This is a genomic window from Streptomyces sp. NPDC050674, assembly GCF_040654575.1.
Taxonomy (GTDB): domain Bacteria; phylum Actinomycetota; class Actinomycetes; order Streptomycetales; family Streptomycetaceae; genus Streptomyces.
The window spans coordinates 112,235-168,049 of the sequence record NZ_JBFAIG010000005.1 but is presented as its reverse complement, the minus strand read 5'-3'; the positions used below and the strand labels follow the sequence as shown (position 1 = coordinate 168,049).

General features: G+C 71.7%; 53 protein-coding genes (1 of these 53 running past the window's edge). 29 read left to right on the top strand and 24 right to left on the bottom strand.

All coding sequences use genetic code 11. The features are described 5' to 3' along the window. Positions 1-1,903 carry the 3' portion of a DUF4132 domain-containing protein gene (locus tag AB0I06_RS11115; RefSeq protein WP_363118488.1) on the top strand. The gene continues 569 nt to the left of window position 1, outside the view, so 1,903 of the gene's 2,472 nt are visible here — the last part of the coding sequence; its start codon lies beyond the left edge, outside the window; it ends in the stop codon at positions 1,901-1,903. A 3-nt stretch (positions 1,904-1,906) separates the two neighbouring features. On the opposite strand, the gene AB0I06_RS11110 is transcribed toward AB0I06_RS11115, so the two are convergent. The 6 genes from AB0I06_RS11110 to AB0I06_RS11085 form a co-directional block, all read right to left on the bottom strand. Then, positions 1,907-2,527, bottom strand: coding sequence for a Uma2 family endonuclease (locus AB0I06_RS11110; protein ID WP_363118487.1), 621 nt, complete (start codon positions 2,525-2,527; stop codon positions 1,907-1,909). Positions 2,528-2,679: 152 nt separating this feature from the next. After that, on the bottom strand, positions 2,680-3,459 hold the full coding sequence (locus AB0I06_RS11105) for a succinate dehydrogenase iron-sulfur subunit (RefSeq protein ID WP_030842154.1): 780 nt from the start codon (positions 3,457-3,459) through the stop codon (positions 2,680-2,682). After that, complete coding sequence (gene sdhA / locus AB0I06_RS11100) at positions 3,459-5,213, bottom strand: succinate dehydrogenase flavoprotein subunit (protein WP_363118486.1); 1,755 nt, start codon at positions 5,211-5,213, stop codon at positions 3,459-3,461. Before sdhA ends, AB0I06_RS11105 begins: the two co-directional genes overlap by 1 nt. Before the next feature lie 19 nt (positions 5,214-5,232). Further along, positions 5,233-5,715 (bottom strand): succinate dehydrogenase hydrophobic membrane anchor subunit, encoded by a 483-nt coding sequence (locus tag AB0I06_RS11095; protein WP_351356775.1) that lies wholly within the window; start codon positions 5,713-5,715, stop codon positions 5,233-5,235. Between the two features lie 5 nt (positions 5,716-5,720). Then, positions 5,721-6,101 carry a succinate dehydrogenase, cytochrome b556 subunit gene (gene sdhC / locus AB0I06_RS11090; RefSeq protein WP_037670267.1) on the bottom strand — a complete coding sequence of 127 codons (381 nt, stop codon included), beginning with the start codon at positions 6,099-6,101 and terminating at the stop codon, positions 5,721-5,723. Positions 6,102-6,322: 221 nt separating this feature from the next. After that, on the bottom strand, positions 6,323-6,796 hold the full coding sequence (locus AB0I06_RS11085; RefSeq protein WP_363118485.1) for a 2-oxo-4-hydroxy-4-carboxy-5-ureidoimidazoline decarboxylase: 474 nt from the start codon (positions 6,794-6,796) through the stop codon (positions 6,323-6,325). A 224-nt stretch (positions 6,797-7,020) separates the two neighbouring features. On the opposite strand from AB0I06_RS11085, the gene AB0I06_RS11080 reads away from it, so the two are divergent. The 4 genes from AB0I06_RS11080 to AB0I06_RS11065 all read left to right on the top strand — a co-directional run bounded on the left by AB0I06_RS11080 (position 7,021) and on the right by AB0I06_RS11065 (position 10,542). Continuing rightward, entirely contained in the window at positions 7,021-8,688 is a 1,668-nt protein-coding gene (locus AB0I06_RS11080; RefSeq protein WP_363118484.1) for a family 20 glycosylhydrolase, read from the top strand. 96 nt (positions 8,689-8,784) lie between these two features. Further along, complete coding sequence (locus AB0I06_RS11075; protein WP_363118483.1) at positions 8,785-9,327, top strand: hypothetical protein; 543 nt, start codon at positions 8,785-8,787, stop codon at positions 9,325-9,327. Positions 9,328-9,435: 108 nt separating this feature from the next. Then, positions 9,436-9,990 carry a hypothetical protein gene (locus AB0I06_RS11070; RefSeq protein WP_363118482.1) on the top strand — a complete coding sequence of 185 codons (555 nt, stop codon included), beginning with the start codon at positions 9,436-9,438 and terminating at the stop codon, positions 9,988-9,990. 156 nt (positions 9,991-10,146) lie between these two features. Next, positions 10,147-10,542 (top strand): hypothetical protein, encoded by a 396-nt coding sequence (locus tag AB0I06_RS11065; protein ID WP_363118481.1) that lies wholly within the window; start codon positions 10,147-10,149, stop codon positions 10,540-10,542. 74 nt (positions 10,543-10,616) lie between these two features. Here AB0I06_RS11065 and AB0I06_RS11060 read toward each other — a convergent pair whose 3' ends face one another. Beyond that, positions 10,617-11,777: an N-acetylmuramoyl-L-alanine amidase gene (locus tag AB0I06_RS11060; RefSeq protein ID WP_363118480.1), complete on the bottom strand. Its 1,161-nt coding sequence runs from the start codon at positions 11,775-11,777 to the stop codon at positions 10,617-10,619. Between the two features lie 216 nt (positions 11,778-11,993). Here AB0I06_RS11060 and AB0I06_RS11055 point away from each other — a divergent pair, with 216 nt between their 5' ends. From AB0I06_RS11055 to AB0I06_RS11040, 4 genes are all read left to right on the top strand, one after another. Further along, the gene (locus AB0I06_RS11055; protein WP_363118479.1) at positions 11,994-12,611 is read left to right on the top strand and encodes an RNA polymerase sigma factor; all 618 of its coding nucleotides are present in this window, start codon (positions 11,994-11,996) and stop codon (positions 12,609-12,611) included. A 156-nt stretch (positions 12,612-12,767) separates the two neighbouring features. Beyond that, entirely contained in the window at positions 12,768-13,559 is a 792-nt protein-coding gene (locus tag AB0I06_RS11050) for a hypothetical protein (RefSeq protein WP_363118478.1), read from the top strand. A gap of 383 nt (positions 13,560-13,942) precedes the next feature. Next, the gene (locus AB0I06_RS11045; protein ID WP_363118640.1) at positions 13,943-14,617 is read left to right on the top strand and encodes an RNA polymerase sigma factor; all 675 of its coding nucleotides are present in this window, start codon (positions 13,943-13,945) and stop codon (positions 14,615-14,617) included. Then, positions 14,617-15,693, top strand: a complete 1,077-nt coding sequence (locus tag AB0I06_RS11040) for a hypothetical protein (protein WP_363118477.1) — start codon at positions 14,617-14,619, stop codon at positions 15,691-15,693. The genes AB0I06_RS11045 and AB0I06_RS11040 overlap by 1 nt, the downstream gene beginning before the upstream one ends. A 227-nt stretch (positions 15,694-15,920) precedes the next feature. On the opposite strand, the gene AB0I06_RS11035 is transcribed toward AB0I06_RS11040, so the two are convergent. Further along, positions 15,921-16,766, bottom strand: a complete 846-nt coding sequence (locus tag AB0I06_RS11035) for a L,D-transpeptidase family protein (protein WP_363118476.1) — start codon at positions 16,764-16,766, stop codon at positions 15,921-15,923. 140 nt (positions 16,767-16,906) lie between these two features. Here AB0I06_RS11035 and AB0I06_RS11030 point away from each other — a divergent pair, with 140 nt between their 5' ends. After that, positions 16,907-18,487, top strand: a complete 1,581-nt coding sequence (locus AB0I06_RS11030; protein ID WP_363118475.1) for a methylmalonyl-CoA mutase family protein — start codon at positions 16,907-16,909, stop codon at positions 18,485-18,487. 98 nt (positions 18,488-18,585) lie between these two features. Beyond that, positions 18,586-19,233, top strand: coding sequence for a leucine efflux protein LeuE (gene leuE / locus AB0I06_RS11025; protein ID WP_363118474.1), 648 nt, complete (start codon positions 18,586-18,588; stop codon positions 19,231-19,233). A gap of 25 nt (positions 19,234-19,258) precedes the next feature. On the opposite strand, the gene AB0I06_RS11020 is transcribed toward leuE, so the two are convergent. Next, positions 19,259-20,668, bottom strand: coding sequence for an FAD-dependent oxidoreductase (locus tag AB0I06_RS11020; RefSeq protein ID WP_363118473.1), 1,410 nt, complete (start codon positions 20,666-20,668; stop codon positions 19,259-19,261). Positions 20,669-20,741: 73 nt separating this feature from the next. Between AB0I06_RS11020 and AB0I06_RS11015 the strand changes: the two genes are divergently transcribed. Then, entirely contained in the window at positions 20,742-21,392 is a 651-nt protein-coding gene (locus AB0I06_RS11015) for a TetR/AcrR family transcriptional regulator C-terminal domain-containing protein (protein WP_363118472.1), read from the top strand. A 15-nt stretch (positions 21,393-21,407) separates the two neighbouring features. On the opposite strand, the gene AB0I06_RS11010 is transcribed toward AB0I06_RS11015, so the two are convergent. The 4 genes from AB0I06_RS11010 to AB0I06_RS10995 form a co-directional block, all read right to left on the bottom strand. Further along, positions 21,408-22,331, bottom strand: coding sequence for a class I SAM-dependent methyltransferase (locus AB0I06_RS11010; protein ID WP_363118471.1), 924 nt, complete (start codon positions 22,329-22,331; stop codon positions 21,408-21,410). 63 nt (positions 22,332-22,394) lie between these two features. Beyond that, positions 22,395-23,501 carry an acyltransferase gene (locus AB0I06_RS11005; RefSeq protein ID WP_363118639.1) on the bottom strand — a complete coding sequence of 369 codons (1,107 nt, stop codon included), beginning with the start codon at positions 23,499-23,501 and terminating at the stop codon, positions 22,395-22,397. Between the two features lie 220 nt (positions 23,502-23,721). Then, complete coding sequence (locus AB0I06_RS11000) at positions 23,722-25,053, bottom strand: alpha-2,8-polysialyltransferase family protein (protein WP_363118470.1); 1,332 nt, start codon at positions 25,051-25,053, stop codon at positions 23,722-23,724. After that, entirely contained in the window at positions 25,053-26,039 is a 987-nt protein-coding gene (locus AB0I06_RS10995) for a glycosyltransferase family 2 protein (protein WP_363118469.1), read from the bottom strand. The genes AB0I06_RS11000 and AB0I06_RS10995 overlap by 1 nt, the downstream gene beginning before the upstream one ends. Positions 26,040-26,237: 198 nt before the next feature. Between AB0I06_RS10995 and AB0I06_RS10990 the strand changes: the two genes are divergently transcribed. The 4 genes from AB0I06_RS10990 to AB0I06_RS10975 are packed head-to-tail and all read left to right on the top strand — an operon-like array spanning position 26,238 to position 31,078. Further along, positions 26,238-27,584 (top strand): DUF6716 putative glycosyltransferase, encoded by a 1,347-nt coding sequence (locus AB0I06_RS10990; RefSeq protein ID WP_363118468.1) that lies wholly within the window; start codon positions 26,238-26,240, stop codon positions 27,582-27,584. Between the two features lie 35 nt (positions 27,585-27,619). Further along, entirely contained in the window at positions 27,620-28,885 is a 1,266-nt protein-coding gene (locus AB0I06_RS10985; RefSeq protein ID WP_363118467.1) for an N-acylneuraminate cytidylyltransferase, read from the top strand. A 13-nt stretch (positions 28,886-28,898) separates the two neighbouring features. After that, complete coding sequence (locus AB0I06_RS10980) at positions 28,899-29,837, top strand: N-acetylneuraminate synthase family protein (RefSeq protein ID WP_363118466.1); 939 nt, start codon at positions 28,899-28,901, stop codon at positions 29,835-29,837. A gap of 47 nt (positions 29,838-29,884) precedes the next feature. Further along, complete coding sequence (locus tag AB0I06_RS10975; RefSeq protein ID WP_363118465.1) at positions 29,885-31,078, top strand: hypothetical protein; 1,194 nt, start codon at positions 29,885-29,887, stop codon at positions 31,076-31,078. A 90-nt stretch (positions 31,079-31,168) separates the two neighbouring features. Here the strand turns inward: AB0I06_RS10975 and AB0I06_RS10970 are convergent, their stop codons facing one another. Further along, complete coding sequence (locus AB0I06_RS10970; protein ID WP_363118464.1) at positions 31,169-31,858, bottom strand: class I SAM-dependent methyltransferase; 690 nt, start codon at positions 31,856-31,858, stop codon at positions 31,169-31,171. A 298-nt stretch (positions 31,859-32,156) separates the two neighbouring features. On the opposite strand from AB0I06_RS10970, the gene AB0I06_RS10965 reads away from it, so the two are divergent. The 9 genes from AB0I06_RS10965 to AB0I06_RS10925 all read left to right on the top strand — a co-directional run bounded on the left by AB0I06_RS10965 (position 32,157) and on the right by AB0I06_RS10925 (position 43,219). Further along, positions 32,157-33,389, top strand: a complete 1,233-nt coding sequence (locus AB0I06_RS10965) for a M20 family metallopeptidase (RefSeq protein ID WP_363118638.1) — start codon at positions 32,157-32,159, stop codon at positions 33,387-33,389. An 842-nt stretch (positions 33,390-34,231) separates the two neighbouring features. Next, positions 34,232-35,275: a BMP family ABC transporter substrate-binding protein gene (locus AB0I06_RS10960; protein WP_363118463.1), complete on the top strand. Its 1,044-nt coding sequence runs from the start codon at positions 34,232-34,234 to the stop codon at positions 35,273-35,275. 276 nt (positions 35,276-35,551) lie between these two features. Then, complete coding sequence (locus AB0I06_RS10955) at positions 35,552-36,598, top strand: BMP family ABC transporter substrate-binding protein (RefSeq protein WP_363118462.1); 1,047 nt, start codon at positions 35,552-35,554, stop codon at positions 36,596-36,598. A 210-nt stretch (positions 36,599-36,808) separates the two neighbouring features. Further along, positions 36,809-38,380 carry an ABC transporter ATP-binding protein gene (locus AB0I06_RS10950; protein WP_363118461.1) on the top strand — a complete coding sequence of 524 codons (1,572 nt, stop codon included), beginning with the start codon at positions 36,809-36,811 and terminating at the stop codon, positions 38,378-38,380. Then, the gene (locus AB0I06_RS10945; RefSeq protein WP_363118460.1) at positions 38,380-39,498 is read left to right on the top strand and encodes an ABC transporter permease; all 1,119 of its coding nucleotides are present in this window, start codon (positions 38,380-38,382) and stop codon (positions 39,496-39,498) included. Before AB0I06_RS10950 ends, AB0I06_RS10945 begins: the two co-directional genes overlap by 1 nt. Beyond that, positions 39,495-40,769 carry an ABC transporter permease gene (locus tag AB0I06_RS10940; protein ID WP_363118459.1) on the top strand — a complete coding sequence of 425 codons (1,275 nt, stop codon included), beginning with the start codon at positions 39,495-39,497 and terminating at the stop codon, positions 40,767-40,769. Before AB0I06_RS10945 ends, AB0I06_RS10940 begins: the two co-directional genes overlap by 4 nt. After that, complete coding sequence (locus AB0I06_RS10935) at positions 40,766-41,170, top strand: cytidine deaminase (RefSeq protein ID WP_363118458.1); 405 nt, start codon at positions 40,766-40,768, stop codon at positions 41,168-41,170. The genes AB0I06_RS10940 and AB0I06_RS10935 overlap by 4 nt, the downstream gene beginning before the upstream one ends. Before the next feature lie 86 nt (positions 41,171-41,256). Next, positions 41,257-42,540: a thymidine phosphorylase gene (locus AB0I06_RS10930; RefSeq protein ID WP_363118457.1), complete on the top strand. Its 1,284-nt coding sequence runs from the start codon at positions 41,257-41,259 to the stop codon at positions 42,538-42,540. Between the two features lie 94 nt (positions 42,541-42,634). Next, on the top strand, positions 42,635-43,219 hold the full coding sequence (locus tag AB0I06_RS10925; protein ID WP_363118455.1) for a Uma2 family endonuclease: 585 nt from the start codon (positions 42,635-42,637) through the stop codon (positions 43,217-43,219). Between the two features lie 3 nt (positions 43,220-43,222). On the opposite strand, the gene AB0I06_RS10920 is transcribed toward AB0I06_RS10925, so the two are convergent. Continuing rightward, complete coding sequence (locus tag AB0I06_RS10920) at positions 43,223-44,143, bottom strand: AEC family transporter (RefSeq protein ID WP_363118454.1); 921 nt, start codon at positions 44,141-44,143, stop codon at positions 43,223-43,225. Between the two features lie 197 nt (positions 44,144-44,340). Here AB0I06_RS10920 and AB0I06_RS10915 point away from each other — a divergent pair, with 197 nt between their 5' ends. After that, positions 44,341-44,685, top strand: a complete 345-nt coding sequence (locus AB0I06_RS10915; protein ID WP_363118453.1) for an STAS domain-containing protein — start codon at positions 44,341-44,343, stop codon at positions 44,683-44,685. On the opposite strand, the gene AB0I06_RS10910 is transcribed toward AB0I06_RS10915, so the two are convergent. From AB0I06_RS10910 to AB0I06_RS10900, 3 genes are all read right to left on the bottom strand, one after another. After that, positions 44,569-45,585 carry a sigma-70 family RNA polymerase sigma factor gene (locus tag AB0I06_RS10910; protein ID WP_363118452.1) on the bottom strand — a complete coding sequence of 339 codons (1,017 nt, stop codon included), beginning with the start codon at positions 45,583-45,585 and terminating at the stop codon, positions 44,569-44,571. The genes AB0I06_RS10915 and AB0I06_RS10910 overlap by 117 nt on opposite strands. 151 nt (positions 45,586-45,736) lie before the next feature. Beyond that, positions 45,737-46,885: a DNA polymerase III subunit beta gene (gene dnaN, locus AB0I06_RS10905; RefSeq protein ID WP_363118451.1), complete on the bottom strand. Its 1,149-nt coding sequence runs from the start codon at positions 46,883-46,885 to the stop codon at positions 45,737-45,739. Between the two features lie 95 nt (positions 46,886-46,980). Next, positions 46,981-48,255 carry an MFS transporter gene (locus tag AB0I06_RS10900; protein WP_363118450.1) on the bottom strand — a complete coding sequence of 425 codons (1,275 nt, stop codon included), beginning with the start codon at positions 48,253-48,255 and terminating at the stop codon, positions 46,981-46,983. Between the two features lie 63 nt (positions 48,256-48,318). Here AB0I06_RS10900 and AB0I06_RS10895 point away from each other — a divergent pair, with 63 nt between their 5' ends. Next, entirely contained in the window at positions 48,319-49,281 is a 963-nt protein-coding gene (locus tag AB0I06_RS10895) for a LysR family transcriptional regulator (RefSeq protein WP_363118449.1), read from the top strand. Between the two features lie 71 nt (positions 49,282-49,352). Here AB0I06_RS10895 and AB0I06_RS10890 read toward each other — a convergent pair whose 3' ends face one another. Continuing rightward, the gene (locus tag AB0I06_RS10890) at positions 49,353-50,111 is read right to left on the bottom strand and encodes an alpha/beta hydrolase (RefSeq protein WP_363118448.1); all 759 of its coding nucleotides are present in this window, start codon (positions 50,109-50,111) and stop codon (positions 49,353-49,355) included. 123 nt (positions 50,112-50,234) lie between these two features. Here AB0I06_RS10890 and AB0I06_RS10885 point away from each other — a divergent pair, with 123 nt between their 5' ends. Further along, positions 50,235-51,392 (top strand): adenosine deaminase, encoded by a 1,158-nt coding sequence (locus tag AB0I06_RS10885; protein ID WP_363118447.1) that lies wholly within the window; start codon positions 50,235-50,237, stop codon positions 51,390-51,392. A gap of 140 nt (positions 51,393-51,532) precedes the next feature. Next, entirely contained in the window at positions 51,533-51,886 is a 354-nt protein-coding gene (locus AB0I06_RS10880; RefSeq protein ID WP_363118446.1) for an ATP-binding protein, read from the top strand. Positions 51,887-51,967: 81 nt separating this feature from the next. Here AB0I06_RS10880 and AB0I06_RS10875 read toward each other — a convergent pair whose 3' ends face one another. The 5 genes from AB0I06_RS10875 to afsQ1 form a co-directional block, all read right to left on the bottom strand. Then, positions 51,968-52,180, bottom strand: coding sequence for a PspC domain-containing protein (locus AB0I06_RS10875; RefSeq protein WP_363118445.1), 213 nt, complete (start codon positions 52,178-52,180; stop codon positions 51,968-51,970). A 62-nt stretch (positions 52,181-52,242) separates the two neighbouring features. Continuing rightward, entirely contained in the window at positions 52,243-52,827 is a 585-nt protein-coding gene (locus AB0I06_RS10870; protein ID WP_363118444.1) for a VanZ family protein, read from the bottom strand. Positions 52,828-52,912: 85 nt separating this feature from the next. Beyond that, positions 52,913-53,530 (bottom strand): hypothetical protein, encoded by a 618-nt coding sequence (locus AB0I06_RS10865; RefSeq protein ID WP_363118443.1) that lies wholly within the window; start codon positions 53,528-53,530, stop codon positions 52,913-52,915. Beyond that, on the bottom strand, positions 53,530-55,134 hold the full coding sequence (locus tag AB0I06_RS10860) for a HAMP domain-containing sensor histidine kinase (protein ID WP_363118442.1): 1,605 nt from the start codon (positions 55,132-55,134) through the stop codon (positions 53,530-53,532). The genes AB0I06_RS10865 and AB0I06_RS10860 overlap by 1 nt, the downstream gene beginning before the upstream one ends. Next, a complete protein-coding gene (gene afsQ1 / locus AB0I06_RS10855) occupies positions 55,131-55,808 on the bottom strand; it encodes a two-component system response regulator AfsQ1 (RefSeq protein WP_097219620.1) in 678 nt (225 codons plus the stop codon). The genes AB0I06_RS10860 and afsQ1 overlap by 4 nt, the downstream gene beginning before the upstream one ends. Between the last annotated feature and the right edge of the window lie 7 nt (positions 55,809-55,815).

Genomic DNA, 55,815 nt, shown 5'->3' with positions numbered 1-55,815 from the left:
GGCCCTCCTGCGGTACGCCATGACGGCCACCGCCTCCAAGCCGAACGCGAAGTGGGACAAGGGCGCGCTCGCCCTGCTGGACACGCTCGGCACGGACGCCGTCCGTGAGACGGTCCTGGCCTGGCTCGCGCTCGTCGGCCGCCCCCGCACGCTGCCGCTGGAGCGCCGCGAGTGGGAGACGGACGTCAACAACGCCTTCGACCCGTACAACGCGACGGCCCTGCGCGGCCTGGCCTGGCTGCTCTCCCTGCTGCCGCCCCGGCCCGAGACCGCGCGGGCCCTGGGCGCCCTGGTCGAGACCTCCCTGAGGAAGGTGGCGGGCATCGGCCCCCGCAACCCGAAGGTCGCGAACGCGGGTGTCGTCGCGCTGGCCCGCATCGACTCCGAAGCGGCCCTCGCCGAACTGGCCCGGCTGGCCACACGGCTGACGTACAAGAACACGGCCAAGCTCGTCGACACGGCCCTGGAGGCCCGGGCCACCGCGCTCGGCCTCGGCCGCGAGGAGATCGAGGAACTGGCGGTCCCCGCGTACGGCCTGACGGAGGTCGGCCGGGCGACGTACCACCTCGGCGAGGCCACGGCCCTGCTGGAGGTCCACGGCACCCGGGCCGTGCTGAGCTGGCGCAACGCGGCGGGCAAGCCGGTCAAGAGCGTCCCGGCCGCGGTGAGGCGCGACCACCCCGACGCGCTGAAGGACCTGAAGACCGCGGTCAAGGACATCGACAAGATGCTCTCGGCGCAGAGCGAGCGCCTGGACCGCCAGTTCCTGGCCCGCCGCAGCTGGCCGTACGCCGTCTGGCGCGAGCGCTACCTCGACCATCCCCTGGTCGGCACCCTGGCCCGCCGTCTGCTGTGGACGATCGACGGCCGGCCGGCCGGATACGCGGACGGCGAGTTGCGCACACTGGCCGATGAACCGCTCACCGAGGGCACCCGGGTCGAACTCTGGCACCCCGTCGGCCGCGAGAGCGCCGAGGTCGTCGCCTGGCGCGACTGGCTGGAGCGGCACGGCATCACCCAGCCGTTCAAGCAGGCCCATCGCGAGATCTACCTGCTCACGGACGCCGAGCGGGCCACGCGCACCTACTCCAACCGCTTCGCGGCGCACATCCTGCGCCAGCACCAGTTCAACTCCCTGGCGGCGCTGCGCGGCTGGCGCAACAAGCTTCGCCTGTGCGTCGACGACTCGGCCCCTCCCGCCACCCGCGAGCTGCCCCAGTGGGGTCTGCGCGCCGAGTACTGGATCGAGGGCGACGGCGAGGAGTACGGCGTCGACACCACCGAGTCCGGCAGCTATCTGCGTCTGCGCACCGACCAGGTCCGCTTCTACCCGATCGACGCCCCGGAGAACTCGGCCCACTGCTACGGCGGCGAGTACGCCATGGGGCTCCGCGGCGGCCAGGACCCCGTCGAGCCGCTCCCCCTGGAGGACATCCCGCCCCTGGTCCTCTCCGAAATCCTGCGCGACGTCGACCTGTTCGTCGGCGTCTCCAGCATCGGCAACGACCCCACCTGGCAGGACGGCGGCCCCGGCGGCCGCTTCCGCGAGTACTGGACGTCGTACGGCTTCGGCGAGCTGAACCAGAGCGCCCAGACCCGCGGGCTCCTGCTCGAACGCCTCGTCCCGCGCCTGGCGATAGCCGACCGCTGCACGCTGGAGGGCCGCTTCCTCCACGTCCGCGGCGACCGCCACACCTACAAGATCCACCTCGGCTCGGGCAACATCCTCATGACCCCGAACGACCAGTACCTCTGCATCGTCCCGAAGTCCGACCCGACGGCTCAGGGGACGGGTTACCTCCCCTTCGAGGGCGACCGCATGCTGGCGGTCATCCTGAACAAGGCGATGCTGCTGGCGGCGGACACGAAGATCACGGACCGGTCGATCCTGAGCCAGCTGTGAGCCTCAGTCGCTCGTCCTCGCCTGACCGGCCTTGAGGATCTCGGCCACGTCGAGGGTCACCTTCGCGCCGATGGAGTCCGGGAGGGAGACGAGCTCACCGGGGGCATGCGGGCGGTGCTTCTCGTAACCGCTTCCCGCCGGGTCGGTCAGGACATGGAGGCGCTGGTGCTTGCGGTCCACGACGACGTAGACCGGGACCTTGGCCTCGGCGTAGGCGGCGACCTTGGTCTTCAGGTCGTCCTTCCAGTTGCCCGAGGTGACCTCGAGAACGAGACGGAAGCAGGCGGGGTCGTACGCGTTGTTCTCGACGAGGTGGTCGTCGATGTCGGCGTCCACCACCACGAGATCGGGAATGGCGTAGTCCTCAGCACCGGTGGGGAGCCATAGGCCGACGTTTTGAAGGGTCTCGGTCTCTCCGCCGTGCAGGCCGGCGGCGATGAACGGGATCATGAGGCCGGTGAGGGCTCGGGCATGAGGTGCATCCGGTAAGGGGGTCACGAGGAGATGGCCCCCGATGATCTCGACGCGGTAGCCCGGATGGCGCTCCATGATCTCGTCGGCGATGGTCGTGAGGGTGACCGGCTCTTCTTCGTGGAAGGGCTGCTCGACGGAAGCTGCGGACATCAGGTGCCTCCTGGGGGCTGGTGTCGAGAGCATCATCGTAGGCAGGACGACGTCCGTGCGGCCCGTTCCGCTGCGTTCACCCGATGGTGTGGCATATGCCGGAAGGCCCCGTCACCGGTGGAGACGGGGCCTTCTCGGGCAAGCGGTCGAGCTCAGTAGCGGCGCGTGATCAGCGCACGCTTCACCTCGGCGATCGCCTTCGTGACCTCGATGCCGCGCGGGCAGGCGTCCGTGCAGTTGAAGGTCGTGCGGCAGCGCCACACGCCGTCGCGGTCGTTGAGGATCTCCAGGCGCTGCTCCCCGGCCTCGTCACGCGAGTCGAAGATGAAGCGGTGCGCGTTGACGATGGCCGCCGGGCCGAAGTACTGGCCGTCGTTCCAGAAGACCGGGCACGACGTGGTGCAGGCCGCGCACAGGATGCACTTCGTCGTGTCGTCGAAGCGCTCGCGGTCCTCGGCCGTCTGGAAACGCTCACGCGTCGGCTCGTTCGTGTCCTTCGTGATGAGGAAGGGCATGACGTCGCGGTACGCCTGGAAGAACGGCTCCATGTCGACCACGAGGTCCTTCAGGACCGTGAGGCCCTTGATGGCCTCGACCGTGATCGGCTTCTCGGGGTTGATGTCCTTGATCAGCGTCTTGCAGGCCAGGCGGTTCTTGCCGTTGATCCGCATGGCGTCCGAGCCGCAGATGCCGTGCGCGCAGGAACGGCGGAACGTCAGCGTGCCGTCCAGGTCCCACTTGATCTTGTGGAGGGCGTCGAGGACACGCTCCTTGGGGTCGATCTCCACCTGGAAGTCTTCCCACACCGCCTCCGCCGCGACCTCCGGGTTGAAGCGGCGGATGCGGAAGGTGACCGTGATGTAGGGGGAGTCGGCGAAACCGGGCTCGGGCTTGCCGGCCGCGTCTTCCTTGTCCAGAACAGGGGTAGCCATCAGTACTTACGCTCCATCGGCTGGTAGCGGGTCTGGACGACCGGCTTGTAGTCGAGACGGACGGTTTCGGAGCCGTCGGCGCCGACCTCGCGGTACGCCATGGTGTGGCGCATGAAGTTGACGTCGTCGCGGTTCGGGTAGTCCTCGCGGTAGTGACCGCCGCGGGACTCCTTGCGGGCCAGCGCGGAGACGGCCATGACCTCGGCGAGGTCGAGCAGGTTGCCCAGCTCGATGGCCTCCAGCAGGTCCGTGTTGAACCGCTTGCCCTTGTCCTGGATCGACACGTTCTTGTAGCGCTCGCGCAGCTCCGCGATCTTCTCGACCGCCGTCTTGATCGTCTGCTCGGTGCGGAACACCATGACGTTGGCGTCCATGGTCTCCTGAAGCTCACGCCGCAGCACCGTCACGCGCTCGGTGCCGGTGGAGTCACGCAGCCGCTCCACCTGGGCGATCACGAGCTCCGCCGGGTTCTCCGGCAGCTCGACGAAGTCCGCCTTCTGCGAGTACTCCGCCGCCGCGATACCGGCCCGCTTGCCGAAGACGTTGATGTCCAGCAGCGAGTTGGTGCCCAGGCGGTTGGCGCCGTGCACGGACACGCAGGCGACTTCGCCGGCCGCGTACAGGCCCGGGACGACCGTGGTGTTGTCCGCCAGGACCTCACCCTCGACGTTGGTCGGGATGCCGCCCATGGCGTAGTGCGCGGTGGGCTGGATCGGGATCGGGTCCGTGTAGGGCTCGATGCCGAGGTAGGTGCGGGCGAACTCCGTGATGTCGGGGAGCTTGGCGTCCAGCTGCTCCGGCGGGAGGTGCGTGAGGTCGAGGTAGACGTGGTCGCCCTCGGGACCGCAGCCGCGGCCCTCACGGATCTCCGTGTAGATGGAGCGGGACACGACGTCACGGGACGCGAGGTCCTTCATGACCGGCGCGTACTTCTCCATGAAGCGCTCGCCGTCCTTGTTGCGGAGGATGCCGCCCTCACCGCGGGCGCCCTCCGTCAGCAGGATGCCCATGCGCCAGATGCCGGTCGGGTGGAACTGGAAGAACTCCATGTCCTCCAGCGGCAGGCCACGGCGGTAGACCGCGGCCTGGCCGTCACCGGTCAGGGTGTGCGCGTTGGACGTCACCTTGAAGAACTTGCCGCAGCCGCCGGAGGCGTAGATCACGGCCTTCGCGTGGAAGACGTGGATCTCACCGGTGGCCAGCTCGTACGCCACCACACCGGCCGACCTCTTGACGCCGTCGACCTCGGTGATCAGCTGGTCCAGGACGTAGAACTCGTTGTAGAACTCCACGCCCTCCTTGACGCAGTTCTGGTACAGCGTCTGGAGGATCATGTGGCCGGTGCGGTCGGCCGCGTAGCAGGAGCGGCGGACCGGGGCCTCGCCGTGGTTGCGGCTGTGACCGCCGAAGCGGCGCTGGTCGATGGTGCCGTTCGGCGTGCGGTTGAACGGCAGGCCCATCTTCTCCAGGTCGAGGACGGAGTCGATGGCCTCCTTCGCCAGGATCTCGGCGGCGTCCTGGTCGACCAGGTAGTCACCGCCCTTGACCGTGTCGAAGGTGTGCCACTCCCAGTTGTCCTCCTCCACGTTGGCCAGCGCGGCGGCCATGCCGCCCTGCGCGGCGCCCGTGTGGGAGCGGGTGGGGTACAGCTTGGTCAGCACGGCGGTGCGGCTGCGCTTCGTCGACTCGATGGCGGCGCGCATACCGGCGCCACCGGCGCCGACGATGACGGTGTCGTACTTGTGGATCTTCATGATTCTCGCAGCCCCGTGCCTAGCGGATGTTCGGGTCGAAGGTGAAGATCACCAGCGTGCCCAGCAGGATGGTGAACACCGTGGCGGTGTAGAGCAGGCCCTTGAGCCACAGCCGGGTGTTCGCGCGCTCCGCGTAGTCGTTGATGACCGTGCGCAGGCCGTTGGCGCCGTGCAGCATGGCGAGCCACAGCATCAGCAGGTCCCAGACCTGCCAGAACGGGGACGCCCAGCGGCCCGCCACGAAGGCGAAGCCGATCTTGGAGACGCCGCCGTCCAGCACGAGCTGGATCAGCAGGTGGCCGAGGACCAGCACGACCAGCACGACGCCCGACAGGCGCATGAACAGCCATGCGGCGAGCTCGAAGTTGCCCCGGGTGGACTTGGGGGACTTCTTGGTGCGCTTGCGCGGGGCCTCGATGAAGGGCGCCGGGTTGTCGACGGTGTAGACGGCGCCGCCCTCGACGGGGCCCACGCCGGCTGCGGTCTTGTCAGTCGTGGACATTGGCGTCAGCTCCCGAACAGTTCACGAGCGGCGTGGCCGAGGACGGGGTAGATGGCCCCGAGCATCAGCACGACCCACAGGGCGACGACGGTCCAGAGCATCTGCTTCTGGTAGCGAGCGCCCTTGATCCAGAAGTCGACGGCGATGACACGCAGGCCGTTGAGCGCGTGGAAGAGGATGGCGGCGACGAGGCCGTACTCCAGCAGCGCGACGATCGGCGTCTTGTACGTGGCCACGACCTTGTCGTAGGCCTCCGGGGACACACGGACGAGCGCGGTGTCCAGCACGTGAACGAACAGGAAGAAGAAAATGAGGACGCCGGTGACTCGGTGAGCCACCCAGGACCACATTCCTTCCCGGCCGCGGTACAGCGTTCCAGCCGGCACGGAAGTTTCCTCCGGGAGCGGTGATTGGGGCCGCGCCGGCTTTCCTTGTCGGTCGGGCCCGGCCGGGTACGGTCCACCGGCCCCCAGCATCGTAGCGATGTGCTGCCGCCGGGCTGAGCCGGGGTCCCGGGGTGTGATCAAACTGGCACGCAAAGAGGTACTGGTGGGCTAGTGAGGCTGCGGGGGCGGGGGGTGTCCGCGGGACTGCCGGGACGTGGCCCTCAGTGATTGATCGCGCAGTTCCCCGCGCCCTTGAGGGCATGCAGCAGGCGTCCCCTCGCGAGCCGCCGGAGTTCGTCCGCCGTCACCGCCCGCTCCTCCTCGAGATCGTTTGTCAATCGTGACCGGATGGCCTCGAGGAGCCGGTCCAGAGTCTCGGAGGGGGACAGCCCGTCCAGGCAGATGACGAACACGTGTCCGAAACGGGCCTCGTAGGCGGCGTGGGCCGCGCCGAGAGCGGTGTGGGCCACGGAGTAGACGTCGGGCGGGAGGCTGGGCAGCGATTCGGCCGCCAGTGCTTCCGAGAGGTCGGCCCAGCTCAGGTCGTAGGCCGCCTCGTCCGCGGCGGCCAGCAGGGAGTCCACGTCCGGATAGGGGCGGTGCCCGGCGACCCGCCCGGCCCAGCGGCGGCTGCGCAGGCAGGACAGGAGGGCCTGCTCCAGGTCCTCCTCGGAGGCCGCGTTGAAGTGCTCCACCGGTATGGCGAGCCGGCCGGGGAGATCGGGAAGGCGGTGCGCAGGCAGCGTGGGTCCTCGTGGGCGTCACGTGTGTCGGCAGGGAGAAGTGTGAGAGATGTGACGACACGCTATCGAGTACGACCACGACGTGTCCGAAGGATGCCTGAATTTCACCCGGGAGAGAGAGTTTCGGAACGCGTGGTGGACGCGCGCCGGGCCGCCCCGGGTTTTAGGTTGGCCGTGTGAGTCAGCACAGGCGCCGGACCTCGGCGAAGCAGGAGAGCAAGCGGCAGGTGCTGGTCGTGGCCTTGGCGGTAGCCCTGGTCGTGGTCGCGGCCGGGGTGAGTCTCGGGCTCTGGACGGCCTCGGGCGGTGACGGCGGGTCCACGGGCCAGGAGGCCCGGGCCTCGCGCGAGGCCACCGCGGCGGCGCCCCCCGACCGAGCGCCGGAAGCGGCCCCCACCCCCAGCCCCACCCGCTCCTATCCGCTGTCCCAGACGCCCCGCACCATCCCCGCCGTGCGCGACCACGAGCCGGCGCGCGGCCCGGGCTGGCGTCCCGGCAAGGGCGACCGGGTGGTCGTGGACGACCCGGCGCTGGCCGACGAGGGGCGGCTGGTCGCCGGTGAGCTCGGGATGACGTACGCGGGCGAGAAGGACGACGAGAAGCCCGGCGACCTGCGGCTGGCGCTCAACGGCGACAAGGGCGCGAACCCCGAGTCGTACGTGATGACCGTGCGCGACGGGCGGGTGCGGATCGACGGGCCCTCCGACGCGGGCGTCTTCTACGGCACCCGCACGCTCAAGCAGGAGACGCACGACGGCGGCACGGCGCCCGAGGGCGTCGTGAAGGACGAACCGGCCAAGGCGGAGCGCGGGTTCATGCTGGACATCGCGCGCAAGTACTTCACGGCCGGTTGGATCGAGGACCGGATCAGGGAACTGGGCGATCTGAAGTACAACCGGCTGGGGCTGCACTTCTCCGACGACCAGGGGTTCCGGATCGAGTCCTCCTCGCATCCCGAGATCGTGTCGGAGCGGCATCTGACCAAGGCGCAGGTGCGCAAGATCATCGACCTGGCGGAGAGCCGGCACATCACGATCGTGCCCGAGATCGACTCGCCCGGGCACCTCGGCGCGGTCATCGACGCCCACCCCGACCTGCAGTTGCGCACCGCCCAGGGGTCGGCGGTGCAGGGCGCCGTCGACATCTCCAAGGCCGAGAGCGCCGAGATCGTCGACGACCTGCTGAACGAGTACGCCGATCTCTTCCCCGGCGGGCCCTGGCACCTCGGCGGTGACGAATACCAGGCGCTGACCCGGTCGAACCCGGAGGCCTCCTTCCCACAGCTGGCCGCCGCCGCCCGGGAGAAGTACGGCTCCGGCGCGACGGTCGCCGACCTCACCACCGGCTGGCTGAACGACCGGGCCGACACCGTCCGGCGGCATCAGCGCGTCCCGCGCGCGTGGAACGACGGGTTCTTCCGCGGCACCTCCGTCCAGGCCGCCAAGGACATCCAGGTCGCCTACTGGACCGGCAAGGAGATCGGCGCCCGGGCGCCCCTGGAGTACCTCCAGGAGGGCCGCAAGGTGATCAACTACAACGACGAGTTCCTGTACTACGTGCTCGGCGAGCCGCAGACCTTCGTCTACCCGACGGGACAGCGGATCTACGAGCAGTGGACGCCACGGGTGCTGCGCGGCACCGCGGCCGTCCCGGCGCGCTACGACGGGCAGATCCTCGGCGGGTCCTTCGCGGTCTGGTGCGACCTGGCGAACTCCCAGACACAGGCCCAGGTGGCGGCCGGGATCCGGATGCCGCTGCGGGCGACCGTCCAGAAGCTGTGGAACCCGGGCGAGCCCGAGCTGTCCTGGGCCCAGTTCCGGGCGCTGGCGGACCGGCTCGGCTGACCCGGCGCGCATTGGCCCATACGGCTGCGAATCCCCGTACGGCTGTGGTGGTCTTCTGACGCGAGCGGATCCGAACATGCCGGGGGGAACCGGGACATGGGCTACTGGGGATATTTCGTCGTGGGCCGGGGGGAGCGGCCGCTGCCGGAGCTGGAGGCGCTGGCGGGGGCCGCGGAGGACCCGACGCAGCGCGCCTCGGCGCCGGGTGGCTGGCAGGTGTGGGAGTACCCGAGCAGCGACGGCGACATCGGGAACATGAACGCGCTGGCCCGCCAGACCGGGGCGCCCGCGCTCTTCGGGTACGTCATCAACAGCGAGTGCGTGGTGCTGGAGGCCGCGGCCCCGCAGAGCGGGGCGTGGGCGACCTGCCTCGCGCGCTCCGCGATGGCCGGATATCTGGGGGCGGGCCGGGAGGGCCTCACGCTGGAGGACTACTTCCTGGAACCCGGCGACGCCGCCGAGCGTGCCGTGCTCTGGGCGGCCGAGGCCGGGTGTGAGGCGAACGCCGAGGCTCTGGTGGACGTACTCACGTCAGATCCTGACCCTCCCCCACTCTCGGCTTCGCCCGAGCGGGGGGATTCCCAGGCCGAAAACCTGCTGTTCCGCTTCCTCGACAGGCTGGGTGTGGTGCCCCTGTGACAATCCGGGGCCGTTGCGCGCAGTAAGGGGAAGTGCGGGTTCCGTGAGGGGTGAGGGCCGGCGGAGGCCTGATCGGGGCCCGGAGGCGGCCTGTGGAGGGAGGCGTGGATGAGCCTGGTGGAGTTGATCGCACAGGCCGACGAGCGCGGGCTGGCCGCGAGCGGGCTGGCTTGTCTGGATCGGTGCGTGCCCCTGCTGGGCGGCGACGACGAGATCCTGCGCCCGGTGTGGGCGAGCCTCGGCGACGGCGCGGACGCCGGTGAGTGGGGCGAGCGGCTGGAGCAGGCCCGCGGCAAGCTGGACGCGGCCGGCGTCGGGGACGAGGCGGCCGTGCTCGCCCGGCGGATGCTCGAGGCCGCTCCCGCCGAGCGGTCCGCCGCCTCGGTGCGGGTGTGGGCCGACGCCTGCTCCGTCGCCTCCCTCCAGATCCACCGGCTCCTGGACACCGCCGAGGACGAGGCCTCGTCGGTCGACTCCCGCCGTGAGGGCCGGACGGAGGGGATGTCGCCCCTGGTCGCCGCCGAGCTGCGCCGCCAGATCACCGTCCTGGAGGTCCTGGCCGGACACGGCCCGGCCGGTCTGCGCCGGGCGCTGGAGGTGTCGGTCGAGGGGCGGCGCGTGCTGCGCGCGGTGGTCTCCCGCCGCAGCCGGCGACAGGGGTGAGGGGACGACGCCCGCCGACCGTCCCGACCGGCCTAAACCCGCTTCCTGGAAGGGTCCTGTGACTGTCCCTGGAACGAGCTGGGGCGGTTCTGCGCCGCTTCGGGGGAGCCGCCGATTTCGGGTGACGAAACGCTTCGCCGCAGCGCTTTCCGTGATGTGACGACTCAAGCGGAGACCAGGCCATCGGCGGCTGCGAAGCCGCTGCGGTGGGCGGCGGACACGGTGGCGACGATGCGTGAGGGAGCGCGGCTGCGCCTCGACTACTCGGCGCAGAGCCTGTGGAGCATCGACCGGATGATCGAGGGGATACGGCGGGAAGGGGTGCCCGACGCCGCCGTGCAGGAGGTACTGCGCGGATTCGGCGCCTACGCCGGTGAGGTGGTGGTGCGTCAGACCGGCGCGGAGTGGTGGGCGACCGGTGGTGACCACTGGCTCCGCACCCCTGACGGGCGTCTGTGGGACCCCATCGACGAGGCGCGCCGCTGCTATGCCGGCCATGGATCGCTGCGGCTGCTGTGCCGGGACGCGGTGCGCGCCGTGCCCCGGCCATAACGCCGGCGGGACGCGGTAGGTGCCGCCCGGCGACAGCGGCAGCGGGACGCGGTGCGCGCCGCCCGGCGACAGCGTCAGCGCGTGAGGACGTCCTCGTCGTCCGGCAGGGGCCCGGCCGGCTCCTGGGCGGGCTCGGCGGGCTTGGCGGCGTTCTGGGCCAGGGTGCGGATCTGGGGCAGGTCGTCGTAGAGGTTCTGCCCGGGGCACGCGGTCGGATAGCCGTCGCGGTGACCGGAGATGCGGTGGAACGTCACCTTCTGGCCCAGCTTGTACTTGCCGTTGTCGGCGCCCGAGGTCAGCACGACCGTCCCGGCCGGGTCGGCGCCGTAGAGGCCGAGCTTCCACGCCGCGACCTTCGCGACCGACTCGCGCACGGCGGCGTTCGTGGTCGCGGTGGAGTAGTCGCCGAGCACCGAGACGCTGCTGGTGTCGGTGTTGAAGCCGTAGGTGTGCGCGCCGAGGACGGGCTTGTCGATGCCGCCCGCACGGCCCTCGAAGACGGTGCCGCACTTGTCGACGAGGAAGTGGTAGCCGATGTCGTTCCAGCCGTTGCTCTGCACGTGGTAGAGGAACACGCCGCGCACGATCGACGCCGACTCGGAACACGTGTAGTCGTTGGTGCCCGCCGTGTGGTGGACGAACACCGCCTTGGTGTCGCCGGTGTAGGTGGGCGGGTCCTTCACCAGGGACTCGTCGGCGCCCCAGGAGGAACGCGACGTCACGACGGGAGGCTCGGCCGCGAGCGGCCCGCCCTCGCCCGGCTCGACGACCGCGGTGTGCACGGCGCCCGACCCGGCCTCGGGATCGACCAGGTCGACCCGCAGCCCCGCCGGCAGGCGCGAGCCCGAGACACGCACCTGGACGCCGTCCGAGGGCCCGGTCCACAGCGGCTGGGTGCTCCCGCGCACGCCGGTCCGGTCCCGGTCGGGGCCCGCCTCGGGTGCGTGGACGTCGCTCTCCAGCGGGCGCCACGCGCTCCAGAGGCCGCTCTGCCGCGAGCGGGTCCGCACCTCGGCGGTGCCCTCCAGGGCGGCGTCGGGGTCGTCCCAGGTGACTCCGACCAGGCTGAACGGTGCGGTGGTGCGCGGGGCGAGGGACCGTACGTGCGGGTCGCCGTCCGGTACCCGGACGGTGTGCACACCGTCCGGGGAAGAGGCCCGGGCGGGTTGGTTCAGGCCGAGGGCACCGAGGGCCAGGGCGGTGGCGACGGCGGTGCGCAGGAGGCGGGGTGTCATACGGCGCTCGCCTTTCGTGGGCGGTGGCATCGCGAGCAGAGGTCCCCGGGGCGGCACTTGGCCGAAACCTCCGCGGGGCCGGGCTCCCGAGGACGGCGGGCCGGGTTGACCCGAACGGTCGCGGGGGCCCGGCGCCTGACGCCCTGTGACACTTCCGCGCGGACCGGCGCTGATCACCGTGGGAGGGCGCGCACTCGGCACGGACGAGGACGGTACTTGGGTCAGGGAGCACAACCACGGCGCGGGCAGGCGTACGACGGGGAACTGGGCGCGGCCGTCGTGCGGGCCCAGCAGGGTGACGAGGCGGCCTTCGCGGTCGCCTACCGGTTCGTGCAGCCCGGACTGCTCGGCTATCTGCGGGGCCTGGTCGGGGACGACGCCGAGGACGTGGCGTCCGACGCCTGGCTGGAGATCGCCCGGGACCTCGGCCGGTTCCGGGGCGACGGGGCCGGCTTCCGCGGCTGGACGGCGACCATCGCCCGGCACCGGGCGCTGGACCACCTGCGCCGCCAGCGGGTACGGCCCCGGTCGTCCGCGCTGGAGCAGGACGTCCTGGAACTGCCCGGGCCGCACAGCACCCACGACCAGGCGCTGGAGTCCCTCTCCACCGAGCGCGCCCTGGAGCTGGTGAGAGGGCTGCCGCGCGACCAGGCCGAGGCCGTGCTGCTGCGGGTCGTGGTCGGCCTCGACGGCCCGTCCGCCGCACGGGTCCTGGGCAAGCGGCCGGGCGCGGTGCGCACGGCGGCCCACCGGGGTCTGAAACGCCTCGCCGGGCAGCTGGGCGCGGAGAGTGTGACGGATGAGGCTCCCCGGACGCTGGGTGAGTCGACATGAGCGGAACCGGAGGTTTCGCTCACGGCCCCGGGGGGTCGTGCGGACGCGGCGCGCTGAACAGGGCGGAGCGGCGGGACGTACTGGTGGGACCCGGTGGGCCGTCCGGCGCCGCCGGGGCCGACGGATCGAGCGGATCGAGCAGGGACGGATACGGACATGGGTGAACGGCGCAGCGACGGCGGGCTTTCCGGCCGTGGTTCCCGTCACGCCCTCCTGGACTCCGACATCGAGGCGCTGCTCCTCGCCTCCCTCGTCGGGGACGGGGTGGACGCCGAGGCCGAACAGCGGGCCGTGGCCGCCTTCCGGGCCGCCCGGGACGCCGGTGTCCTGCGCGCCCGCGGCCGCCGCCGGGACGACTGGCGTGCCCGGGAGCGGCGCTGTCCGGGCCGGTCTCTGCGTACGACGCTCTCCGTGCTGTTCGCCAGTCTCACGCTGGGCGGTGTCGCCGTGGCGGTGATCGGCGTGGCGGGGGCACCGGAGAAGGGCCGTGCGGACGCCCCCGAGCGCAGGCCCGCTTCGAGCAGTGCCCCGCATGCCCCGGCCGGGCAGCCGTCCCGCGGCGGCCACAGCCCCGGCAGCGGCACCGGTTCGGCCCCGGCCCGCCCGGACCGGCCTGCCCCGGCCCGGGACACCGAGGCGCACTGCCGTGCCTACGAGCAGGCCCGGGGACGCGGCAAGGCCCTGGAGGCGCCGGCCTGGCAGCGTCTCGTGGCCGCCGCGGGCGGTGAGAGGAACGTCACGGCGTACTGTGCCGAACGCCTGACCGAGTCGAAGAAGACGAGCCGTGGCTCCGGGAACGGCGATCCCGCCGGCGGCGAGGACTCCGCGACCGCGAACAACGGCGGAGGCGACCAGCCGGGCAACGCCGGGAAGGGCGGGTCGGGCGACGACGCGGGCGAGAGCCGCAGCGACGGCAAGCGCTCCCCGTCCAACGGCCGCCATCCGTAAGGGGTTTCCGTGAGGGCGGGCCGTCGGGGCCGAGCGCTGCCCTGATCCGCCGGTGCCCGCCATGGCAACGGCCGGGGCCGCCACCCCCCACAGGAGAGGCCCCGGCCGTCGCGCGGCACGGGCCGCGCGGCGGCCCGTACTCCCTACAGCGCCCGGCGTGCGTTTTCTGTCACACCCCGCCGCGTCACGGCTTGGTTGCATCCCGGGCGGACATGGACGGGGAGTGGTTTCAGGTCGTAACGTGCCATTCGCGCCAACGGCGAAGGCGGCAAGACCACCGCAACCACCTGCGGCCTTGTAACCGCAACCACCAATTGAGCAACCACGACGGCGAGAACCCGGTCCGCGGAAGCGGCGCCGGTTCAGGCGCAGAAGGGCGCGCGGTGCTGGGGGACGACGCGGAGCTGACCGCCGCGGTGCGCGCGGCACAGGACGGCGATGAGAACGCGTTCCGGACTGTGTACCGCACCGTGCATCCGCGGCTGCTCGGGTATGTACGGACGCTGGTCGGCGACCCCGATGCCGAGGACGTGACGTCCGAGGCGTGGCTCCAGATAGCCCGCGACCTGGAGCGGTTCACCGGCGACGCGGACCGGTTCCGCGGCTGGGCCGCCCGGATCGCCCGCAATCGCGCGCTGGACCACATACGCATGCGCGGGCGCCGGCCCGCGATCGGCGGTGACGAGACCGAACTGACCGGCCGGGCGGCCGAGTCCGACACCGCCGGCGAGGCCATCGAGGCGCTCGCCACCGACGGCGCGTTCTCCCTCATCTCCCGGCTGCCCCAGGACCAGGCCGAGGCGGTCGTCCTGCGCGTGGTGGTGGGACTCGACGCGAAGACCGCCGCGGAGACGCTCGGCAAGCGCCCGGGCGCGGTCCGCACGGCGGCGCACCGGGGCCTGAAGCGGCTCGCCGAACTGCTCGGCGACGATCCGCAGGCCGATCCGGAATCGGCCGGGGTGCTCGACGCCCTGCCGCCTCAGCGAGAACCGCGCGGCGGCGCGGTGACGTCCGCAGGTGTGACGCGTAGCGTTACGCGGACGCAGAAGGATGTGTGATGGCCGACGAGCAGTACAGGTGGCTGGACCGCGAAACGGCGGAGCGTTTGCTGAGCGGAGAGCCACTCGAAGCTGTCGAAGGCGCCGACCGGGACCGAGCCGAACACCTGGCGAGGACCCTTGGCGCGCTGTCCGCCACACCCCCGCTGACCAGCGATGAACTCCCCGGCGAAGCCGCCGCGATGGCCGCGTTCCGCAAGGCCCGCGCGGAACGCGCCGACGCGGCCGCGGCCCGTGCGGCCGCCGTCGGACAGGACGCGCCCGGGGTCACCGGCGGCGGCCTGGTCCGGTTCAAGGGCTCCGGCGACGGCGGCTCCGGCACCGCCCGGCGGCCTCGCAAGGCCCGCCCGGTCCGTCTCGCCCTGGCCGCCGTGCTGACCGTCGGCATGGTCGGCGGGGTCGCCGTCGCGGCCGGAACCGGAGTCCTGCGGGCACCGTTCGACGGTGACGAGCCCGAGCCCGGTGCCTCCGTCCCGGATGACGCCACCCCGCGCGAGCGGCCGCTGGTGTCGCCCTCGCCCAGCGATGACGTGCAGGGCGGAACCACCCCCGAGGGTGCCCCGGACGGCACCTCGACGGGCGGTGCGGACGACCGGGGCCGCGACGAGCCGGACGGCGACGGGAGCCGGAAGCAGGACTCCGGCGACGGGGCGGGCCGTTCCGGCGAGGATCACGGCGCGATCGCCTCCGCCTGCCGTGACCTGCGTGACGGCAAGCGGCTGGACGCCGACCGCGGACGCGCCCTGCGGGAGGCGGCGGGCGGCTCGCGGGTGTGGACGTACTGCCAGGGCGTCCTGTCCCCGGCCGATCCCCGCTCGCAGCGCGAGAACGACGAGCGCACCGACCAGGGCCACGGCAACAGCCAGGGCAACGGTGGCAACGGCAACGGCAACGGCAACGGCAACGGCAACGGTGCTGGCGCCGGCCGGGGCGGCCACGGCCGTGACCAGAACCGTGACCAGGACAAGGCCGACAGGCAGGCCGGCTCCCAGGGGGAGCAGAACCCCGGGAAGAAGGCCGGCGGGCAGGCAGGCAAGCAGGGCGACGGCGGGGGCGGCGCGGGCCACGGCCGGTAGGCAGACCGCCTGCCCGACGCTGTGACCTGCGGTTTCGTGGTCCGCGTAAAACTCGCCGAGACAGGTGTGACACTTTCGGGCGTCCCGGCGCAGTAATGAGTGAGCCGACTGGTCATCGGCCGTCGCACGGAGCCGGGGTTCCCCCCGTACCTACGGCTCGTGCACCGAGCGCGGGCGGGACACGTTCCCCCGGTCCCGCCCGCGCCCCTTACTCCCTTCTCCGGCCGTCACCAGGACACGACGACCTTGTCGCCGTCGCGGACCTGCGCGAACAACTCCGCGATCGCCGCCTCGTCCCGTACGTTGACGCAGCCGTGCGAGGCGCCCGCGTAGCCCCGGGCCGCGAAGTCCGCCGAGAAGTGCACCGCCTGGCCGCCGCTGAAGAACATCGCGTAGGGCATGGGCGAGTCGTACAGCGTCGAGACGTGGTCGCGGGACTTCCAGTAGACGGAGAAGACGCCCTCCCGGGTCGGTGTGTACTGCGAGCCGAAGCGGACCGCCATGGTCGACACCGTCCGCCCGTCGATCATCCAGCGCAGCGTCCGGCTGGTCTTGTCGATGCACAGCACCCGGCCCGTCCGGCAGCGCGCGTCCGGCGGGTCGGCCGGCTGGCCGCCCATCAGATACAGGTCCCAGCGGCCCGGCTCGCGCGTCATGCGCAGCAGCCGCTGCCAGGTTACGGCGTCGGCCTCGCCGGTGCGCGGCAGCCCGCGCTTGCCCTGGAAGCCGCTGACCGCCCGCTCCGTCGGCTCGTCGTACGTCCCGGTCGGCCCCTCGAACAACCAGGCGACTTGCCGCAGCCGGGCCTGGAGCTCCCGGACGTCCCGGCCGGTGTCGCCCCGGGACCACAGCACGCGGGGCGGGGCCGGGGCGGCGCCGGGTTTGTCGTCCCCGGACGGCGGCACGGTCTCCGGCACCCCGTCACCGGCGTCCGGTGTGCGGGCCGGGGCCGGGGTTCCGGGCAGGTCGATGTGGACCGGCGAGCGGCCCTTGCCCTCGCCGTCCGGAGCCTGCACGGTGCAACCGGTCAGCGCGGCCAGCACGGCGACTCCCGCTGCGAACGCTCTCCCCATGCCCGTACTACGCACACGGTCCCCCGCTCGTCTCACCGGCGTGCCCGGATGTCACCTGAGATGCTTCCCCGGGCGTGACCGGTCGCGAACCAGAGGGCATGGTGGTGAGCGAGGTCACACCTGCGCGGGAGGCACCCACCATGGCGCGTGAGTCGGAGTCCGGACTGCCCATCGAGCCGGTCTACGGGCCGCAGGCCCTCCAGGGCTGGGAACCGGACGAGAAGCTGGGGGAGCCCGGGGCGTATCCGTACACGCGGGGCGTGTATCCGTCGATGTACACCGGACGGCCCTGGACGATGCGCCAGTACGCGGGGTTCGGTACGGCGGCGGAGTCCAACGCCCGCTACCGGCAGCTGATCGCCCACGGCACGACGGGTCTGTCGGTCGCCTTCGACCTGCCCACCCAGATGGGGCACGACTCCGACGCGGCGATCGCGCACGGTGAGGTCGGCAAGGTGGGCGTGGCGGTCGACTCGGTGGAGGACATGCGGGTGCTGTTCGGCGGGATCCCGCTGGACCAGGTGTCGACGTCGATGACGATCAACGCCCCGGCGGCCCTGCTGCTGCTCATGTACCAGCTGGTGGCGGAGGAGCAGGGCGTCGGCGCGGACCGGCTGACCGGCACGATCCAGAACGACGTGCTGAAGGAGTACATCGCCCGGGGGACCTACATCTTCCCGCCCAAGCCGTCGTTGCGGCTGATCGCGGACATCTTCAAGTACTGCCGGGCGGAGATGCCGAGGTGGAACACCATCTCGATCTCCGGCTATCACATGGCCGAGGCGGGGGCCTCGCCCGCGCAGGAGATCGCCTTCACCCTCGCGGACGGCATCGAGTACGTACGGACGGCGGTGGCGGCCGGTATGGACGTCGACGACTTCGCGCCCAGGCTGTCGTTCTTCTTCGTGGCCCGCACCACGATCCTGGAGGAGGTCGCCAAGTTCCGTGCCGCGCGCCGGATCTGGGCCCGGGTGATGCGTGAGGAGTTCGGCGCGCAGAACCCCAAGTCGCTGATGCTGCGCTTCCACACGCAGACGGCCGGGGTGCAGCTGACGGCCCAGCAGCCGGAGGTGAACCTGGTCCGGGTCGCCGTGCAGGGACTGGCGGCGGTGCTGGGCGGCACGCAGTCGCTGCACACCAACTCCTTCGACGAGGCCATCGCCCTGCCCACCGACAAGTCCGCCCGCCTGGCGCTGCGCACCCAGCAGGTCCTGGCCCATGAAACCGACGTCACCGCCACCGTCGACCCGTTCGCCGGCTCCTACGCCGTGGAGAGGATGACCGACGACGTCGAGGCCGCGGCCGTGGAGCTGATGGACCGGGTCGAAGAGCTCGGCGGCGCGGTCGAGGCGATCGAACGCGGCTTCCAGAAGAACGAGATCGAACGCAACGCCTACCGCATCGCCCAGGAGACCGACTCCGGCGAACGCGTCGTCGTCGCCGTCAACCGCTTCCGCCTGGACGAGGAGGAACCCTACGAACCGCTGCGCGTCGACCCTGCCATCGAGGCCCGGCAGGCCGAACGCCTCACCGCACTGCGCGCACGGCGCGACCAGGCGGCCGTCGGCACCGCGCTGGCCGCGCTGAAGAAGGCGGCCGAGGGCGAGGACAACGTCCTCTACCCGATGAAGGAGGCGCTGAGGGCCCGGGCCACCGTCGGCGAGGTGTGCGGCGCGCTGCGCGAGGTGTGGGGGACACACGTCCCGTCGGACGCCTTCTGACCGTCGGGGGAACGTCCGGGGAGGGCCCGGGGAATGCCCGCGGAGCGCCCGGGTGAGCGTCTGTCCGGCCGCCCTGCCCGCGTGCGACACTCCTTCGCATGTTCGGTGTCGTCGATCTGCCCACCTATCTGGCGGGCCTCGTCCTGATCATCCTGCTGCCCGGCCCCAACTCGCTGTACGTGCTGTCCGTGGCCGCCCGCCGCGGCGTGCGCGCCGGATACACGGCCGCGGCCGGAGTGTGGTGCGGGGACGCGGTGCTGATGACGTTGTCCGCGGCCGGGGTGGCCTCGCTGCTCCAGGCGAACGCCGTGCTGTTCGCCGTGGTGAAGTACGCGGGGGCCGGATATCTGACCTGGCTGGCCGTCGGCATGCTGCGAGCCGCGTGGGGCATGTGGCGGACGCGCGCCGAGCGGTCCGCCGGGGGCGAGGCTCCCGCAACCGCCGAGGAGCGGCCCTTCCGCCGGGCCTTCGTCGTCAGCCTGTTCAACCCCAAGGCGATCCTGTTCTTCGTCGCCTTCTTCGTGCAGTTCGTGGACCCGCGGTACGCCCATCCCGCGCTGTCGTTCGTCGTCCTCGGCGCCCTCGCGCAGGCCGCCAGCGTGCTCTACCTGAGCGCGCTGATCTTCGGCGGCACCCGGCTGGCCGCCGCGTTCCGCCGCCGCAGGAGCCTGTCCGCGGGGGCGACCTCGGCGGCGGGCGCGCTGTTCCTGGGCTTCGCGGTGAAGCTGTCCCTGGCGAGCTCGTAGCGCCCCCGCGCCCCGCGCATCCGCGTCAGCGGAGGCCGAAGCGGGCCAGATACTCCGGGAGTCCGGCCGCCGTGGCGCCCGCCCAGCCGATGTAGCCGTCCGGGCGGACGAGATACAGACCGGGCCCGTACGCGCCGGGTGCGGGGCCCCGGACGACCCGTGTCCGCCCGCCGGGCTCCGGCGCCTGCGCGTCCCCCAGCACCAGCAGCGTCCAGTGCGGGCCGCGGAAGGCGTCGAAGAGCCGGACGCCGGCCACCGTCGCGTCCGGAGCGCGGTCGCCCGCCCGCAGCGGGCCGGGGCCGGGGCGGGTCTCGAGGGTGAGCGACGACTCCCGGTAGCCGAGGCCGAGCTGGCGGGTCGCCTCGCCGCGCCGGGTCTCGCCGCGGTGCACCCGGGTGGACAGCCCGAGCACGTCGGCGGCGACGGGCCGGCGCTCCTCCTCGTAGGAGTCCAGCAAGGACGCGTCCGCGCCCTCGCGCAGCACCGCGCCCAGCTTCCAGCCCAGGTTGTAGGCGTCCTGGACGCTGGTGTTGAGGCCCTGGCCGCCCGCGGGGGAGTGCACGTGCGCCGCGTCGCCCGCGAGGAAGACCCGCCCGGAGCGGAAGCGGTCCGCGAGGGCCGCCCGGGGCCGGAAGTCCGAGGCCCAGCACAACTCCGTCACGGACTCCGGCGCGAGGTGCGAGCGGGCGGCGACGACCTTCCGTATGCCCTGGAGGGACAGGTCCGGCGTCGTCCCCTCCGGGAACCGCGCCACCAGCTGGAAGTCCTCGACGCCCGGCAGCGGGCAGATCGCGAGGAAGTCGTCGCCGGCCCGGCCGGGCGGGAAGAGGTGCCAGTGGTCGCGGTCCAGGCCGCTGATCCGGACGTCGGCCACCACGGTCGGGTACGGGTCGACCGTCTCGCCCGTCATGCCGATGCCGAGCAGCCGGCGCACGGTCGAACGGCCGCCGTCCGCCGCGACGGCGTAGCGGGCGGTGATCACCTCGCCCGAGGCCGACACCGCGCGCACCCCGTCCTCGTCCTGCGTCAGCCCGACGACCTCCTGGCCGAAGGCCACCTCCCCGCCCAGCTCCTCCAGCCGCTCCCGCAGTATCTGCTGGGTGCGCCACTGCGGCACCATCCACGGCTCGTTCCAGGGCGCGTCCTCGCTCGATTCGGCCGGGTCGAACATCCGGTGCTCGCCCGCGCGCCGGCCGTCCTGCCAGATCATCCCGACCGGGTAGGTGCCGCCCGCCGCCCGGATCGCGCCGAGCACCCCCAGATCGTCGAAGACCTCCATCGTGCGCGGCTGGATCCCCTTGCCGCGCGAGCCGGGGAACAACGCCTGTGCCTTCTCGACGACCAGCGCGGCCACGCCCCGCCGGGCCAGGTCGATGCCGAGCGCCAGACCCGTCGGGCCCGCGCCCACCACCAGTACGTCCGTGTCCCTGTTCATGGGTCACCCTCCTTAACGCTGTTAAGTAGCTCCGCCGCACGAGCGTCGCCTTAACGGTGTTAAGTTGTCAAGCGTGAGCACGGAACGACGTGAGCCCCTGGACCGCCGCCGGGTGGCGGACACCGCGCTGCGGCTGCTGAACGACACCGGCCTTGACGGACTGACCCTGCGGGCCATCGCCCGCGAGCTGGACGTGAAGGCGCCCGCCCTCTACTGGCACTTCAAGGACAAGCAGGCGCTGCTCGACGAGATGGCGACGGAGATGTTCCGCCGGATGGTCGCCGGGACCGCTCTCGACCCGTCCGACACATGGCAGGACCGGCTGCTGAAGGCCAACCGGGGCCTGCGCGCGGCCCTGCTCGGCTACCGGGACGGCGCGAAGGTCTTCAGCGGCTCACGCTTCACCGGCATCGAGCACGCCGGACCGATGGAGGACAACCTGCGCCTGCTCACGGGCGCCGGGTTCACCCTCGCCCAGGCGGCCCGCGCGCTCACCACGGCGTACCTGTACACGCTGGGCTTCGTCACCGAGGAGCAGGGCGTCCGGCCACTGCCGGACGAGCGCCGCGAGGGCTACGACATGGACGAACGCGCCCGCCTGATGACCGACTTCCCCTTGTCGGCCCAGGCGGGCGCGGAGATCTTCGAGGACTACGACCGGCACTTCGAGGAGGGACTCGCCCTCATGATCGCCGGGATCGGGGCGCGCTACGGGGTCTCCTGACGCGCCCGGGGCGCGTCAGGGCCGTTTCCCGCGGGCCCGCCGTACGGCCCGGGTGACCACGGGCGGCAGCAGGTCCTTCGCGAGCCGGCGCAGCCGGGACGGGGCGGGACGGGCCGGGCGCGAGGCACCGGCCTCGGCGGCGGGGGCCGGGGCGGGGGCCGGTACGACCGGGGGTTCCACGTAGTGCCGGGAGCGCGGGAAGGGCGGGGGCTTCATCCCCCGCGACCGGGTCCGGACCAGCCGGTGCCCGGCCGCCTCCTGCACGCTCAGCCCGACGTCCGAGCGCTCCCGCAGCGTTCGGAGCAGTTCCTCCTGGAGCGGCTCGGGGTCGCCCCAGGTGGCGTACAGCTTCTGCGTGCTGAGACAGATCGGGTTCAGACCGCGGTTGAGGACCGCCTCCCACGCGGCGGCCGAGACACCCGGGGTGTGCTCGGAACGGAAGTCGTCCAGGACCACGACACCCCCGGGCAGCAGGATGTCGTGGGCCGCTCCGATGTCGCCGTACACGTGCTCGTACAGGTGGGAGGCGTCGATGTGGACGAAGCGGCAGGTGCCGGGGGCCACCTTCTCGGACACCAGGGAGCTGGGACCGGTGATCACCGTCGGCAGGGTGTCGTGGAAGGAGAGGTAGTTCCGCTCGAACGCCTGCTGGGTCAGCGAGGCGTACGACATGGCCGCCTCGGCCTGGTTGGCCCCGTCCGGGGCCTCGCCCTCGAACAGGTCGCAGACGGTGAACCGCTCGCCGTCCTGGAGGTGCCGGCCGAGGAGGATCGCGCTCTTGCCCATGTAGACGCCGAGTTCCAGCAGGTCACCCTTGGTCCCGGCCGCCGTCTGCCGGTCCAGGAACCAGGTGAACAGCATCTGGTCCAGCGCGGGGAACCAGCCCGGGACGTCGGCGAGTTCGCCGGGGTGCTTGTCGGTCGCTTGTGCGTTGTTCATGCGGCGAGCCTTCTCTCTGAGCGGTGCCCGAGACGACGGCCGGCTGAACGTCCCGTGAACGGATCAGGGGGCCTTCGCCAGCGCCGACCGCAGTCGGGGCGTCAGCGGCTTCTCCACATATTTGTGCAGCAACCACGCCAGCAGCAGCATTGACGCCACCGTCAGCGCGAACGTCACCCCGGAGGCCAGTCCCAGACCGCGGTGCAGGGCGTGGATCACCACCCAGCCCAGATGCTCGTGCACCAGGTAGAAGGGGTACGTCAGGGCGCCCGCCACCGTCAGCCACCGCCAGTTCACCCGGTTGAGCAGACCCAGCGCGATCGCGGCGACCGCCACGAAGCCGAACGTGACGACGGCGATGATCCCGAAGGCAGAGCGGTAGGAGAAGGCCTGCGGGTCGGGGGCGTGCCACAGCGCCTGAACGGCGTAGTGCTGGCCGATCAGCCAGCTGACGGCCACGATGCCCCACCCGTAGACGTCCCGCCGGTCGCGGTGCACGAGGTAGAGGCCGACGCCGCCTATGAAGAAGGGCGCGTACTCGGGCATCAGGACGATGTCGAGCAGCGGCATGTCCGCGTTCTCGGCGATCACCGCGGCCAGCGTCCAGCCCGCGCAGAACATGATGACCCGGCGGCGGTTCGCCCCGGGCAGCACGACGCACAGGGCGAACAGGGCGTAGAAGCGGACCTCCGCCCACAGGGTCCAGCACACGCCGAGCACCCGGTCCACGCCGAGCGGCATCTGCAACATGGTCAGGTTGACCAGGGCGTCGCTGGGCGAGACGGCCTTGTAGGCCACCATCGGCAGCGCGAACACCGCCGTGACGAGGAGCACCGCCGCCCAGTAGGCGGGCAGTAGCCGGGAGGCGCGGGAGGCGAAGAACGACTTCAGGGGACGGCCCCAGCCGCTCATGCAGATCACGAACCCGCTGATCACGAAGAAGACCTGGACGCCGAGGCAGCCGTAGGCGAACAGCGAGTGCAGGGTCGGGAACTGGTCCTTGGGCGAGGTGCCCCAGGCCTGGGCGACCTCGCCGCCGCGTCCGCCGTAGTGGTACAGCGCCACCATCAGCGCCGCCACCAGCCGCAGTCCGTCGAGGGCGCGCAACCGCCCGCCGGAATCCCTTCGGCGCCGTGGGACGGTCGTGGCGCCCGGCTCTTCGACCGGCACGGCGACGCCGGGCCGGGGCTTGTGGGTGCTGACGACCGTCTCGGTCACGCTGGATACCTCTGTGTGGCTCGTATGTCCTTTGCCCGAGCCGCCTGTGGGCGGGCGCCTGTCACCCTAGGACGGAAGTTGACGCAATCGTGTTCGATGGCGACAGGCTTCTCCTGCCGGTCTCCATGGGTTCACCTGGATGTCGCCGGGGCGGGCCGCCGGGCCGAGTGGCTCAGCGGCCCACCGCCTTGCGCAGCGCCCGGGCCCGCCGGACCACACGGCGTGCCGTGGAGTTGCGCGGCAGGAACGCCAGCCGCTGCGGGATGCCACCGGGCAGCCCGAGCGCGGTGAGGCGGCGCTTCTTGAAGTAGCGCCGGGTGCGCGGGCCGAGGTGCCGGGTGAGGAACTGCTCGGCCTGCGGGCGCAGCTCCGGGTAGATCTGCGGCTGCATGGTGAACCCGAGGGCCGTGAGGAGGCCGGACAGCCGCTCGGCCGGCAGGACGTCACCGGCCGTGTCGCTCTCCAGGCCGGGCAGCAGCGCGTCCGCCAGCGTGGCGGGGACGCGGTTGCTGTTCTGATAGGGCGTCAGCCGCTCCAGGAGCAGCTCGGTCCCGATGCGGGCGGCCGGCAGGTCGTAGAACGCGGAGGCCGTGAACAGCGCGGTGGAGAAGCACCCGACGACGAGGGCGGGCCGGGCCCGGTCGAACAGCACCTCCGCGAGCACCGGCGTGTCCAGGACCGTGAGGTCCACGCCGAGCTGTTCGGCCTCCGTCTCCAGGGCGCGGCTGTAGCGGGCCGGTGCGCTCGGATGGGGCTTGAAGACGACCGTGCGGTGGCCACGGGCGACGGCACCCCGCATCATCCGCACGTGCAGGTCCTCCTCCTCCTCGGGGGAGAGGATGTCCAGCGCGGACAGGTACTGGCCGAGCAGCAGCGCCGAGTCGCCCGGCACGTGCGGCAGTTCGGGCACCGCCTCGGTGACCTCGCCGAGCACCTTCAGAAACGCGGGCGAGGGCACCAGGTGCGCCGGGACGCCGAACTCGGTCAGCAGCATCGGCGTGAGCCCCGGCACCAGGTCGAGGTGCAGCAGCCGCCGTACGCGCGTGCCGACCAGCGGGTCGAGCTTGTTGCGCGTGGGGCCGTAGCTCATCAGCCCGTCGGCGTAGACGTCGATGGGTGCGTCGGTGAACAACTGGGCCACCGTGAGGGCGGGCGCCACCTGGATGGACTCCAGCACCAGGCTCACCCGGTCGTCGCCGAGGCCCCACAGCAGCCGCAGGTAGCGCTCGAAGAGGGGGATGTCGTCGGAGCGCGGTGTCCAGGCCCCGGGGTGGAAGGGGCGGATGGCCTCGTTCCAGGACAGCACCTCGTCGAAGTGCTCGCGCAGCGGCGCGAAGCCCGGCATCTCGTCGAGGGCCGGGGTGATCTCCGGGGTCGTGGTGTTGTTGAACACCAGCAGCACCCGGCGGTCCGGCTCCTCGAAGAGGTCCGAGTCGATCGCGGCGGCCAGGGTGGCGACGCCGTACAGCGTCGAGGCGCAGAAGATCTGAGTGGTCCCGGGCATCAGGCGGCCGCTCCCGTCGTGGTCACCCGGCGCCGCAGCCGCCGCAGCTTGGACGAGCGGTCCATGTCCATGGCCTCCAGTGCCTCGGAGAGTGCGTCCTGCGGCATGCGCTTGATGGCCGCCGCGCTCATCGACCGCAGCTGCCTGGCCACGGCCGGTTCGAACCGGTCCTCGTTGGAGAGGTGGTGGGCGATGATCGCGCAGTAGGTGCGCACCGCCTTGGGCAGCAGCCGGTCGGCGTCCCGGTCCGCGGCCGTCTCCTCGATCACCTGGTCGAAGGCCCGGATGAAGTCGAGTTGGCGGACGTCGCCGATCTGCGTCAGGGACGAGGCCACGCCACGCCGGTAGAACACGCCCAGCAGGCTCACCACGGCGAACGACTCCGCCTCGCGGTGCAACTTCCAGATCCACGGCCGGTCCTCGGCCGTGCGCAGCCCGTCGGTGAAGTGGAGCACGCCCTTGTCCACCAGGCGGCGGTGGTAGGCGCCGGCCCAGGCGTAGGCGTAGTCGACGGACGTGGAGCGGTGGGCGGGGAGGATCGCCTCCCGCGGGTCGAACGCCTCCCAGCGGCGGCCGACCGGGACCCGGTGCACGGAACGGGCGCGCGCGGTGGCCTGCACATGGTCGGTGCGCACGAAGTCGCACCCCAAGTCCTCCATCGCGGACACCAGTTCGGTGAGATAGCCGGGGGCCAGCCAGTCGTCACCGTCCAGGAACGTCAGGTACTCGCCCTGCGCCGCGTCCAGGCCGGTGTTGCGCGCGGTGGCGAGCCCGCCGTTGTGCTCGTGGCGGATGTACCGCACCTGGGCGACATCCGAAAGCTCCTCGGCCGCTCGTTCGAGAATGGCCGGAGTTTCGTCCTTGGAATGGTCGTCGACCAGGATGAACTCGAAATCGCGGTCGGCGTTCAACCGCAGGCTTCTGAGGGTGTCCGGGGCATATTGCTGCACGTTGTAGAACGGCACGATCACGGAAAGCTTAGGCACCCGCAAAACGTTAGGAGGCCGCCCGGCAGCGGAACTTTCCGCTGCGGGTACACCGGGTGAACTCCGTGTGTCAGAACGGTGCACCGCGTGTACTTCCCGCCTTCCGGCAGGCCAGTTCGGCTCTCAGTGGGCTGTTGTTAACTTTTCGTTGAGTCGGGGTTCCGCCATACCTAGCATTCGCTTCCTAGCGTTTTCGACGTGCCAGTAAGTACACCGAAGCGCCCGCGCATCGCGGTCCTCGCGGACAGTGACACCCGATGGAAATGGGGTGCGCTGACCGCGGACCGCATCGCCCCGCGACCGTCCATGGAAGCCGCACCGCGTGAAGACGCGCAAGCCGGCCCCCTCGTCGACGGTTTCCTGCTGCGCGGCCGGGCCACGCCCACCCCGCGCCAGCTGGAGGAAGTGGGCGTACACGCCGACTCGTTGCGGGAGGTGACCGCCGTCGAGTTCCTGCGCGCCATGGCCGGGGGAACCTACGACGTCCTGGTCCTCTCCCTCGTCGGCGGCGGTGTGCAGGCGATGCTGCACGGCCTGGCACGCGTCTGGGAGAACCGCGCCGAGCGGCCCGTCGTCGTCACCGGCTACGTCGGCGTCGTCTACGAGAAGCTCGCCGACGGCCTGCTGCTGCGGCACGGCGCGGACCTCGTCCTCGCCAACTCCCGCCAGGACGCCGACCGTTTCCGGGCCGTCTACGAGGGCGTGGGCGCCGACGCCTCCTCGGTGACGGAGGTCGCCCTGCCCTTCCTCGGCGGTGCACCGTACGAAGGGGAACACGACCCCTACACGGTCGTCTTCGCCGCCCAGCCCTCGGTCCCCGACAGCCGCGGGGACCGTATGTACCTGCTGGACCGGCTGGTGCGGCACGCCCGCAGGCACCCCGAGCGCGAGGTGCTGCTGAAGCTGCGCTCCAAGCCGGGCGAACACACCACCCACATCGAGGAGTTGCCGTACCAGAAGCTGGTGCAGCGCCTCGATCCGCCCGCCAACTTCCGCCTGGTGTACGGGAACATGGGCGAGGTCCTCGACCGCACCGACCTGCTGGTGACGGTCAGCTCCACGGCCGCCCTGGAGTCGCTGCACCGCCGCATCCCGACCGTCGTGCTGAGCGACCTCGGCATCCGCGAGTCGCTCGGCAACCACCACTTCGTGGGCTCCGGCTGCCTCGCCTCCTGGGACCAGCTCGACGCCGGACACCGGCCCACGCCCGACGAGGAGTGGGTCGCCCGGCAGGGCGTCGTGGCGGACGGCAGCTACGACTTCGCCTTCGACGCGGCCGGCAAGCGCATCGCCGAGCTGCTCGCCCGGCCCGGCGGCCTGCCCCCGCTGGCCCCGTACTACACCCCCGTCACCGCGCCCGGCTATCTGCCCGGGATCCTCGCCCGCCACCACCTCGGCCCGGACGGCGCCCCCCTGCCCGGCGCGCCCGCCGCCGACAAGGAGCCCGGACCGGTCCGGCAGATCGTGCGCCGGGCGGCGCGCGGCGCCTACCGGCACGGCGTGCAGCGCGTGGCGCCCGTCATCCGGCGGATGGGCGAGCTGTGAGCCGCCCCGAGACCCCTGCCCAAGGAGTAGACCCCATGTCCCGACCGGAAGCCGGCCAAGGCGCCTCCGTGCGCCGCGTGCTCGCGGTGATCCCCGCACGCGGCGGCTCCAAGGGCGTCCCCGCGAAGAACCTCCTGCCCGTCGGCGGCGTCCCGCTGGTGGCCCGGGCGGTGCGCGAGTGCCGGGCGGCCCGGCTGGTGACCGACGTCGTGGTCTCCACCGACGACCAGGCCATCGCCGCCGCCGCCCGCGAGGCCGGCGCCGAGGTCGTGCTGCGCCCCGCCGCCATCGCCGGTGACACCGCCACCTCAGAGGCCGCCGTCCTGCACGCCATGGACGCCCACGAGGCCCTGCACGGGGCGCCGGTGGACGTGGTCCTGCTCGTGCAGTGCACCAGCCCGTTCCTCGTCCGAGAGGACATCGACAAAGTCGCCGGGGCGATCGCCGGGAACGGCGCCGACACCGCCGTCACCGTCGCGCCCTTCCACGGGTTCATCTGGCGCGACGCCGACGACGAGGCCGTGGCCGGCTCCGTCGCGGAGAACGACGCCGCCACCGGCGGCGGTTACGGCGTCAACCACGACAAGTCCTTCCGGCCCCGCCGCCAGGACCGCCCCCAGGACCTGCTGGAGACCGGCGCCGCCTACGCCATGGAGGCGACCGGCTTCCGCAAGCACCAGCACCGCTTCTTCGGCCGCACCGAACTGGTCCGCACCGACCCCGCCCGGGTGCTGGAGGTCGACGACCCGCACGACCTCGCGCGGGCCAGGGCGCTGGCCCCGCTCTTCGACGCGGACCGCCCCGGTTCGCTCCCGACCGCCGACGACATCGACGCGGTCGTCCTCGACTTCGACGGCACCCAGACCGACGACCGGGTGCTGGTCGACTCCGACGGACGGGAGTTCGTCTCCGTGCACCGCGGGGACGGACTCGGCATCGCGGCCCTGCGCAACAGCGGCCTGAAGATGCTCATCCTGTCCACGGAACAGAACCCTGTGGTCGCCGCCCGGGCCCGGAAGCTCAAGCTCCCGGTCCTGCACGGCATCGACCGCAAGGACCTCGCGCTGAAGCAGTGGTGCGAGGAGCAGGGCATCGCGCCGGAGCGCGTGCTCTACGTCGGCAACGACGTCAATGACCTCCCGTGCTTCGCCCTCGTGGGCTGGCCCGTGGCGGTCGCGAGCGCCCACGACGTCGTGCGCGGCGCCGCACGCGCGGTCACCACCGTCCCCGGTGGCGACGGCGCGATCCGAGAGATCGCCAGCTGGATCCTCGGCCCCTCTCTCGATTCCCTCACCAAGTAAGGACATCTCTGCCATGAGCACCAACTCCCGTATCCGCCGGTTCGGTTCGCGCGAGGTCGGCCCGGGCCGTCCGGTCTACGTCTGCGGTGAGATCGGCATCAACCACAACGGCGAGCTCGAGAACGCCTTCAAGCTGATCGACGCCGCCGCCGAGGCCGGCTGTGACGCGGTGAAGTTCCAGAAGCGCACCCCGGAGATCTGCACTCCGCGCGACCAGTGGGACATCGAGCGCGACACCCCCTGGGGCCGGATGACCTACATCGACTACCGCCACCGCGTGGAGTTCGGCGAGGACGAGTACCGCGCCATCGACGACTACTGCAAGTCGAAGAACATCGACTGGTTCGCCTCCCCGTGGGACACCGAGGCCGTCGCCTTCCTGGAGAAGTTCGACGTCCCCGCCCACAAGGTCGCCTCCGCCTCGCTCACCGACGACGAGCTGCTGCGCGCCCTGCGCGCCACCGGCCGCGCGGTGATCCTTTCCACCGGCATGTCGACCCCGAAGCAGATCCGCCACGCGGTGGAGGTCCTCGGCTCCGACAACATCCTGATGTGCCACGCCACGTCGACCTACCCGGCGAAGGCCGAGGAGCTCAACCTGCGGGTGATCAACACCCTGGAGAAGGAGTTCCCGAACGTCCCGATCGGTTACTCCGGCCACGAGACCGGCCTGCAGACCACCCTCGCCGCCGTCGCCCTGGGCGCCACCTTCGTCGAGCGCCACATCACCCTCGACCGCGCCATGTGGGGCTCCGACCAGGCCGCCTCCGTGGAGCCGCAGGGCCTGACCCGCCTCGTCCGCGACATCCGCACCATCGAGGCCTCCCTCGGTGATGGCGTCAAGAAGGTCTACGAGTCCGAGCTGGGCCCGATGAAGAAGCTGCGCCGCGTCAGCGGTGTGGTCGCCGAGGCGGAGATCGCCACGGCCGCGGGCGAGCCGGTCGGCGTCTGAACGCACCACCCCCACAACCCCCCTTACGACGGGACGGTCGTACGTCGATGAGCCCCCGCGCCGGGAACGCCGGCCCCCACACTCTCGCCTTCGTCGAGAGCCCGGTACAGCTGCTGAACGTGCTGGAGTGGGCGCACGCGCATGCCCCCGGCGTGGGGCTCACCCTCGTGGTGCTGTCACCCGTCGACCCGATGACGCGCGGCCAGCTGCGACGGATGTCCGACCTGGCCCGCGACGAGGGGCACGAGGTCCGCTGGGAGGAAGCGCGCGGCGGTCCGCTGGCGCCCTTCCAGACCATCGGCGGCCTGACCGGCCTGCTCCGCGGGGCGAGCCGGGTCGTGCTGGGGGACCCCTTCTCCCGCTACGTCCAGCTGCTGCTGACGATCACCCGCGCCCGTGACCTGGTCGTCGTCGACGACGGCACGGCCACCATGGAGTTCGTCGGGCAGCTGGCCCGGGGCGAACGCCTGGTGCGCTGGCACCGCAAGGGCGGCCGCCCCGGCCCGAGGGACGTCCTCTTCGCGCCGGTGTCGGCCTCGGCGCGCCGCCGCCTGAGCCCGGGCGACGGCCGCCGCATCGAGATCTTCTCCTCCATGCCGATGGAGGAGGCCCCGACGGGCGTGACGGTGAGCGCCAACGCGTTCGCCTGGACCCGGGCTCGCTTCGGCCCGCCGCGCCTGACCAAGGGAGCGGACATGGTCGGCACGTCCCTGGTGGAGACGGGCGTGGTGGACGACGGCCGTTATCTGGAGGCCGTCCGCGCCCTGGCCGCGGCCCACGGCGCCACGCGCTACTTCGCCCACCGCCGCGAGAGCACCGACAAGCTGCACCGCCTGGCGGTCGAGACGGGCCTGGAGATCGTCCGCCCCGAGCTTCCCCTGGAACTGATCGCCCGCCGCGGCCCCATCGGCCGCACGATCCTCAGCTTCCCCTCCACGGTCGTCCACACCCTCCCGCTCGCCCTGTCCGGCACGCAGGTGCGTGTCGCCGTGTGCGACATCGACCCGGCCTGGCTGACCGAGAACGCCTCCCCCCGCGCCCAGGGTTTCCTCTCCGGGGTCACGGGCACGGCCCGCGACGTCCACCGGCTGTCTCCGGCGGCCGCCACCGACCCGACGGCACCGCCGCACCCGGAACCGCCGCACCCGGAACCGCCGAGCCCCGCCGACCCCGCCGAGTCCGCGGGCACGGCGAGCTTCGCGGCCCCGCCGGGGGCTGCCGGGGCGGTGGCGGCGGGCTGAGACGAGCCCGGCGGCCGGGGGCTCTGTGGCCCGGTGGCCCGGTTCGGCGGTCCTGGCCGATCCACCGCGCGTCCCGCCGTCCACCGGCCGTCAGTCCGCGGCCGGCTCCTGCTCTGACTCCACCGGCCTGCGGGCCAGCAGAAACGCGCGGGGCATCGTCTCCCCGGACTCGGGTTCGCGCAGGACGCGGGCGTGCGGACGCAAACCGGCCCGCGCGAGGTGTCCGGCGACGGTGTCGGGAGTGCGCCAGTAGTAGTCGAGCGAGATCTCCCGGCCGAAGCGCTCGGTCAGCCGCCGGTGCCCGTCCTCCTGCCTGGACTGGAAGCCGAGCAGCACGGGCGCGCCCGGGAGCAGGACACGGCGGAACCCGGCGAAGACCCCGGGCAGCTCCTCGTCCGGCACATGGATGATCGAGTAGAGCGCGACGATGCCGCCGAGCGTCTGGTCCGGCAGGTCCAGGGCCGTCATCGAACCGACGTGGAACCGCAGCTCCGGGTGGGCCTTGCGGGCCAGGGCCACCATCCGGGGCGAGGCGTCGACCCCGAAGACCGGCAGCCCGGCCTCGTGCAGCCGTGCCGTCACGTACCCGGGGCCGCTGCCGATGTCCGCGACCGGGGCCCGGGCGGCGCCTGCGACGGCCCGGACCAGATCCACGAACGCGGCGAGCAGGGCCCGCTCCACCGGTCTTCCGGCCAGGCTGTCGGGGTGCTCGGCGGTGTAGGCCTCGGCGATGGCGTCGTACGAGGACCGCGTGGACCGTAAGAACTCGGGGGCGCTCACGGGGCGCACACTAGCGGGGCGCGCGTCCGGCAGGTGAACGAGCCGGTGTTCACCGCGCAGGGCGTGGTATCCGTGGAGAAGATGGATGGATACCGGAGGCGTGACGCGTGTGTGATCGAAGTCACACCCCGGGGGGTGGGTGGCCCGGTCCGGCCCAAAAAGCAGGCCAGTTTACCCATCTCACTTGATAGCTATGCGCCCGGCGGTCATATTTTCTTCCCCTATCGGGTTGAAGTTTTGTTGATCCAGGGTCAGCCGACCGCCTTGGCGCCCTACCCTTCAAAGGGTGAAGCCACTGATGTCACTGGAGTCCGAGGTCGACCTTCCCGGAGGAGCCGTACTTCCCGGTGCCCTGCCCGACGCTCTGCGGGCCGAGCTCATCGCGTTCCGGCGCGACCTGCACATGCACCCGGAGCTCGGCAACCAGGAGTTCCGCACGACCGCCGCGATCAAGGAGCGGCTGGAGCGGGCCGGACTCAAGCCGCGCGTCCTGCCCGTGGGGACCGGCCTCGTCTGTGACATCGGCGTGGAGGGGGAGCAGTGGGACGGCGGTCCCAGCATGCTCGCCCTGCGGGCCGACATCGACGGCCTGCCCATCCCGGACACCAAGGCGGAGTGCCCCTACCGCTCGACCGTGCCCGACCGCGCCCACGCCTGCGGCCACGACGTGCACACCACGGTCGTCCTCGGGGCCGGTCTCGTCCTCGCCGACCTGCACCGCCGGGGCGCGCTGCCCCGTCCCGTCCGGCTGATCTTCCAGCCGGCCGAGGAGGTGCTGCCCGGCGGTGCCGCCGACGCCATCAAGGGCGGGGCGCTGGAAGGCGTCGGCGCGATCATCGCCGTGCACTGCGACCCCCGGGTGGACGCGGGGAAAATCGGGCTCAGGGAAGGGCCCATCACCTCGGCGTGCGACCGGCTGGAGATCGGCCTCGACGGCCCGGGCGGCCACACCGCACGCCCGCACCTCACGACCGACCTGGTCACCGCCGCCGCCCGGGTCGTCACCGACGTGCCCGCGCTGGTCGGCCGGCGCTTCGACAGCCGCAGCGGGCTCGCCATCACCTGGGGCCGCATCGAGTCGGGCCACGCGCCGAACGTCATCCCGCAGCACGCGGAGCTGTCCGGCACGGTCCGGTGCCTCGACATCGAAGCGTGGCGACAGGCCCCCGACGTCGTGGTGGCCGCGATCGACGAGATCGCCAACCTGCACCGCGCCAAGTCGGAGATCAACTACGTGCGCGGCGTCCCGCCCGTCGTCAACGAGCCCGGCGTGACCGAGCTGCTGCGCGACGCCATGATCGCCCGGCGCGGTGTCGAGTCGGTCGAGGGCACCGAGCAGAGCCTCGGCGGCGAGGACTTCTCCTGGTACCTGGAGCACGTCCCCGGCGCCATGGCCCGCCTCGGCGTCCGCACCCCCGGCGAACGCCAGATCCGCGACCTCCACCAGGGCGACTTCGACGTCGACGAGTCGGCCATCACGGTAGGAGTGGAACTCTTCACAGCAGCGGCCCTGGTCAACGGCCTCCGCTAGCCCACCCCCGAGGCGCCGCGGCACGTCATCACGGACACGGGCCCACCCCGACGCGCCGCGGCACATCACAGGAACGCGGGCCCACCCCGACGGCGCGGCGCCTCGCTGGGGGCGCGGGGAACTGCGCGACCACCCACGACGGCGCCGCACGGGCCCCCGACGGCGCGGCACGTCATTCAGGGGCGCGGGGAACTGCGCAATCACCCACGATGGCGCGGCACACGCCTTCCGGGCCGCGGCGTATCTCCAGCGGCGCGCCCCCGCCCCGGCGGCGCCGCACAGGCCCCCGACGGCGCGGCACGTCGTTCAGGGGCGCGGGGAACTGCGCGACCACCCACGACGGCGCGGCACACGCCTTCCGGGCCGCGGCGTATCTCCAGCGGCGCGGCCCCGCCCCGGCGGCGCCGCACAGGCCTCCGACGGCGCGGCACACGCCTTCCGGGCCGCGGCGCATCTCCAGCGGCGCGGCACGTCGTTCAGGGGCGCGGGGAACTGCGCGACCACCACAACGCCGCCGCACCCAAAAAGCCCCCCACCCCAACCCACCCCACAAACCAGCACCGAACCCACCGCAACAACCCCCCGACCTCACCCCCGGCAGAGCCTCCGGTTGCGAGCGGCGCAGCCTCACGGCAGCGTGGTGCGCGTCACGAGGTAGACACACGCCGTATCCCCGAGTACACCTTTCGACCCCGTTCGATCTCGTGGTTCACAAGGGCGTAACCGGCCATCGGCACGAATGGATAACGGCCCCGGCGAACCGTTCCCAGGAGTGTCTACGCGCGTTAATGTGCGCCGAACCGAGCACCCACTGCGGGGCTTTGGAGAATGGGGAACTTCAGATGCGTCGGATTTCCAAACTGACCCGTGTCGCGGTGGGGGTCGCGTCGCTCGGGCTCGTCGCCACGGCCTGCGGCGGCACCAGCAGTGACAGCGGCGACAGCGACAGCAACGACCGCGGCGTCGCCATCGCGTACGACGTCGGCGGCAAGGGCGACCAGTCCTTCAACGACGCCGCCTTCGCGGGCCTGACGAAGGCCAAGGACGAGTTCGGCTACAAGACGGCCGACATCGAGCCCACCGAGGGCGAGACGGACGCCGACAAGGAGCAGCGCCTGGCGTCGCTGGCGAAGCAGGGCTACAACCCGGTCATCGGCGTCGGCTTCGCCTACGGCCCGGCGATGAAGGCCGTGGCCGCCAAGTACCCGAAGACCACCTTCGGCATCGTGGACTCGGTCGTCGAGGGCAAGAACGTCGCCTCCCTGGTCTTCGCCGAGGAGCAGGCGTCCTACCTCGCCGGTGTCGCCGCCGCCAAGGCCACGAAGACGAACGTCGTCGGTTTCGTGGGCGGTGTCGACGTCCCGCTGATCCACAAGTTCGAGGCCGGCTACAAGCAGGGCGTGCAGGACACCAACTCCAAGGTGAAGGTCCTGTCGCAGTACCTGACGCAGACGGCCGAGGAGGGCGGCTTCTCCAGCCCCGACAAGGGCAAGGCCGCCGCCGAGGGTCAGATCGAGAAGAAGGCCGACGTGCTCTACGCGGCCGCCGGTCTGTCCGGTCAGGGCGTGATCGAGGCCGCCGCCAAGGCGAAGGTCTGGGCGATCGGCGTCGACTCCGACCAGTACAAGCAGGCCGCCCTGGCGCCGTACAAGAACTACATCCTGACCTCCGCGCTCAAGGACGTCGGCGGTGCGGTCTACGCGCTGTCCAAGTCGGTCCACGACGACAAGCCGCTGACGGGCACCCAGACCTTCGACCTGAAGGTCAACGGTGTCGGGCTCTCCGAGTCCAACCCGGAGTACGCGAAGGTCGCCGGCCTCCAGGACGCCGTGAACAAGGCGAAGCAGGAGATCATCGACGGCAAGATCAAGGTCAACACCGAGTGAGCCGGCCGGTCTGACCGGCAGAAGCGGGCGGGTACCCCCTGGGTATCCGCCCGCTTCGCGTTTTCGCCTGGACCGGATCACCCAGCGCCACCCTCCGTTTGCGGTCGGCAACACCCCGGCCAAGACCGGGTGATGGCTTGGCCACGGGCGCATAACAAGGTGGACAGAAGGGGTTTTCAGGCAGGTCTACGCGCGTTAATCTGCGGCGAAGCCAGCGCTGAAGCTGAACCGTCCCGGCGCTGTGCGACCTCGGTTGTACGACAGGAGCACCCAGACATGCGCCGGATTTCCCGGATCACGGTCGCAGGCGCAGCGACCGCCTCCCTGGCCCTCGCCCTTTCCGCCTGCGGCAGCACCTCGACCTCCGGGTCGTCCGACTCGAAGGGTGACAAGGGTCTCGCCATCGCCTACGACGTCGGCGGCAAGGGCGACCAGTCCTTCAACGACGCCGCCTACGCGGGCCTGGAGCAGGCGAAGAAGGAGTTCGGGTACCAGACGGCCGACGTGGAGCCCACCGAGGGCGAGACGGACGCCGACAAGGAACAGCGCCTGGTCTCCCTGGCCAAGCAGGGCTACAACCCGGTCGTCGGTGTCGGCTACGCCTACGCCTCGGCCGTGAAGGCCGCCGCGGAGAAGTTCCCGAAGACCACCTTCGGCATCGTCGACGACGCCACGATCAACACCAAGAACGTGGCCGACCTGGTCTTCAACGAGGAGCAGGCCTCCTACCTGGCCGGTGTCGCCGCCGCCAAGACCTCCAAGACGAAGGTCGTCGGCTTCGTCGGCGGTGTGGACATCCCGCTGATCCACAAGTTCCAGGCGGGCTTCGCGCAGGGTGTCAAGGACACCGACCCCAAGGTCAAGGTGCTCTCGCAGTACCTCACCCAGACGGCCGAGGAGGGCGGTTTCGCCAGCCCCGACAAGGGCAAGACGGCTGCCGAGGGTCAGATCGAGAAGAAGGCCGACGTGGTCTACGCGGCCGCCGGCCTGTCCGGTCAGGGTGTCATCGAGGCCGCTGCCGCCAGCAAGGTGTGGGCCATCGGTGTCGACTCCGACCAGTACGAGCAGGAAGCCCTCGCCAAGTACAAGGACTCCATCCTGACCTCGGCGATGAAGGACGTCGCCAAGGCGGTGTACAACCTGGCGAAGTCGGTCGAGGACGGCAAGCCCGAGACCGGTATCGTTCGTGGCGATCTGAAGACCGGCGAGGTGAGCCTGTCGAACTCCAACCCGAAGTTCGCGGACGACGCCGAGCTCCAGGCAGCCATCAAGACGGCCAAGGAGAAGATCATCAGCGGCGAGATCAAGGTCAAGAGCAGCTGACGAGCGACTGCCTCGAAGCAGGCGGTAACCCCCGGGGTTACGTCCGCTCGACGGGGTACGGGGAGCCGCTCCCCGTACCCCGTTGCCGCGGGGCGTCGGCCCCTTTGTATGCCGTAGGGGCGCTACGCGCGTAGACGACCCCCGTCCCCAGGAGAGTGCGCCATCAACGCGTCCAGCAGCCCTCCGGCCGGAGCGGCGGTCAACGAATCGGTGACCGCCGTCGAACTCGCCGGGATCACCAAGCGTTTCCCAGGGGTCGTGGCCAACCACGACATCCACCTCAGCGTCCGCAAGGGCACCGTGCACGCCCTCGTCGGCGAGAACGGCGCCGGCAAGTCCACGCTGATGAAGATCCTCTACGGCATGCAGAAGCCGGACGAGGGCACCATCGCCGTCGACGGGCAGCAGGTCGCCTTCTCGTCGCCGGCCGACGCCATCGCCCGCGGCATCGGCATGGTCCACCAGCACTTCATGCTCGCCGACAACCTCACGGTCCTCGAGAACGTGGTCCTCGGCAGCGAGAAGCTCTACGGCATCGGCGCCAAGGCCCGCCGCAAGATCAAGGAGCTCTCCGAGCGCTACGGCCTCGACGTCCAGCCCGACCTCCTGGTCGAGGAGCTCGGCGTCGCCGCCCGCCAGCGCGTGGAGATCCTCAAGGTCCTCTACCGCGGCGCCACCACCCTCATCCTCGACGAGCCGACCGCCGTGCTCGTGCCGCAGGAAGTGGACGCCCTCTTCGCCAACCTGCGCGAGCTGCGCTCCGAGGGCCTGTCGGTCATCTTCATCTCGCACAAGCTCGGCGAGGTGCTCTCCGTCGCCGACGAGATCACCGTCATCCGCCGCGGCACCACCGTCGGCACGGCCGTCCCCGCCGAGACGACGCCCCGTCAGCTCGCCGAGATGATGGTCGGCAGCGAGCTGCCCACGCCCGAGACGGCCGAGTCCACGGTCACCGACCGCCCGGTCATCAGCGTCGACAAGCTGCGCCTGGCGGCCCCCGGCGGCAAGGCCCTCCTGGACGACATCACCTTCACCATCCACGCGGGCGAGGTCCTCGGCATCGCCGGTGTCGAGGGCAACGGCCAGACCGAGCTCGTCGACGCGCTCATCGGCCTGCGGGCCGCCGACTCCGGCACCATCCGGCTCGCCGACGAGGAGATCACCTCCTGGCCGACCCGCCGCCGCCGCGAGCAGGGCATCGGCTACATCCCCGAGGACCGGCACCGCCACGGCCTCCTCCTGGAGGCACCCCTCTGGGAGAACCGCATCCTCGGCCACGTCACCGAGAAGCCGCTGGCCAAGGGCGTCTGGCTGGACCCGAAGGCGGCCCAGGAGGACACCCGCCGGATCGTCACGGAGTACGACGTCCGCACCCCCGGCATCGACGTCACCGCGGCCTCCCTGTCCGGCGGCAACCAGCAGAAGCTGATCGTCGGCCGCGAGATGAGCCACAAGCCGCGCTTCCTCATCGCCGCGCACCCCACCCGGGGCGTGGACGTCGGCGCCCAGGCCGCCATCTGGGACCACATCCGCGACGCGCGCCGCGAGGGCCTGGCCGTGCTGCTGATCTCCGCCGACCTGGACGAGCTGATCGGCCTGTCCGACACGCTGCGCGTGATCTACAACGGCAAGCTGGTCGCGGACGCCGACCCGGCCACCATCACCCCCGAGGAGCTCGGCTCGGCCATGACCGGTGCCGTCACCGGGCACCTCGAGCACGACGACACCCCCGAGACCTCGAAGGCCGACGCCCCCGAGTCTCCGGAAGACGAGGCCCGCTGATGAAGAAGTTCGACAAGGAGCGCGTGCTCCTCGCGGTGGCCGGACCGGTCATCGCGCTGGCCGTGGCCTTCGTCCTGAGCGCGATCGTGCTGCTCGCCTCGGGCAAGAGCCCCTTCGAGCCGTTCGCCCTGATGTTCGAGCAGATCGGTTTCTCGGACATCCAGGTGCTGGTCATCAACCAGGCCTCGATGTACTACATCGCGGCCCTGGCGGTGGCCATCGGCTTCCGGATGAACCTGTTCAACATCGGCGTCGACGGCCAGTACCAGCTCGGCGCCATGATGGCCGCCGTCGTCGGCGCCCACGTGAACCTGCCGGCCGCCCTCCAGGTCCCGCTGCTGCTGCTGACCGCCGTCCTCACCGGCGCCTTCTGGGCCGGCATCGCCGGTGTCCTCAAGGTCACCCGCGGTGTCAGCGAGGTCGTCGCCACGATCATGCTCAACGCGATCGCCACCTCCGTGATCGCCTACCTGTGGCTGCCGAACGTCTTCGGTGTGAAGGTCGGCAACAACAACACCACCGGCGAGATGTACGAGTCCGGCTGGATCCCCGGCATCCCGATGGGCGACGCCGGCGAGATCTACGGACTGGTGCTGCTCGCCGTCCTGCTCGGCATCGGCTACTGGATCGTCCTCAACCGCACCCGCTTCGGCTTCGACCTGCGCGCCTCCGGCGCCTCGCAGACCGCCGCCGCGGCCAGCGGTGTGGACCCCAAGCGCATGGTCCTCAGCGCCATGCTGATCTCCGGCGCCATCGCGGGCCTCGCCGGCCTGCCGATCCTGCTCGGCGACACCCACACCTACAGCCTGAACTTCCCCACCGGCATCGGTTTCCTCGGCATCGGCATCGCCCTGCTCGGCCGCAACAGCCCCGTCGGCATCGCCTTCGCCGCCCTGCTGTGGGCCTGGCTCGACAAGGCCTCGCCCGAGCTGGACTTCCACGGCTACGACAAGGAGATCGCGGTCATCATGCAGGGCCTGATCGTCCTCTCGGTCGTCGTCTCCTACGAGGCCGTCCGCGAATGGGGTCTGCGCCGTCAGCAGCGTCGCGTCGGCGCCGAACTCGCCGCCGGACACGTCCTCGGCGCTCAGAACACGAAGGAGGTGGCTGGCCGATGACCGCTCCTACCTCGGCGATCGACGTCAACCAGCCCACGCTGCAGCCCGCGGCGCCGACCGGCCGCCGCCTGTCGTGGCCCGTCCTGCTGCTCATCATCGCCGGAGGCCTGGCGCTCACCTCGCTCGTCCGCATCATCACCGGCGCCGACGGCATCACCAACGTCAGCCAGATGTCCACCGCGCTCCAGCTCGCCGTGCCGATCGGCCTCGCCGGTCTGGGCGGCCTGTGGGCCGAGCGCGCGGGCGTGGTCAACATCGGCCTCGAGGGCATGATGATCCTCGGCACCTGGTTCGGTGCCTGGGCCGGCTTCCAGTGGGGCCCGTGGACCGGTGTCCTGGTGGGCATCCTCGGCGGCGCGGTCGGCGGTCTGCTGCACGCCTTCGTGACCGTCACCTTCAACGTCAACCACATCGTCTCCGGTGTGGCCATCAACATCCTCGCCCTCGGCGCCACCCGCTACCTCGCGCCCCTCGCCTTCGAGGGCCACACCGGCGGCTCCGCCAAGCAGTCCCCGGCGGTCGACTCCCTCGGGAACTTCACGGTGCCCGGGCTGTCCGACGCCCTGCGGGACCTCAACGCCCACGGCTGGTTCCTGATCTCGGACATCGCCGGCCTGCTGGGCGGCCTGGTCACCAACGTGTCCTGGCTGACCCTGATCGCCATCGCGCTGATCCCCGCCACCTGGTGGATCCTGTGGCGCACCGCGTTCGGCCTGCGGCTGCGCTCCTGCGGCGAGAACCCGGTGGCCGCCGAGTCCCTCGGCGTCAACGTCTACAAGTACAAGTACATCGCCGTCGTCATCTCCGGCGGTCTGGCCGGCCTCGGCGGTGCCTTCCTGTCGCTCGTCGCCAACCCCTTCTACCTGGAGGGCCAGGTCAGCGGACGCGGCTTCATCGGCCTCGCGGCGATGATCTTCGGCAACTGGATGCCGGGCGGTCTCGCCCTCGGCGCGGGCCTGTTCGGCTACACCGACAGCCTCAACCTGCGCGGCGGCTCCGCCAACGTCCACGCCCTGCTGCTGCTCGGCGCGCTGCTGCTGGTCATCGGTGCCATCTGGCTGGTCGTGCGCAAGAGGTACGTCCCGGCCGTGGCCACCCTGATCGCCGGGGCCCTGGTGTTCACCTGGTACGCGACCACCGACGAGGTCCCCAACCAGGTCGTCTCCGCCACCCCGTACGTCATCACCCTGGTGGTCCTCGCCCTGTCCGCGCAGCGGCTGCGCATGCCGAAGGCGGACGGACTGCCCTACCGGAAGGGGCAGGGCAAGTGACCGGCACCGGCCCCGCCGTCGACTGGGAGAAGCTGCGCGCGGTGGCCCGGGACGCCATGTCCCGGGCGTACGCCCCGTACTCCGGTTACCCGGTCGGTGTGGCGGCCCTGGTCGACGACGGCCGGATCATCTCCGGCTGCAACGTCGAGAACGCCTCCTACGGACTCGGCCTGTGCGCCGAGTGCGGCCTGGTCTCCGAGCTGCACAACACCGGCGGCGGCCGGCTGACGCACTTCACCTGCGTCGACCGCGACGGCGAGATCCTCGTCCCGTGCGGCCGCTGCCGCCAGCTGCTCCACGAGTTCGGCGGCCCGGAGCTCCTGCTGGAGACCCCCGCGGGGATCCTGCCGCTCTCTCGGATGCTGCCCCAGGCCTTCGGCCCGGACCACCTCACCAAGTAATCCCCGTGCGGCCCCCCTGAGTTGCTCACGCGACCGGCTCAGGGGGGCCGCACGGCTTCTGGAACCCTCGGAAGGGAAGCCAAGCCATGGCCATGGACGCCATCTCCGTCATCCGCACCAAGCGGGACCGCGGCGAGCTCAGCGACGCGCAGATCGACTGGGTCATCGACGCGTACACCCGCGGGGAGGTCGCCGACGAGCAGATGTCCGCGCTCGCCATGGCGATCCTGCTCAACGGCATGAACCGCCGCGAGATCGCCCGCTGGACGGCCGCGATGATCGCCTCCGGCGAGCGCATGGACTTCTCGTCCCTGTCCCGCCCGACCGCCGACAAGCACTCCACGGGCGGTGTCGGCGACAAGATCACCCTCCCGCTGGCCCCCCTGGTCGCCGCCTGCGGCGCGGCCGTTCCCCAGCTGTCGGGCCGCGGCCTCGGCCACACCGGCGGCACCCTCGACAAGCTGGAGTCGATCCCCGGCTGGCGCGCGCTGCTGTCCAACGAGGAGATGCTGCACGTCCTCGACACCACCGGCGCGGTGATCTGCGCCGCCGGTGACGGCCTCGCCCCCGCCGACAAGAAGCTCTACGCGCTCCGCGACGTCACCGGCACCGTCGAGGCGATCCCGCTGATCGCCTCCTCGATCATGTCCAAGAAGATCGCCGAGGGCACGGGCTCGCTGGTCCTGGACGTCAAGGTCGGCACCGGCGCCTTCATGAAGACCATCGAGGACGCCCGGGAACTGGCCTCCACCATGGTCGGCCTGGGCACCGACCACGGCGTGAAGACCGTCGCGCTCCTCACGGACATGGCCACGCCCCTCGGCCTGACGGCCGGCAACGCCCTGGAGGTCCGCGAGTCGGTCGAGGTCCTGGCGGGCGGCGGCCCCGCGGACGTGGTGGAGCTGACGGTCGCGCTGGCCCGCGAGATGCTGGACGCGGCGGGCGTGAAGGACGCCGACCCGGCGAAGGCGCTGGCCGACGGCTCCGCGATGGACGTCTGGCGGCGCATGATCGCGGCCCAGGGCGGCGACCCGGACGCGGCCCTGCCGGTGGCCCGCGAGCAGCACGTGATCAAGGCCCCGTCCTCGGGTGTCCTGACCCGCCTCGACGCCTACGGCATCGGCGTCGCCGCCTGGCGCCTCGGCGCGGGCCGCGCCCGCAAGGAGGACCCGGTGCAGGCGGGCGCGGGCGTCGAGATGCACGCCAAGCCCGGCGACACGGTGACCGCGGGCCAGCCCCTGCTCACCCTGCACACGGACACCCCCGAGCGCTTCGAGTACGCCCTTCAGTCGATCGAGGGCTCCTACGACGTGGCGGCCCCCGGCACGGACTTCACGCCGTCGCCGGTGGTGCTGGAACGTATCGCCTGACCAGGCGGTTTCCCTTTCGGGTGAACGGGACCGGTGGACCCCCGCCGGTCCCGTTCGGCATGCTGGGATCGGTGACGCACCGAAGGAGACCGCCATGAGCGCACTCACCGTGAGCCAGGACCCCGACCAGAACTGGGACGACCTCGTCCGGTTCTGGGAGGAGATGGAATGGCCCGAGGGCAGCAAGGTGGAGATCATCGAGGGGATCATCACCGTGTCACCTGCTCCCGCGTCCCGCCATAACGTGATCGCGGCCCGTATTCAGCGTCGCCTCTACTCCGCGATTCCCGAGGACTGGGAGATCTTCCAGACACAGGCGATCGCCGTGCCGTCCCGGCTGGGCATGCTCATCCCGGACCTGCTGGTGGCGCCCGTGCGGGAATGCGCGGAGGCGGAGTCACACATCCCGGCAGCCCTGGCCGAACTGGTGGTCGAGGTGACCTCCAAGTCCAACGCCCGCCACGACCGCGTCAGCAAGCCCGCCGCCTACGCCACGGCCGGGATCCCGCTTTACCTCCTCGTCGACCGCTGGGCTCCCGGGGGCCCGACGACGACGCTGTACGGGGAGCCGAAGGGCGAGGTCTACCGCGTCCTGAGCGCCGTGAAGTTCGGTGATCCCATCAAGCTGCCGGACCCGTTCGGCGTGACGATCGACACCGGTGAGTTTCCGGTCGACTGACCGTCACCCCAAGACCGCCGCGACCACCACCAGCACCGGCACCGACAGCACCGTCGACAGCAGGATCGCCTCCCTCGCCAGTACCTCGCCCACCCGGTAGCTGCTCGCGTACGTGAACAGGTTCTGCGCCGCGGGCAGTGCCGATGTCACCACCACGTCCAGCAGGGGCGCCCCGCGCAGGCTGAAGACGCCCGCCGCCAGGGCCCAGGCGACCAGGGGCTGGACCACGGATTTCAGCGCCACGGCGAGGAGCACCGGAGCCCGTTCCGCACCGCGCAGCGGGAGCGTGCTGCCGCGCAGCGAGATACCGAAGGCCAGCAGGACCGCCGGGACCGACATGTTGCCGATCAGGGTCAGCGGGTCCATCAGGGGGCCCGGCACCATGAGGCCCGACGCCGAGACCGCCACCCCCGCCAGGGAACCCACCGCTATCGGATTGCGCAGCGGCGTGAGCAGCCGCTGCCACACAGGCCGCTTCGCCCCGCCGCTCGCCAGGTCCAGGACCGTCAGCGCCACCGGTGTGACACCGACCAGCTGGAACAACAGCACCGGCGCGACCAGCGACGCGTCGCCCAGCACGTACACGGCGATCGGGATGCCCAGGTTCCCGGAGTTGACGTAGCTGGAGCACAGCGCGCCGATCGTCGTCCGGCCCACGCCCCAGCCGCGCGCCACGCCCACCGCCACGAAGACCCCGGCCACCGCTGCCGTACTCATCGCCGTGACCAGCAGCCGGTCGGAGAAGATCACCGACAGGTCGGCCCGCGCGAGGGTCGTGAAGAGCAGCGCCGGGGACGCCACATGGAAGGCGAGCTTGGTCAGGACTTCCCGGCCCCCGTCGCCCAGATACCCCCGGCGGCCGATCAGATAGCCGACGCCGATGACGACGGCGATGACCGCGAACCCGCTCAGCACCCCCCGCACGGCGCCTCCTCACCGGCGAAGCGGGCATCGGGCAGCGCGGCAGCGGGAGATGGTTGGGGCATACAGCCAACCCTCCGGGGAAGGCGCTGTCCCGGTCAATGTGATCCTTCCGGCGCCGAGCGGGGCGCACGGCGCCGCCGGGACGGCCGGCCCCGATGAGTTACGGCCGCCCGCCCGGTCTACCGATCGTGGACGCCATGACACCGCCCGTGCTCGTACTGCCCGGCCCCCTCACCCGGGACGAGGTGAGAGGGCTCAGTGACGATGTGCGGGCACTGCTGCGCGGCAGCGGTGCCCGGGTCGTGGTGTGCGATGTCGCGGGCCTCGGGCCGCCGGGGCTCGCCGCCGTCGATGTGCTGGCGAGGCTCCAGCTGGCCGCCCGCCGGGCCGGGGGCCGGATCAGGCTGCGCGACCCCGACCCGGCGCTATGCGCCCTGCTCGACCTGGTCGGTCTCCGCTTCGAGGTGGAGGGGGAGGTCGAACAGCGGGAACCAGCGCTGGGTGTCGAGGAAGCAGTGGAACCCGGTGATCCGGCCGTCTGAGATCTCCAGCACCTGGACCGCCCAGGGGGTGAAACCGCCCTTCTCCGGGTCCGGCTTGTACTGCGCGAACCCTGGCAGGCCGTTGACCTGCACCGGCACCAGCCGGGAGCCCGCGCAGGGCGCGCCGAGGGTGGTCATGAAGCCGGTGATGTCCCCGGCGCCGGTCAGCCACAGGTCGAACGGCGGCATCGTCATGATGGCGTCCTCGTGCAGCAGCGCCGTCAGCGCCGTCATGTCGTAGCCCTCGAAGGCCGCCATGTAGCGGTCCAGCAGCTTCTGCTGGTCCTCGTCCAGCGGGTCGGAGACGGCCGCGTCGGCGCCCGGCTGCTGCCGCTCGGCGAGGGTGGCACGGGCCCGTTGCAGGGCGCTGTTGACCGACGCCACGGAGGTGTCCAGGAGCTCGGCGACCTCACTCGCCTTCCAGGCCAGCACCTCGCGCAGGATCAGCACGGCCCGCTGCTTGGCGGGGAGCTGCTGGAGCGCGGCCATGAAGGCGAGCCGCACGGACTCCTTGGCGACCGCCGCCTCCGCCGGATCCTCGGGCGTGGGCAGCACACGGGCGTCCGGCATGGGCTCCAGCCAGGTGTTGTCCGGGCGGGGGGAGAGGGCCGCCCGGGCCAGCGGTGTGGACTCGGTCAGGTCCATCGGCCGGGCGCGCTTGTTGCCCGCGCTCAGCATGTCCAGGCACACGTTGGTCGCGATCCGGTAGAGCCAGGAGCGCAGGCTGGAGCGGCCCTCGAACTTGTCGTAGCTGCGCCAGGCACGGACCATCGTGTCCTGCACCGCGTCCTCGGCCTCGAAGGAGGAACCGAGCATGCGGTAGCAGTAGCCCGTGAGCTCGGTGCGGTGTGCCTCCAGCCTGATGTCCAGGTCCGTCGGTGCCGCCGTGCCGTTCGCCATCTCCACCCACCCCTGTGGACGTTCTGTTCACGCGCCGTTGCGCCCCAGCACTTCGGAAGCTACCGCAGCCCACTGACAACGGCCCCCCGAGCGCACAAAGGCGCAGGTGAAAGCAGGTGATCCAGACCGGCTGCGACAGGCCGGCACGCCTTCACACGAGCTCCTTGACCGACATGAGCAGATGCCGGTGCTCCCCGGTCGGCGCGGCCGCACCCGCCGCCTCGTCACCCGTTACGGCGTGCAGCAGCGCCCGCTGTCCCGCCCCCAGCAGCTCCAGCCGCACCCGCGGGCTCTCGAAGGACGTCAGCGCGTCCAGCAGATAGGCCGGGTTGAACGCCACCGGCATCTCGTCGGCGCCGTTCAGCGTGGCGGGCAGCCGCTGGGCCGCCACGTCGTCCCCGTAGCCGGCGCGCAGCAGCAGGGAGCCCCCGGCGGAGAAGTCCAGCCGCACCGGACTGTTCGCCTCCGCCACCACCGCCACCCGCCGTACCGCCTCCGCGAGCGTCTCGCGCTCCACCTCCGCGACCGCGGCCCCCGCCATGTCGAACAGCGACGTGTACGCCGGCAGCCGCCCGTCCAGCAGCCGCAGCGCGGTCCGCGTCCGCCCGCCCTCGAACCCGACCAGCCCACCGCCCCCGCCCGGCTCCCATCCGATCCGCACGTCCCCGCCGCGCCCCAGCGACCGCGCCACGTCCAGCAGCCGCCGTGCGGGCAGCAGAGTCTCCACGACCTTGTCACCGGCCGCGGCCTGCGGCTTCCACTCCAGCCGCCGTACCGCGTACCGGTAGCGGTCCGAGGCCGACAAGGTCATCTCCGTGCCGTCGAGCCGCAGTTGGACGCCCGTCAGCAGGGGCAGCGTGTCGTCGCGCCCGGCGGCGACCGCGACCTGGGCGACGGCGGTCGCGAACGCGGTGGCATCGACGGTGCCGTACGGCGCGGGCGGGGCGGGCAGGGAGGGGTACTCGGCGAGCGGCAGCGTCGAGAGCCCGAAGCTCGTGCCGTCCGCCTCCACCGTGAACCGCGAGGCCTCCAGCACACAGCCCACCGGCCCGTCCGGCAGCACCCGGCAGACGTCCAGCAGCCGCCGCCCCGGGACGAGGACCCGCCCGGGCACGGTGACCTCGGCGTCGGCCTCCACCCGCACGGCCGCCTCGAAATCGAACCCCGTCACGGCCAGCCGCCCCTCGTCCGCCTCCAGCAGCAGCCCGCCCAGCACCGGCACCGGAGTCCGCCCGGGCAGCGCGCGGGCCGCCCGTCCCACGGCGTCTGCGAACTCCGTACGGTCGGCCCGGAACTCCATGGAAAATCCCCCTGCTCGGTCCGGTGATCAGTCGACGCGGACGGTATCCGCACCCTCTGACAACCGGCCCCGACCAGGGGGATTCGTCACAACGCTCAGGCGGCGGCCGTCAGTTGCCTGCGCTGAAGCCGCGCCGCGCGGGTGCCGAGGACGGTGATCGTCACGACGCCCAGGACCGCCAGCAGCCCGACCCCGACCGTCCCGGCCCAGCCGCCCGCGTGGAAGGCGATCGCGCCGACCGTGCTGCCCGCGCTGGAGCCGACGTAGTACGCCGACTGGTACAGCGCCGAGGCCTGGGCGCGGCCGTGCGTCGCCGTCTTGCTGACCGCCGAGGAGGCGACCGCGTGGCCCGCGAAGAAGCCCGCCGTGATCAGGACCAGGCCCAGCAGGACCAGCGGGAGGGTGCCCGCCAGGGACAGCAACAGGCCCGCCGCCGTCGTACCGCCCGCCGCGTACAGCGCGCCCCGGCGGCCCAGCCGGCCGACCAGCCGGCCCGCGGTCGACGCCGAGACCGTGCCCACCAGGTACACCAGGAAGATCGAACCGATGATGCCCTGCGGCAGCGAGAACGGGGCTTCGGTGAGCCGGTAACCGATCACCGTGTACACACCGCCGAAGACGGTCATGAACAGCGCGCCGATCGCGTACAGCCGGCACAGCAGCGGGTCGGAGAGGTGGTCACGGACCGTCCGGGCCAGGACACGGGGCCGCAGCGAACCGGCCCGGAAGTGCTTCGGTGCGGGGAGCAGCAGCCGGAAGGCCACCGCGCACGCCACCGCGATCACCCCGATGACACCGACGGCGACCCGCCAGCCCCACTCCTGCGCGACCCAGCCGGTGATGACCCGGCCGCTCATCCCGCCGACGCTGTTGCCCGCGACGAACAGCCCGATCGCGGTGACCAGCGCCTTGGGGCTGACCTCCTCGGCGAGATACGCGGTCGCCGACGCCGGCAGCCCGGCCAGGGCGGCGCCCTGCAACGCCCGCAGCGCGATCAGCACTCCGAGGGACGGGGCCAGCGGCACCAGCAGCCCGAGTGTGACGGCCACGGCCAGCGACGCCGTCATGACCGCGCGGCGTCCGAAGCGCTCCGACAGGGCGCTCATCGGCAGCACGAACAGCGCGAGACCGCCCGTCGCGGCCGCCACGGTCCAGCTCGCGTCGCTCGCCGCCACCCCGAACTCACCCGAGATCAGGGGGAGCAGAGCCTGCGTGGAGTACAGCAGCGCGAACGTCGCGACACCCGCGAGGAACAGGGCGAAGCTCATCCGGCGGTAGCCGGGGCCACCCGGGGACATGCGTGAGTCGGCGGCGGGGACAGAGGCATCGGCGCCCACGATCGTGGACGCCCCGGTACTGGCGGGAGACATGCCTCGAAAGTACGTACGCCCTCACTGATCCGTCCAATGCATGGATCGGCCATAATCGTTCCCATGGTGCATCAATCCAGCTCACAGGGCCGCCTGTCACCCAACAGTGACACACAAGACAGGGCCGAGATGTCGAAGCTGCTGGCGCCGCGCCTCGCGTACTTCGCGGGCGTCGCCCGCACCGAGCACGTGACCCGCGCCGCCCAGGAGATGAACGTCCCCCAGTCGACGCTCTCGCGGTCCATGGCGCGCCTGGAGCAGGACCTCGGCGTCCACCTGTTCGCCCGGCACGGCCGCACGGTCTCCCTCACCCCGGCCGGCCGCACCTTCCTCACCTCCGTCGAACGTGCCCTGGCCGAAGTCGAGCGCGCCGCCGAGGAGGTGCGCGCGGACGCCGACCCGGCCACCGGCAAGGTCGCCTTCGGCTTCCTGCACACCATGGGCGCCGAGACCGTCCCCGGCCTGCTGCACGCCTTCCGCGCCCACCACCCGCGCGTCCGCTTCAGTCTCGTCCAGAACTACGGCGAGGCCATGCTGGAACGCCTGCGCGCCGGCGAGCTCGACCTGTGCCTGACGTCCCCGGTGCCGGACGCCCCCGACCTGGTGGCCCGCCGCCTGGACGAACAGAAGCTGCGCCTGGTCGTGCCCGCCGACCACTCCCTCGCCGGCCGCCGCCGCATCCGTCTCGCCGAGGCGGCCGACGAAACCTTCGTCACCCTGGAACCCGGCTACGGCCTGCGCCGCATCACCGACGACCTCTGCAAGGAAGCCGGCTTCAAGCCCCGCATCGCCTTCGAGGGCGAGGAGGCCGAAACACTGAGGGGTCTGGTGGCGGCCGGTCTGGGCGTGGCCCTCCTGCCCCCGCCGGCCGTTCCGCGCCCGGGAGTGGTGGAACTGACGGTGACGGCCCCGAGGGCGGCACGGGAGATCGGCGTGGCCTGGCTGGAGGGCCGCCCGGACACACCCCCGGTGGCGGCTTTCAAGAAATTCCTGCTCTCGAGGAGGGGCAGCCTGCTCCCCACCTGAAGGGGCGCGGGGAACTGCGCGATCGGCCACATCGAACCCGCACCCCGAAGACCACGAGTGCCCCGACGGCGCTACCGCCGAGAAGGGCTGAACCCGGCTGCCAGCGGCATCCGCAACCCCAGCGGCGGCGGCGCGGCGAACGCGTCCCGCACGGGCCGCGACACCGCCCTGCCGAACAGCGCCCCCATCACGAAGTCCTCCGCCAGGGCCAGGACTTCGTCCCGGTACTGGCTCAACCCGTGGCCGTCCGCGTGCACTTCGAACCGGCACACGTCCCGGTTCGCCTTCTTCGCCCGGGCCGCCAGCCGGAACGACAGCTCCGGATCCGTCCGCCCGTCGTTCGTGCCGTGCACGATGAGCACCTGGCGCCCGACCAGCTGCTTCACCGGTTCGGGTGGCGCCGCGACGTCCTCCTCGGGCAGCCAAGGGGCCAGTGCCAGCACGGAGTTGACGGCCTCATGCCCGGCCGCCCGCAACCCGGCGCGGCCGCCCATCCCGATACCGAGGAGACAGACCGGGACGTCCCCGTAACGCCGCACGACCTCGTCGGCCGCCCAGGTCGCGTCCTGGGCGAGGTTGGCCTCGGTGCCGTTCCAGCCGCGGCAGCGGTAGTGCACCACGTGCGTGGCGAGCCCCTCGTCCCGCCCCGCACGCGCCAGGCGGCGCCCGACGCCGCGCACGGAGGCGGTCGCCAGCAGCGGGGACGGCCTGCGGCCGGACACTTCGTCGCCACCGGGGAGCAGCAGCACCACGCCGCTCACCGCCGTCGGCTCCGGACCGAGTGACCTGCCCAGCCGGGCCCTGCGCTCCGGCGTCGCTTGGTGTGCCATGACAGAACAGTGTCAGAAGCGCGGGTGTACTCGACCCGTCATCGGGGTCACCGTTACGTATCGACGAAAACGTCGAGCGAACGGGAACGCGCCGTCTACGCGCGTAGGAGTTAGAGTGCGGAAATGACGAGCCAGACCATCGCGAACACCCCGACACCGGACCAGATCCGCCGGGCGCCCAAGGTTCTGCTGCACGACCACCTCGACGGCGGTCTGCGCCCCGGCACGATCATCGAACTCGCTCGTGAGAGCGGCTACGCGCAGCTGCCCGACACCGACCCGGAGAAGCTCGGCGTCTGGTTCCGCGAGGCCGCTGACTCGGGCTCCCTGGAACGGTACTTGGAGACGTTCTCGCACACCGTCGGCGTCATGCAGACCCGTGACGCCCTGGTCCGGGTCGCCGCCGAGTGCGCCGAGGACCTGGCCGCCGACGGCGTCGTCTACGCCGAGGTGCGCTACGCCCCCGAGCAGCATCTGGAGGGCGGCCTCAGCCTCGAAGAGGTCGTCGAGGCCGTCAACGAGGGCTTCCGGGAGGGGGAGCGGCGCGCCCGGGACAACGGCCTGCGCATCCGCGTCGGCGCGCTGCTCACCGCCATGCGGCACGCGGCCCGCGCCCTGGAGATCGCCGAACTCGCCAACCGCTACCGCGACCTGGGCGTCGTCGGCTTCGACATCGCGGGTGCCGAGGCCGGCTACCCGCCCACCCGGCACCTCGACGCCTTCGAGTACCTCAAGCGCGAGAACAACCACTTCACCATCCACGCCGGCGAGGCCTTCGGGCTGCCCTCCATCTGGCAGGCCCTCCAGTGGTGCGGCGCCGACCGGCTCGGGCACGGGGTGCGGATCATCGACGACATCCAGGTGCACGAGGACGGCCGGGTCGAACTGGGGCGGCTGGCCTCCTACGTCCGGGACAAGCGCATCCCGCTGGAGCTGTGCCCGAGCTCCAACCTCCAGACCGGGGCGGCGCCCTCGTACGCCGAGCACCCCATCGGGCTGCTGCGCCGGCTGCACTTCCGGGCGACGGTCAACACGGACAACCGCCTGATGTCCCACACCAGCATGAGCCGGGAATTCGAGCACCTTGTCGAGGCATTCGGTTACACACTCGACGACATGCAGTGGTTCTCCGTCAATGCGATGAAATCAGCGTTCATCCCTTTCGATGAACGACTCGCCATGATCAATGACGTGATCAAGCCCGGATATGCCGAGCTGAAATCCGAATGGCTGTTCCGCCAAACCGCCTCCACCAGCGGTTCCACCTCTTCCGAGGGCTGACTCGGGCATATTCGGCACACCTGGAGTGCGGGCGGTGTTCACCAACCGTCCGCATTTCGATGTTTGCGGCGGGCGGGGCCGCGTGATTACGGTCGCTGGACCGCTCACCCCCCTGTCATCCCATTACGAGGACGCATTTCATGAAGCAGTCTGCTGCCAAGACCCTCGGTGTCGCCGCTCTCGGTGCCGCCTTCGCCGCCACCGGTGCGGGTGCTGCCAACGCGGCCTCTTCCCTCCCCGACACCGCCCAGGCGCTGGAGACCGTCACCGCGGCGCTCCCGGCGGAGCAGCTCTCCCAGACGCTGCCGGGCTCGGCCGAGGCGCTGGGCCAGGGGCAGACGGCGGCCGGTGCCGGTCTGGCCGCCGCCCAGCCGGTCGCCGAGCAGGTGCTCGCCAACGGCCCGACGGGTCCGGCCGCCAAGCTGCTGGGCGGGCTCCCGGTGAAGGGCATGCCCACCCACGGCCTGCCCGTGAACGGCGTCCCGGTCGGCTGACCCTCCCGAGGCGGACACACGCCGATGGGGCGCACCCACTGTGGGTGCGCCCCATCGGCGTTCTCGCGTACGGGTGTCGTGTCACCAAGCCGTTTGGGTGGTGCCGTGCGTCTTGCTCTCCGCGGGAAGCAGGATCCACAGCGCGATGTAGAGCAGGAACTGCGGGCCGGGCAGCAGGCACGAGACCAGGAAGATCACCCGCATCGTGGTCGTGGAGGTGCCGAAGCGCCGTGCCAGCGCGGCGCACACTCCGCCGATCATGCGGCCGTGGGTGGGGCGGGCGAGGCGGGACATGTGCGGCTCCTTCGTGAGGGTGCGTGAGGCCTCTCGTCCGAGTACCCCATCTGCACTCCACGCTACGGAGACGAAGGGGGCAAAGCGTCGCTCCACGGGGCGATCCCGACCCTGGGAATCGTCGGGGTCCGACCCTGAGCCGGCTCCTCCGTGGGGAGGGGCGTGCGGAGTGGACGGGCGGGGGTGCGGCGGCGCAGCCAGGAGCGGCCCACCGGGACCAGCGCGAGATGCGCGAGGGCCACGCCCACGGTGTTCAGCAACAGCGAGTCGACGTCGACGACCTGACCGGGCACACCGGTCTGGAGCAGTTCGATGCCCCAGGAGAGCAGGGCGCCGGCCGCGACGGTGCGCAGCAGGGACGCCAGCGGCGAGACGGCCAGCCGGCCGCTCACCACCGGCAGCAGCACACCCAGCGGGGCGAGCAGGGCCAGCCCCTCACCGATCCGGCGGGCCGCCTCGGGCCAGCCCAGGGCGAGATCGGCCCGGATACCGGCGAAGGGCCGCAAGTTGGCCGGCATCACCCAGGGCACGTCCAGCGGCCGCAGCGTGAACCAGGCGACGAACGCGAGGTGGGCGACGAGGAGGACACCTCCTGTCACACGGATGCGGAACGCGGCGCTGCCGCCGATGGAGCCTTGACGCTGCACGTCCCCCTAGACGCGGCCCGCGGCCGGATCGGTTCCGGGACGGGCCCCGATCGGCCGGTGAGGCATGCGCCACAGCCGGGGCGGGTCACTCCCCGGCCACGTCCTTGGACGGCGGTTCCGAGCTGCCCGGCCGGGCCCGCACCTCGTCGGTGCACTCGTAGCGGCGCGGCGCCTCGGCGCCCGGCCCGCCCAGGACCACCGAGCCGTCCCCCTCGGCCGCCGCCGAGTCGGAGAAGGTGCACACGATCTGCGCGAGGGCGTACGAGGTGAGTCCGGCCGGTGCCGTGCTCAGCCGCAGCGTGTCCTCCGGGTCGCCGGGACGCGGCCCGCCCACGGAGATGCCGGTGCGGACGTCCGTGCTGTAACCGGCCTCCTTCTCGGCGGTCGACGGCGGTGTGGCGAGCTGGTCCAGCAGGCCCTGCGCGACCAGGATGCGCCGCTCGGAGTCGGCCGCGCCGTCCGGGACCCGCACGGCCCGGTCGACGGTCACCAGCGAGGAGCCGCACAGCAGGAACACCTGCACCGGCAGCCCCCGGGCGGCCTGCGTCGAGACGTCCGGCTCGGTGAGCGAGCACTGCACCCGCGAGGGCGCGGGCCCGAAGTTCGTCGGCACCTCGGTGGCCCGGATCCCGCAGCCGGCCAGCAGCACGGCGAGCACCGGAACGGCCAGCAGCCGGGGCACGGCCGCGAAACGCGCGGTCATCAGGCGTCCCCCTTCGAATCCTCGCCCCGCGGCCGGTCGGTGTCGCCGCCGGGCCGCACCTCGTCCTCGGCGGGATGCTCCTCCGCCGGGGACGTGCCGCGCGGGAGCCGCAGGGTGAACACCGCGCCCGAGTCCGGCGAGTTGGCCGCGGTGATCTCACCGCCGTGGATGTGGGCGTTCTCCAGCGCGATGGACAGGCCCAGGCCGCTGCCCTCCGAACGCGGCCGGGAGGCACTGGCCTTGTAGAAGCGGTCGAAGACGTGCGGCAGGACGTCCTGCGGGATGCCGGGCCCGTGGTCCCGCACCTCGATGACGATCCAGTCCTCCGCCTCCCGCACGGACACCCGCACCGGGGAGCCGCCGTGCTTGAGCGCGTTGCCGATGAGGTTGGCCAGGATGACGTCCAGCCGCCGCGGATCCAGGCGGGCGTGCAGGCCGCGCTCGGCGTCCAGATCGACCGCGTCCAGCCAGGCGCGGGCGTCGATGCAGGCGGTGATCTGGTCGGCGAGGTCGACGTCGTCCAGGACGAGCCGGGCGGTGCCCGCGTCGAAGCGGGTGACCTCCATCAGGTTCTCGACCAGGTCGTTCAGCCGCCGCGTCTCGCTGACCACCAGCCGGACCGCGGGCTCGATCATGGGGTCCATGCTGCCGGTCTCCGCCTCCAGCTCCTCCTCGAGCACCTCCGTCACGGCGGTGATCGCGGTGAGCGGCGTGCGCAGCTCGTGGCTCATGTCGGCCACGAACCGCCGGGAGGCCTCGTCGCGCGCGGCCATGTCGGCGACCCGTTTCTCCAGCGCCTCGGCGGCGTTGTTGAACGTCCGCGACAGATCGGCGAGTTCATCGGTCCCGGACACCCGCAGCCGGGTGTCCAGCTTCCCCTCGCCGAGCCGTCGAGCCGCCGTCCCGAGCCGCTGCACCGGCTTCAGCACGGTCGTCGCCGCGGCCTGCGCGAGCAGCGCCGAGCCGATCAGCGCCAGCCCCGTGGCGATGCCCAGCGACCAGGCCAGCGAGTTGAGGTCCTTGGCCTCCGGCTCCAGCGACTTGAGCATGTAACCGGTCGGGCCGCCACCGATCACCCGCGTACCCGCCACCAGGTACGGGGTGTCGTGGTCGACTATCCGCTGCCAGTACAGGTGGTACGGGTGCTTGTTGGACCCGTCGACCTTCTGCGTCCGGTTCACCGCCGTGCGCAGCGACTTCGGCACGTCGCCCAGCGAGAAGCCGTTCAGCCCGCCGGAGCTGCCGTAGACCGTGCGGCCCGCGCTGTCGCGGCCGACCAGCAGCACGCTGAAGCGCTGGTCACTGCCCGCCATCTGGCCCGCGGTGTGCTGCAACTCGTCCTGCGTCGGCCGCTCGGGCAGCGCGCCCGCCCGGTTCTGCATCTCCTGCTCGAAGTCGCGCAGCACGGCGTCCTGGGTGCGGGTGAGCACCGCCTCGCGGTTGAGCCAGTACGCGATGCCGGACGCGGACACGGCGGCCGTCAGCGCCACCAGCCCGAAGACCACGACCAGTCGCAGCCGCAGGCTGGTGAAGCGCAGCCCCGACAGAACTCCCTTGCGCGCCCCGGTCCAGCCGTGGGCCCCCCCTTGGTGCGCCTGGGTCACTGAGGCGCGTCCAGCCGGTAGCCGACACCCCGCACGGTACGGATCAGCGTCGGGGACGACGGCACGTCCTCGACCTTGGCGCGCAGCCGCTGGACACAGGCGTCCACCAGCCGCGAGTCGCCCAGGTAGTCGTGCTCCCACACCAGCCGCAGCAGCTGCTGCCGGGACAGCGCCTGACCCGGCCGCCGGCTCAGCTCCAGCAGCAGCCGCAGCTCGGTCGGCGTGAGCTGGAGGTCCTCGCCGTTCTTCGTCACGGTCATCGCCGAGCGGTCGATGACGAGGCTGCCGAAGCTCGCCGCGTCGTTCGACTCCCGCTCGCCGCGCCGCAGCACGGCCCGGATGCGGGCGTCGAGCACCCGCCCCTGCACCGGTTTGACGACATAGTCGTCGGCGCCGGACTCGAGCCCGACCACCACGTCGATGTCATCGTTGCGCGCGGTCAGCAGGATGATCGGCAACTGGTCCGTGCGCCGGATGCGCCGGCACACCTCGAACCCGTCGATGCCGGGCAGCATCACGTCCAGCACGATCAGATCCGGCCGCTGCTCGCGAAGGAGCTTCAGACCGTCCTCACCGCTGGCAGCGGTCGCCACGCGGTGGCCCTGGCGCGTCAGTGAGAGCTCCAGGGCCGTCCGGATGGCGTCGTCGTCCTCGATCAGCAACAGGGAAGGCACGCGCTCA

Bases quoted from the DNA above. Each gene is read 5' to 3' on its own strand.
- AB0I06_RS11060 (WP_363118480.1), bottom strand. From the start codon at position 11,777: ATGACACCCCGCCTCCTGCGCACCGCCGTCGCCACCGCCCTGGCCCTC.
- AB0I06_RS10910 (WP_363118452.1), bottom strand. From the start codon at position 45,585: ATGGCGAACGGCACGGCGGCACCGACGGACCTGGACATCAGGCTGGAG.
- AB0I06_RS11105 (WP_030842154.1), bottom strand. From the start codon at position 3,459: ATGGCTACCCCTGTTCTGGACAAGGAAGACGCGGCCGGCAAGCCCGAG.
- AB0I06_RS10865 (WP_363118443.1), bottom strand. From the start codon at position 53,530: ATGACCGCGCGTTTCGCGGCCGTGCCCCGGCTGCTGGCCGTTCCGGTG.
- AB0I06_RS10945 (WP_363118460.1), top strand. From the start codon at position 38,380: ATGAAGAAGTTCGACAAGGAGCGCGTGCTCCTCGCGGTGGCCGGACCG.
- AB0I06_RS10975 (WP_363118465.1), top strand. From the start codon at position 29,885: ATGAGCCCCCGCGCCGGGAACGCCGGCCCCCACACTCTCGCCTTCGTC.
- AB0I06_RS11020 (WP_363118473.1), bottom strand. From the start codon at position 20,668: ATGAACAGGGACACGGACGTACTGGTGGTGGGCGCGGGCCCGACGGGT.
- AB0I06_RS10880 (WP_363118446.1), top strand. From the start codon at position 51,533: ATGAAGCAGTCTGCTGCCAAGACCCTCGGTGTCGCCGCTCTCGGTGCC.
- AB0I06_RS11075 (WP_363118483.1), top strand. From the start codon at position 8,785: ATGGGCTACTGGGGATATTTCGTCGTGGGCCGGGGGGAGCGGCCGCTG.
- AB0I06_RS10965 (WP_363118638.1), top strand. From the start codon at position 32,157: ATGTCACTGGAGTCCGAGGTCGACCTTCCCGGAGGAGCCGTACTTCCC.
- AB0I06_RS11030 (WP_363118475.1), top strand. From the start codon at position 16,907: ATGGCGCGTGAGTCGGAGTCCGGACTGCCCATCGAGCCGGTCTACGGG.
- AB0I06_RS11050 (WP_363118478.1), top strand. From the start codon at position 12,768: ATGGGTGAACGGCGCAGCGACGGCGGGCTTTCCGGCCGTGGTTCCCGT.
- AB0I06_RS10915 (WP_363118453.1), top strand. From the start codon at position 44,341: ATGACACCGCCCGTGCTCGTACTGCCCGGCCCCCTCACCCGGGACGAG.
- AB0I06_RS10940 (WP_363118459.1), top strand. From the start codon at position 39,495: ATGACCGCTCCTACCTCGGCGATCGACGTCAACCAGCCCACGCTGCAG.
- AB0I06_RS10875 (WP_363118445.1), bottom strand. From the start codon at position 52,180: ATGTCCCGCCTCGCCCGCCCCACCCACGGCCGCATGATCGGCGGAGTG.
- AB0I06_RS11095 (WP_351356775.1), bottom strand. From the start codon at position 5,715: ATGTCCACGACTGACAAGACCGCAGCCGGCGTGGGCCCCGTCGAGGGC.
- AB0I06_RS10895 (WP_363118449.1), top strand. From the start codon at position 48,319: ATGGTGCATCAATCCAGCTCACAGGGCCGCCTGTCACCCAACAGTGAC.
- AB0I06_RS10900 (WP_363118450.1), bottom strand. From the start codon at position 48,255: ATGTCTCCCGCCAGTACCGGGGCGTCCACGATCGTGGGCGCCGATGCC.
- AB0I06_RS10890 (WP_363118448.1), bottom strand. From the start codon at position 50,111: ATGGCACACCAAGCGACGCCGGAGCGCAGGGCCCGGCTGGGCAGGTCA.
- AB0I06_RS10925 (WP_363118455.1), top strand. From the start codon at position 42,635: ATGAGCGCACTCACCGTGAGCCAGGACCCCGACCAGAACTGGGACGAC.
- AB0I06_RS11035 (WP_363118476.1), bottom strand. From the start codon at position 16,766: ATGGGGAGAGCGTTCGCAGCGGGAGTCGCCGTGCTGGCCGCGCTGACC.
- dnaN (WP_363118451.1), bottom strand. From the start codon at position 46,885: ATGGAGTTCCGGGCCGACCGTACGGAGTTCGCAGACGCCGTGGGACGG.
- AB0I06_RS11000 (WP_363118470.1), bottom strand. From the start codon at position 25,053: ATGCCCGGGACCACTCAGATCTTCTGCGCCTCGACGCTGTACGGCGTC.
- AB0I06_RS10985 (WP_363118467.1), top strand. From the start codon at position 27,620: ATGTCCCGACCGGAAGCCGGCCAAGGCGCCTCCGTGCGCCGCGTGCTC.
- AB0I06_RS10930 (WP_363118457.1), top strand. From the start codon at position 41,257: ATGGCCATGGACGCCATCTCCGTCATCCGCACCAAGCGGGACCGCGGC.
- AB0I06_RS10885 (WP_363118447.1), top strand. From the start codon at position 50,235: ATGACGAGCCAGACCATCGCGAACACCCCGACACCGGACCAGATCCGC.
- leuE (WP_363118474.1), top strand. From the start codon at position 18,586: ATGTTCGGTGTCGTCGATCTGCCCACCTATCTGGCGGGCCTCGTCCTG.
- AB0I06_RS11110 (WP_363118487.1), bottom strand. From the start codon at position 2,527: ATGTCCGCAGCTTCCGTCGAGCAGCCCTTCCACGAAGAAGAGCCGGTC.
- AB0I06_RS11040 (WP_363118477.1), top strand. From the start codon at position 14,617: ATGGCCGACGAGCAGTACAGGTGGCTGGACCGCGAAACGGCGGAGCGT.
- AB0I06_RS10960 (WP_363118463.1), top strand. From the start codon at position 34,232: ATGCGTCGGATTTCCAAACTGACCCGTGTCGCGGTGGGGGTCGCGTCG.
- AB0I06_RS11010 (WP_363118471.1), bottom strand. From the start codon at position 22,331: ATGAACAACGCACAAGCGACCGACAAGCACCCCGGCGAACTCGCCGAC.
- sdhA (WP_363118486.1), bottom strand. From the start codon at position 5,213: ATGAAGATCCACAAGTACGACACCGTCATCGTCGGCGCCGGTGGCGCC.
- AB0I06_RS10955 (WP_363118462.1), top strand. From the start codon at position 35,552: ATGCGCCGGATTTCCCGGATCACGGTCGCAGGCGCAGCGACCGCCTCC.
- AB0I06_RS11070 (WP_363118482.1), top strand. From the start codon at position 9,436: ATGAGCCTGGTGGAGTTGATCGCACAGGCCGACGAGCGCGGGCTGGCC.
- AB0I06_RS10980 (WP_363118466.1), top strand. From the start codon at position 28,899: ATGAGCACCAACTCCCGTATCCGCCGGTTCGGTTCGCGCGAGGTCGGC.